Origin of the sequence: Paenibacillus agaridevorans (assembly GCF_003112455.1) — a bacterium.
GTDB lineage: Bacteria > Bacillota > Bacilli > Paenibacillales > Paenibacillaceae > Pristimantibacillus > Pristimantibacillus agaridevorans.
Map to the genome: position 1 here is coordinate 46,097 of NZ_BDQX01000458.1, position 46,728 is coordinate 92,824.

Annotated in this window: 40 protein-coding genes; 10 read left to right on the forward strand and 30 right to left on the reverse strand. The window is 52.4% G+C overall.

Annotated elements, in window-relative coordinates; all coding sequences use genetic code 11:
* The 11 genes from PAT3040_RS33835 to PAT3040_RS33885 all read right to left on the reverse strand — a co-directional run.
* A partial coding sequence (locus tag PAT3040_RS33835) for an acyltransferase (protein WP_444980835.1) occupies positions 1-436 on the reverse strand: 436 nt, incomplete at its 3' end.
* A 7-nt stretch (positions 437-443) separates the two neighbouring features.
* The gene (locus PAT3040_RS33840) at positions 444-1,571 is read right to left on the reverse strand and encodes a glycosyltransferase family 4 protein (protein ID WP_108996122.1); all 1,128 of its coding nucleotides are present in this window, start codon (positions 1,569-1,571) and stop codon (positions 444-446) included.
* Positions 1,525-2,742 (reverse strand): glycosyltransferase, encoded by a 1,218-nt coding sequence (locus tag PAT3040_RS33845; RefSeq protein WP_087569340.1) that lies wholly within the window; start codon positions 2,740-2,742, stop codon positions 1,525-1,527. The genes PAT3040_RS33840 and PAT3040_RS33845 overlap by 47 nt, the downstream gene beginning before the upstream one ends.
* Positions 2,739-4,100 (reverse strand): O-antigen ligase family protein, encoded by a 1,362-nt coding sequence (locus PAT3040_RS33850; RefSeq protein WP_108996123.1) that lies wholly within the window; start codon positions 4,098-4,100, stop codon positions 2,739-2,741. The genes PAT3040_RS33845 and PAT3040_RS33850 overlap by 4 nt, the downstream gene beginning before the upstream one ends.
* The gene (locus tag PAT3040_RS33855) at positions 4,093-5,211 is read right to left on the reverse strand and encodes a glycosyltransferase (protein ID WP_087569342.1); all 1,119 of its coding nucleotides are present in this window, start codon (positions 5,209-5,211) and stop codon (positions 4,093-4,095) included. The genes PAT3040_RS33850 and PAT3040_RS33855 overlap by 8 nt, the downstream gene beginning before the upstream one ends.
* 22 nt (positions 5,212-5,233) lie before the next feature.
* Positions 5,234-5,932: a sugar transferase gene (locus PAT3040_RS33860; protein WP_087569343.1), complete on the reverse strand. Its 699-nt coding sequence runs from the start codon at positions 5,930-5,932 to the stop codon at positions 5,234-5,236.
* 2 nt (positions 5,933-5,934) lie between these two features.
* Positions 5,935-6,837, reverse strand: a complete 903-nt coding sequence (gene galU, locus PAT3040_RS33865; RefSeq protein WP_087569344.1) for a UTP--glucose-1-phosphate uridylyltransferase GalU — start codon at positions 6,835-6,837, stop codon at positions 5,935-5,937.
* A gap of 203 nt (positions 6,838-7,040) precedes the next feature.
* The gene (locus PAT3040_RS33870; protein WP_087569345.1) at positions 7,041-7,730 is read right to left on the reverse strand and encodes a CpsD/CapB family tyrosine-protein kinase; all 690 of its coding nucleotides are present in this window, start codon (positions 7,728-7,730) and stop codon (positions 7,041-7,043) included.
* On the reverse strand, positions 7,711-8,466 hold the full coding sequence (locus tag PAT3040_RS33875; RefSeq protein ID WP_087569346.1) for a YveK family protein: 756 nt from the start codon (positions 8,464-8,466) through the stop codon (positions 7,711-7,713). Before PAT3040_RS33875 ends, PAT3040_RS33870 begins: the two co-directional genes overlap by 20 nt.
* Before the next feature lie 161 nt (positions 8,467-8,627).
* Complete coding sequence (locus PAT3040_RS33880) at positions 8,628-8,918, reverse strand: hypothetical protein (RefSeq protein WP_087569347.1); 291 nt, start codon at positions 8,916-8,918, stop codon at positions 8,628-8,630.
* A 751-nt stretch (positions 8,919-9,669) separates the two neighbouring features.
* The gene (locus PAT3040_RS33885) at positions 9,670-10,452 is read right to left on the reverse strand and encodes a tyrosine-protein phosphatase (protein WP_087569348.1); all 783 of its coding nucleotides are present in this window, start codon (positions 10,450-10,452) and stop codon (positions 9,670-9,672) included.
* Between the two features lie 236 nt (positions 10,453-10,688).
* On the opposite strand from PAT3040_RS33885, the gene PAT3040_RS33890 reads away from it, so the two are divergent.
* Positions 10,689-11,798: a nitric oxide synthase oxygenase gene (locus tag PAT3040_RS33890; protein WP_181377009.1), complete on the forward strand. Its 1,110-nt coding sequence runs from the start codon at positions 10,689-10,691 to the stop codon at positions 11,796-11,798.
* A 193-nt stretch (positions 11,799-11,991) separates the two neighbouring features.
* Positions 11,992-12,381, forward strand: coding sequence for a hypothetical protein (locus PAT3040_RS33895; RefSeq protein WP_108996124.1), 390 nt, complete (start codon positions 11,992-11,994; stop codon positions 12,379-12,381).
* Between the two features lie 111 nt (positions 12,382-12,492).
* On the opposite strand, the gene PAT3040_RS33900 is transcribed toward PAT3040_RS33895, so the two are convergent.
* Positions 12,493-12,690 carry a hypothetical protein gene (locus PAT3040_RS33900; RefSeq protein ID WP_108996125.1) on the reverse strand — a complete coding sequence of 66 codons (198 nt, stop codon included), beginning with the start codon at positions 12,688-12,690 and terminating at the stop codon, positions 12,493-12,495.
* Positions 12,687-13,343 carry a phosphatase PAP2 family protein gene (locus PAT3040_RS33905; RefSeq protein ID WP_108996126.1) on the reverse strand — a complete coding sequence of 219 codons (657 nt, stop codon included), beginning with the start codon at positions 13,341-13,343 and terminating at the stop codon, positions 12,687-12,689. The genes PAT3040_RS33900 and PAT3040_RS33905 overlap by 4 nt, the downstream gene beginning before the upstream one ends.
* A 113-nt stretch (positions 13,344-13,456) precedes the next feature.
* Here PAT3040_RS33905 and PAT3040_RS33910 point away from each other — a divergent pair, with 113 nt between their 5' ends.
* The 3 genes from PAT3040_RS33910 to PAT3040_RS33920 are packed head-to-tail and all read left to right on the forward strand — an operon-like array spanning position 13,457 to position 16,322.
* Positions 13,457-14,323 (forward strand): class I SAM-dependent methyltransferase, encoded by an 867-nt coding sequence (locus tag PAT3040_RS33910; RefSeq protein WP_108996127.1) that lies wholly within the window; start codon positions 13,457-13,459, stop codon positions 14,321-14,323.
* A complete protein-coding gene (locus PAT3040_RS33915) occupies positions 14,323-15,054 on the forward strand; it encodes an RluA family pseudouridine synthase (protein WP_108996128.1) in 732 nt (243 codons plus the stop codon). Before PAT3040_RS33910 ends, PAT3040_RS33915 begins: the two co-directional genes overlap by 1 nt.
* Positions 15,054-16,322, forward strand: coding sequence for a CapA family protein (locus PAT3040_RS33920; protein ID WP_108996129.1), 1,269 nt, complete (start codon positions 15,054-15,056; stop codon positions 16,320-16,322). The genes PAT3040_RS33915 and PAT3040_RS33920 overlap by 1 nt, the downstream gene beginning before the upstream one ends.
* Positions 16,323-16,867: 545 nt before the next feature.
* On the opposite strand, the gene PAT3040_RS33925 is transcribed toward PAT3040_RS33920, so the two are convergent.
* Positions 16,868-17,272, reverse strand: coding sequence for a MarR family transcriptional regulator (locus PAT3040_RS33925; protein ID WP_087566933.1), 405 nt, complete (start codon positions 17,270-17,272; stop codon positions 16,868-16,870).
* A gap of 393 nt (positions 17,273-17,665) precedes the next feature.
* Between PAT3040_RS33925 and PAT3040_RS37815 the strand changes: the two genes are divergently transcribed.
* Positions 17,666-17,833 carry a hypothetical protein gene (locus tag PAT3040_RS37815; protein WP_179215424.1) on the forward strand — a complete coding sequence of 56 codons (168 nt, stop codon included), beginning with the start codon at positions 17,666-17,668 and terminating at the stop codon, positions 17,831-17,833.
* Here PAT3040_RS37815 and gyrA read toward each other — a convergent pair.
* The 15 genes from gyrA to leuC all read right to left on the reverse strand — a co-directional run bounded on the left by gyrA (position 17,824) and on the right by leuC (position 41,444).
* Entirely contained in the window at positions 17,824-20,280 is a 2,457-nt protein-coding gene (gene gyrA / locus PAT3040_RS33930) for a DNA gyrase subunit A (RefSeq protein WP_087566934.1), read from the reverse strand. The genes PAT3040_RS37815 and gyrA overlap by 10 nt on opposite strands.
* Positions 20,281-20,292: 12 nt before the next feature.
* Entirely contained in the window at positions 20,293-22,263 is a 1,971-nt protein-coding gene (gene parE / locus PAT3040_RS33935) for a DNA topoisomerase IV subunit B (RefSeq protein WP_108996130.1), read from the reverse strand.
* A 364-nt stretch (positions 22,264-22,627) separates the two neighbouring features.
* Positions 22,628-23,818 (reverse strand): M14 family metallopeptidase, encoded by a 1,191-nt coding sequence (locus tag PAT3040_RS33945; protein WP_108996132.1) that lies wholly within the window; start codon positions 23,816-23,818, stop codon positions 22,628-22,630.
* A 117-nt stretch (positions 23,819-23,935) separates the two neighbouring features.
* A complete protein-coding gene (locus tag PAT3040_RS33950; RefSeq protein WP_087566937.1) occupies positions 23,936-24,211 on the reverse strand; it encodes a YqkE family protein in 276 nt (91 codons plus the stop codon).
* Between the two features lie 367 nt (positions 24,212-24,578).
* Entirely contained in the window at positions 24,579-25,757 is a 1,179-nt protein-coding gene (purT, locus tag PAT3040_RS33955; RefSeq protein WP_108996133.1) for a formate-dependent phosphoribosylglycinamide formyltransferase, read from the reverse strand.
* 294 nt (positions 25,758-26,051) lie between these two features.
* Positions 26,052-27,875 (reverse strand): ABC transporter ATP-binding protein, encoded by a 1,824-nt coding sequence (locus tag PAT3040_RS33960; RefSeq protein ID WP_108996134.1) that lies wholly within the window; start codon positions 27,873-27,875, stop codon positions 26,052-26,054.
* Positions 27,872-29,677 (reverse strand): ABC transporter ATP-binding protein, encoded by a 1,806-nt coding sequence (locus PAT3040_RS33965; RefSeq protein WP_108996135.1) that lies wholly within the window; start codon positions 29,675-29,677, stop codon positions 27,872-27,874. Before PAT3040_RS33965 ends, PAT3040_RS33960 begins: the two co-directional genes overlap by 4 nt.
* Before the next feature lie 285 nt (positions 29,678-29,962).
* Entirely contained in the window at positions 29,963-33,667 is a 3,705-nt protein-coding gene (locus PAT3040_RS33970) for a dynamin family protein (protein WP_108996406.1), read from the reverse strand.
* A gap of 34 nt (positions 33,668-33,701) precedes the next feature.
* Positions 33,702-33,977 carry an NAD/NADP transhydrogenase alpha subunit gene (locus PAT3040_RS33975; protein ID WP_087566949.1) on the reverse strand — a complete coding sequence of 92 codons (276 nt, stop codon included), beginning with the start codon at positions 33,975-33,977 and terminating at the stop codon, positions 33,702-33,704.
* A gap of 5 nt (positions 33,978-33,982) precedes the next feature.
* Complete coding sequence (nth, locus tag PAT3040_RS33980) at positions 33,983-34,678, reverse strand: endonuclease III (RefSeq protein WP_087566940.1); 696 nt, start codon at positions 34,676-34,678, stop codon at positions 33,983-33,985.
* A 161-nt stretch (positions 34,679-34,839) separates the two neighbouring features.
* Positions 34,840-36,942 (reverse strand): S-layer homology domain-containing protein, encoded by a 2,103-nt coding sequence (locus PAT3040_RS33985; RefSeq protein ID WP_108996136.1) that lies wholly within the window; start codon positions 36,940-36,942, stop codon positions 34,840-34,842.
* Between the two features lie 162 nt (positions 36,943-37,104).
* The gene (locus PAT3040_RS33990; protein ID WP_108996137.1) at positions 37,105-37,671 is read right to left on the reverse strand and encodes a GerMN domain-containing protein; all 567 of its coding nucleotides are present in this window, start codon (positions 37,669-37,671) and stop codon (positions 37,105-37,107) included.
* A gap of 22 nt (positions 37,672-37,693) precedes the next feature.
* On the reverse strand, positions 37,694-39,145 hold the full coding sequence (locus tag PAT3040_RS33995) for an N-acetylmuramoyl-L-alanine amidase (protein WP_181377010.1): 1,452 nt from the start codon (positions 39,143-39,145) through the stop codon (positions 37,694-37,696).
* Positions 39,146-39,397: 252 nt separating this feature from the next.
* Complete coding sequence (leuD, locus tag PAT3040_RS34000) at positions 39,398-39,997, reverse strand: 3-isopropylmalate dehydratase small subunit (RefSeq protein WP_108996139.1); 600 nt, start codon at positions 39,995-39,997, stop codon at positions 39,398-39,400.
* Between the two features lie 31 nt (positions 39,998-40,028).
* The gene (gene leuC / locus PAT3040_RS34005; RefSeq protein ID WP_108996140.1) at positions 40,029-41,444 is read right to left on the reverse strand and encodes a 3-isopropylmalate dehydratase large subunit; all 1,416 of its coding nucleotides are present in this window, start codon (positions 41,442-41,444) and stop codon (positions 40,029-40,031) included.
* Between the two features lie 335 nt (positions 41,445-41,779).
* On the opposite strand from leuC, the gene PAT3040_RS34010 reads away from it, so the two are divergent.
* Positions 41,780-42,685: a LysR family transcriptional regulator gene (locus tag PAT3040_RS34010; protein WP_108996141.1), complete on the forward strand. Its 906-nt coding sequence runs from the start codon at positions 41,780-41,782 to the stop codon at positions 42,683-42,685.
* 47 nt (positions 42,686-42,732) lie between these two features.
* On the opposite strand, the gene PAT3040_RS34015 is transcribed toward PAT3040_RS34010, so the two are convergent.
* Entirely contained in the window at positions 42,733-43,536 is an 804-nt protein-coding gene (locus PAT3040_RS34015; RefSeq protein ID WP_108996142.1) for a carbon-nitrogen family hydrolase, read from the reverse strand.
* Positions 43,537-43,660: 124 nt separating this feature from the next.
* Here PAT3040_RS34015 and PAT3040_RS34020 point away from each other — a divergent pair, with 124 nt between their 5' ends.
* The 3 genes from PAT3040_RS34020 to proB all read left to right on the forward strand — a co-directional run.
* Positions 43,661-44,167: a hypothetical protein gene (locus tag PAT3040_RS34020; protein ID WP_108996143.1), complete on the forward strand. Its 507-nt coding sequence runs from the start codon at positions 43,661-43,663 to the stop codon at positions 44,165-44,167.
* Positions 44,168-44,317: 150 nt separating this feature from the next.
* Entirely contained in the window at positions 44,318-45,514 is a 1,197-nt protein-coding gene (locus tag PAT3040_RS34025) for a pyridoxal phosphate-dependent aminotransferase (protein WP_108996144.1), read from the forward strand.
* A gap of 359 nt (positions 45,515-45,873) precedes the next feature.
* Positions 45,874-46,728, forward strand: an 855-nt coding sequence (gene proB / locus PAT3040_RS34030) for a glutamate 5-kinase (protein WP_258235297.1), incomplete at its 3' end; no start/stop codon positions are given.

Genomic DNA, 46,728 nt, shown 5'->3' on the forward strand with positions numbered 1-46,728 from the left:
TATGGACACCAGGCAAAATGATGGCGCCTCTGCCGATCCATACATTGTCTCCGATGACGATCGGCTTCGCGGCCGAACGGTCCTGCGAATCGACAGGATGAAAGTTCGAATCGATCATATTGACCATAGGTCCGATTATCGAATGGCGGCCGATCGTGATGGACGAGGTGCAGCCAATATCAAGCCCGTAATTAAAAAACACGTTGTCGCCAATCGTCAAACGAGCACCCTTGCCAACCGTGACGGACGAAGGGAACGGCTTGGCGTGGAAGGAGACGTTGCGGCCAATAATGAGCTCGCCCTTGTTCTTGAGAAGAAGCTTGCCCGCAATACGGGAAAATCGGCCCGCAGAACTTGCCTTGAACGGCAGCACCGCCGCACCTTTCAGCACGGCCAGCGCCTTCTCGAAACTAAATGCCGCACGGGATACGCTCATATCTCCGTCACCCCGCCGTTCCCGGCAGCCGTATCGCGGCAGGCTCGAGCATGCCTTGATAAACATGCTCCACCTTCCGCGCAATAGCGCTCATATGAAATGCGTCCATCACGCCGTCGTATCCTCTGACGGCCAGCTCCTCGTAGTTAACCTCTCCGTCGTAGAAGCCCCGAATCGCTTCGTACAACGCCGCGGAGTCGCCGTCGCGAACGACGAGCCCCCCTTTTGTCTGTTCGATGATCTCCGGCGCTCCCCCCGAATCCGCCACAATAGGCGGAGTGCCGACCAGCATGGATTCGATGATGACGCGGCCGAACGGTTCGTTTAGAGAGAAGTTAACCGTCAGATCGCACTCTTGCATCTTGTCCAGCGGCTTGCTTGTATGTCCGCAAAATTCGACATGGCGCTCTAGACCGTATTCGATCACCTTGCGGATCAACATGTCATAGTAACGGTCCGAGCCGTCGATGGAAGCATCCCCGACAATGAGCAGCTTCCAGTTGTGTCGGCCGCTTGCAGGCAATTTGGCGACCGCATCGATAACCAGATCGTACCGTTTCCACTCCACGATTCGGCCAAAGGTCCCGATAACCAATTGCCCGTCGTCCATGAAGCCCCTTCTTCTGCGGCCGATCGCCAGTCTGGGGTCCACGCCGTTGTAGATTACTTTTTTGTTGCTCCCTTCAATGGAGCCTGCCACGAATTTCGAGATGCAGATCACTTGATCGAAGAAGCGCGGCAGCACGCGATTGAACATCCGAAGATGCGTATGATCGCGGTGATGCCATACCCGCTTGCATGGCGACATAAACTTTAGCGGACCAATGTACCAAGGCGCCCTCCAGCCATTGGCATGGACGATATCAATCCCAAGCTTCTTGACGAGCGACCGGATGCGGAGCACGGTCTCCACGTATCCGAAGCCGAGCCTCTTTTTGATGCTGCCCAGACTGAGCGGGATGTGGGTGAAACTTGCAGTGATCTCTCCCAGATATGACGCATTGCCGGGACAGATCAAATAGATGCGGTACAGGGAAGTATCGATGTAGTTGATCAGATGGACCAAGCTTTGCTCGGCCCCTCCCTTCTTATCCGCGTGCGTCACGAACAGAATGTTGATGAGCGGACTTGACATCAGAGATCCCCCTTTCCGGACTGTATGTGCGTTCAAGATATCGAAAATACGTTTTGAGTGTTTCCTTATGGTTATAACGTTCTCGGATAAATTGCTGAGACGCTTGAAGCAGCGAGTCTGCCGCGGCCGGCTCCGCCAAAAGTTCTCTCACAGCTCGGCAGAATGCGGCCGGCTCATCCTCCACCCGAATATGCAAGCCGTTCCTTAGACCCGTGCCTTCGCTGCCTACCGTAGTCGAGACAACCGGCAATCCGTTCTGGATCGCTTCGATCGTCTTCAGTTTAACGCCCGCGCCATTGCGCATCGGATTGACAAATAGATAACCTTTCGCGTATATCTCGTCCAAATTCGCAGGTGTATCGTGTACATACACCCCTTCCAGACGTTGGCTATTCAACCACTCCACTCCCATTCCCCTGCTGTTGCCCGCGATGACGAACCGATAACCCGGTATATCCAGCAGTTTGGGATGAACTTGATCGAGATACCAGCGAATGGCCTCCCTGTTGTTAGGCATAAACAACGAGCCGATAAATACAACATGTTTGGTGTCAAAACGGCTCCTGGCGAAGGACTCCCTCGTAAGCGGCGGGGGCAGGAACAGGCTCTCGGCTTGCGGATGTCGTGTGACGAAGCTGTCGTACTCCTTGCTGGAGATAAACAAATATTTGGTCACCCGCTTTTGCAGCTTTCTCTGCAATCCGGCGAACTTCAAGCTTTCCATCGCATAATACAGCTTGTGCAGGATTTGGCCCGTACTTCTGGCCAGCGATTTAAAGTAAGCGGACTCGTCGTTATGAACCCGCAGAATCGCCTGCTCCGCCCGTATGCCCGGATTATCAAGAACGGGGTAAACATAATCCCCTTCCAGCAGCACGTAGTCGTAATCGCCGTCTATCGGAACGGTCCGGAGCGCGTCTCTGGAACGGACTTGCAGCGGCTCCGGCATCAAAATGTCGAGCGGTGAGCTTTTTCGGTCGCAGAGCTTGATATCGTTTACCCATGCCCGCGCCGCCCGGAGGTCCGACGCGGCAGGCACGTGTTTGCCGCAGACGAGCAGGTCGATCCCCCAGCCCAGCCCCGCAAGCGCCCGAATTCGTCCCCACGTATCTACTCTTCCGCCATGGTCGGCCGGATACGGGAAATCGCTGCATACTACGAGAATATTCATTTCAGCGCCTCCGGTTTGTTGTAAAATGGACTTCGTTGGTCATCCTTGCCTGGCAGCAAGCCGATAAACGCGAACAATAGCCAGATTTCGTATTTGATCTCCAGCGATACGAGCAGCAGGGAGAGCAAAGTGAATACGAGCGCAAGGAACAGGATCGAGCTTGTTTTTACCTTCAAGAGCATATGGCGTCCCACCAAATAAAAAAACGCGACCGAAAGCAGCCCGCCGAACATAAACCACTGGAAAAAACCCGATTTAACGCCAAGGTTTTTGGTGCTGGCCGAATATTGAATCAGCTCGCTTACATTGATCTGACTGACGCCGAACCATTTGTAATACACGCTTGACATCAGATTGACGGATTGCTCCAGATAATGGTTGAAGTAGACGGGATATGCCCCCGTGCCAACGCCAAAGGGATGATTAAGCACCGTAAGCAAAGCGATTACGATCGTCCCCATGCGCGTATAGGACGAGGTATAATTCTCGATATCGTTTTGGAAGGACTGGATAATGCCTACCGAGAAATTCGCAATAAACAGATACATGATCAGCAAGGCCGCAACGAGAAGCACGAAATTCCTTTTTTTGCGAAAATCAAGAAATTTCACCATGGTAACGGCAGCCGTGAGCAAAACAATGATCATAAATCCCTTCGAGCCCGTCACGAACAAATAAAACAGAAAGAAGCTTGCTGCATAAACGATCGTCAATGTTCGGGCAAGCTTGTTCCAATATCGGCTCAGGTAAGCCAATATCGCGACATACACCACAACGATTGTGCCGGTCGTGCTGCTCTCCGAAGTAAGCAGCCGGACGCGCCAATACGGTGCGTCGCCGGAATGCAGAAACGTCAACGCGTTCGGCATACTCGCCAGTTCCACCGACATAATAAGCAGAAGCGACGTGACGGCGGCTAGAAAGCATCCGCATACGGTCCCGAGCTTGCCGATCTTGGCGACGACAAGCTGGATATGGCGAACATACAGCAGAATGAGCAGAAAATAGATGAGCACCTTGACGCCTTTGCCCAGCAAATTTTCCGAACCGAAGCTATACGCTCCACCCATATACTGAACCAGAATATAGACCAGGCTCACCAGTGCCAAATACAGAATGAAACCGAACATATACGTATGAAACCTCGTCCAGTTCGTTATCCGCTTATGCTTTGCCAGCATCGCGATCTCGCACAACAGGAATACGGGGAACAGCAGCACGATCGGAGTCCTTCCTATTTCTCCGATGATTTTGACAAGCGGAAAGTCCTGATAGACGGTCAACAGCAGCAGCACGAAGAGATAGCCCGCTAGAAAAGCATGCCTGAGTCCATCCCTGCGGCTGTCCAGACTAGACATATTCCCTCACGACGGGCGAGTCCCGCCGCCTTCCGTCCCCCTTGGCGAACGCTTCGTACAGCCTCTGGATTTGGAAGTTCATCTCATCGGAATGAAATCGGCTTCTGTAAATGCGCTCCCCGGCCTCCCCCATCTCCTTAAGCCTCGCTTTATCAAGGCCGCGAATAATGGTTGCAAGCTCTTCCTTGTCGTCGAAATTAAAGATATAACCATTGATGCCATGCGCAACGATTTCCGGAAGCGCCCCGCGGTTGCTTGCAATGACGGGTTTCCTGCCGCGAAGCGCTTCAATGGCGACGATGCCGAAGCCTTCCCACCTGGAAGGAACGATAACGGCGTCACAAACCTCTATGTAGCTGGCAATCTCGGCATTATCGATCCACCCGAGCTTGACGGCATCCGCTGGAATGTCGAAATGCCGGTCTTGGAGCACGGTCCCTCCCGCGAGATAAAGCGTGACATTGCGGAATCGTCCTTCCGTAAACGTCTCCAGCAGAAGATCAAAACCCTTCTGCGGGTCGAAGCGTCCGATAAACAGCAGATTGATCCGATCCGGATCCGGCTCGAACGGCGGACTCGTCGATACTTGGACATCGGAGACGCCGTTGTACACGATGACCGACTTCTCTTTGGGAAGTCCGTAACGCACTGCCATGTCGTGTTCGTGCCGGGAAATATGAATAATGACATCCGTGCGAACCGCCAGCAGCTTCTCGATTCCCGCGTACAACCTCTTCTTCCAAGGGGACGTGTCCATCAGGAACGACCATCCATGGGCGCAGTAGATGATGGCGGGCCGCCGTCTCTTGAGCAGCAACGCGGATCTAAGAAACAGCCCGGCGAAGGTACCATGGATATGGACGATATCCGGCTCGAGCTCCTTCACCGCGCGTGCCATCGTTCGAATCGCCTTTAGCATAAAAAGCGGCTTTCTCTTATAGGGATACAAGTGCAATCGGCCTGCGCCGATGTTTAGCGAATCCCGATTGGAATTTTGTTCCGACGCAAGGAGATGGACGTCATGCAAAGCCAGCTGGTATCGAAGAATTTCATTTAAATACGTCTCGATGCCGCCTTTCGTAAATTCCGAAACGTGAAGAATTTTAGCCATGCTGCAGACCTCCTTCCGGCTGCTAAAAAGCATCCTGAGGGGCAATGATCGCTTTCACCGTTCTCAGCATGATCTTGATGTCCAGCCAAATGCATTTTTTTTGAATGTACTTGATGTCCAGCTCCACCATCTCATGAAAGCTGAGACTGTTCCTGCCGCTTACTTGCCATAGCCCTGTACATCCGGGCGTCACCATCAAACGCTGCTTATCATAGTCGGAATATTCCGTCACTTCACGCTCCAAAGGGGGTCTTGGTCCGACAAGCGACATATCTCCTTTCAGCACGTTCAGCAATTGCGGCAGCTCGTCAATACTGGTCTTGCGGATGAACTTGCCGACTTTCGTAATTCGCGGGTCGTCCTTCATCTTGAACATAGCCCCGCTAATTTCGTTCTTATCCAAAAGTTCCTTCAGCTTCTCTTCCGCGTTGACCGACATGGACCGGAGCTTGTACATCCGGAAAGGTTTGCCGTCCTTGCCGATTCGTGTCTGCTGGAAGAAGACGGGTCCCTTCGGATCCTCCAGCTTGATCAACAAGGCGACCATCGTAATCAATGGGCTGAGCGCAAGCAGCCCGGCCAGCGAACCGCCGATATCCATGGTCCGCTTCATGACGCCGTAAGCCGTAAGGCTCCTTTTCTCCTGCGCGGGAGCGAACCCTCTATAAGGGGAGGAGGCTCTGCTCCAGACCGCTTCTTCTCTTAATGGCGACGGATTCATCGTTATTCGCTCCTTCCAGTAATGAGATGGTTACGCAGTTCTCTCTCCATCAGTCCTTCAAGTTCTGTCATGAGCGGATAGCGGAGCTCCCGATTTCTAAGCGCAAAGTCGATGGTGGTCAATATAAATCCGAGCTGCTCCCCGACGTCATACCGAACGCCTTGAAAATCGAATGCGTATACGCCCTGCGACATGTTTAGCTCCTGTATCGCGTCCGTCAATTGGATTTCGCCTCCGGCGCCGATCCGCTGCTCGCCCAGGAAGTCGAATATTTCCGGAGTCAACACGTATCTGCCCATAATGGCCAGGTTAGACGGCGCTTGTCCTTGAGGCGGCTTCTCGACGAACCGGCTCACCTCGTACAAGTTGTCAACACGATTGCCGGGATCGACAATACCATAGCGGTGCGTCTGATCTACGCCAACCATCTGTACGCCGATGACGGACCGTCCCGTACGCTCGTATTGCTCGATCAATTGTCTCGTGCAAGGCGTTTGAGATTCCACAATGTCGTCGCCGAGCAAGACCGCGAACGGTTCGTTGCCGATGAAGTTTCGGGCGCACCATACGGCATGTCCGAGACCTTTGGCTTCCTTCTGGCGAATATAATGCAAGTTGACATTGGACGACTTCCGCACCTTCTCCAAAATATCCAGCTTGCCTCTCATCTCAAGCGTATGCTCCAGCTCGAACGCGATATCGAAGTGATCCTCGATCGCCCGCTTGCCCTTGCCGGTTACGACAATAATGTCTTCAACTCCGGACTCGATGGCCTCCTCGACAATGTATTGAATGGTAGGCTTGTCGACGATCGGGAGCATCTCTTTCGGCATTGCCTTAGTCGCAGGCAGGAAACGCGTACCAAGTCCGGCAGCGGGAATAATGGCTTTTGTCACTTTTTTCATGAAATCACACCCCGTTCTCGATTATTTTCAATACATGTTGAAATCTATCAGGGCATTTAACCCCACCTCACACCACACCAGCGACGATTAACGTCTAAGGCATATTTCCCACAGCATGGTCGAGTGCCTCCAGTGATAAAGGTTCAGGAGACATTACCTTCCTACCTAGCGTCCTCGGCTTGCAAGCACTATCGCTTTGCGGGTTAACCTTCGGAATCGCCGTAATAGTAGGAGTAAGAATCTGCATGAGAGCTGTTGACATTATTTAAAACGACTCCGAGCAGCTTGGCTTTGACATGATCGAGCAAAGACTTCGCCTTTAGAACATGCTCCTTGCTGACTTGCCCGGATTGAACGATAAGCACGACGCCGTCGCTCATAACGGCTACGACCTGTGCGTCCGTCACCGTAACGATCGGCGGCGTATCCAGCACGATGACATCATAGCTTTTCCTCGCTTCGTCCAGTAACTCCGCCATCTGAGGCGAAGACAACAGCTCGGATGGATTGGGCGGCGTTGGGCCTGCATGCACGATGAACAAATTGTCAACGGCCGTATGCTGGACGATATCCTTAAGCGGCTTTTGATTGAACAGCGCCGTCGTCAGGCCGTTTCGATTGGACGTGCCGAATAAGTAATGCTGCGTGGGCTTGCGCAGATCGGCGTCGATGAGCAACACCCGCTTGTTCGCTTGCGCAAAGGCGACCGCCATATTCGCGCATGTCGTGCTTTTGCCCTCACCCGGCTTGGAGGAGGTGACCATTATAATCTGCAGCTTCTGGTTTATGGTGGAATGGTCGATGTTCGTTCGAAGAGTCCGGTAGCTCTCCGATATAGGCGACTTCGGATTAAGATGGGTAATCAAATTCCATTTAGGCGTCAAGCGTAGCATTGTTTCCCCTCCCTGCTTTTAGAGCTGTCTCCGGCTTATCTCCGCGCTCCTTCGAATCCTTTTCCCTGAATGTAGGAATGGCGCTTAACACCGGAACTTGCAGAAGCAAGTCGATGTCCTCCTCCGTCTTGACGGTATCGTCCAAATATTCCAGCAAGAATGCAATGCCTACGCCCAGCATCAACGCCAGAAGAAAGGCAACGGTCACGTTCAGCTTGATGTTAGGCGATACCGCCCCCCGATTTTCGAGCGGGTTGGCTTGATCCAGGATCGAGACGTTATCGACTTTCATAAGTTCGGGGACCGACTGCTGAAATACGATCGCGATCGCGTTTGCCATATTCGCCGCTTCCTGGTACGAGCTTCCTTTGACGGTAATCGACATGACCTGCGTCTCGTTGACCGAACTCACGCTTACTCTCCCGACCAGCTCGCTGTGCGTGACGCCCAACTCCGGATACTGCTGAACGACCTTTTTCATCATGCGCGGCGTCTTGATAATTTCTTTGTAGGTTTTGATTAGACCGATTGTGCTATTGATGGCGCCAACGTCGATGCTAGGCAGCAGCGAACCGCTGTCCTTGTATTGATTGACGATCAGCTTGGCGGATGCCTGGTATTGAGGCTTAAGAAAATAACCGGAATACAAGCCGATCCCCAGGCAGCTTACGGTAACCAAAAGCAGAATCATGACTAACCTTTTTTTCAAAATGAGACCATATTGTTTTAATTCCAAACTGCCTCCTCCTTCGACGATAACGAGAGTCTATTATAGGATTCGTAACGAACTTTCATTTTTGTTATTCAATTAGAATTTTTTAATGATACCAGTTATTCAAAACGCGACCTTTTGCTTCAAAAAAGAACCACATTCAATCATTTACGATAGCATGAGGTTCACGATTTGCATTCATTTGTTAAAAAAAATCCTTCGATCGATCCGCCGTTTAATACATGCTCGACCATTTGTTCGGAGCAACCTTCCAACCCTTGCGTACGAAGCAGTAATGTCACCAGTCTCGCCATATCGATCGCTTCCCCATTGGGGTTGTATCCGGCGAACAACAGAAGCTCGGACAGCGAGTGGGTCGGTTTGACCGCTCCCCTGCCTACGTCCTTGTCTTCCGACAGCCGTTGCAGAAATTGTTTAAATCTGGCTTGTTTATCATTTTTGCATGGAACACTCATCTTCATAATCCTCCGTCCATTCCTTGCCGGGCAGTTGCCGGCAAGATTAGATTGCCATCCATCAACAACGATTCCAGATCTGTTGAGGAGGTTCCAAACTTACGGATTGACTAATCGATTTTTGCATTATGTACGCCTGTCTTACACTTCGCTTCTAAGTATGCCATAGATTTCCTAAATCCATGAGGGATTAAAGACATGTGTGGATTAGTCATTCCCGCTCATTTTCAAGTCGGTCTATATGAGCAATGAAGACTAAATTTTATAATTTCAGACAAAAATGATACCGTTTTCATGACGGGAGTAACCCCGAATGTCAAATCGAAGCGTTTTGTGTCGGGCTGCATTCATCCCCCACTTGGGAACCATATCTTTTTTTTCCTGGTCGGCAGCTTTTCTCGCTGTATAAAGCGTTGCCCGGTACTCTATCAGAAAAATCGGACCAGGATGGCCTGCTGTTTAAGCATACGCCATCCTAGAAAGAAACGGGACTATTGTCTGAAAGAGGAACATCCCGCCTATTCCGATGCTAAATGTTCGGATTGAAAACGTTTTTTCGATCCATTTGAACCATAAAAAAAGGTTTTTTTGATCCGTATAATTGGATAAAGGAACATTGAAAAACCAATATATGGTCCGAAAATGACATACCTCTGTTTAAGCGACATTTTGTTCACCCTAATTTTGCACCCCGGCGTTAGAGGCTGCCTATTGAAGAATAGGATAAATTAACCAGAGACTTGCTGCCTGGTTATGGAATTAATCTGCGTAAAAACCTGCTAAATGAAGTGCTTTTCACATGAGATTCCCCCCTCGTAAGTTCCAGAGGCGAGTCGGATACTATTCGGCTGGCATTGGATTGATAATAGTCGACATAGGATTCGCCAAGCCGTTTGCCTATAACTTGATATGCTTCTTTTAGCTTAAATCCCCTTCGATTCGTATCATGGGCGTCAGAAGATACAATATGGATCAAACCGCTTCTGCATAACGTCCAAGCCGTCCTCTCCACGCCTCTGCCGAACCCTCCCAACAAAGAATGAGACGTAACTTGCGCGAAAGCTCCTCGCATCACCAGCTCTTCCAGGAGCCTTGGGTCACGCGCGATTGCCGAATTGCGCTCCGGATGCGCGATGATCGGAACCAGCCCAAGCACCGCAAGCTCATGCATTAGTTCGCCCATGCTCTTGGGAATATGTGAAGATGGAAGCTCGATCAGCATATATCTGGATCCGGACAACGAAAGTAGTTCTCCGCGTTCCCACGCTTCCGGAAGGCCATCGTGAATCCGAATTTCTTGTCCGTGCAGTACGCGCAGCGGAATGCCCTCTTCGTTAAGCCGCTTGTCCACGCGCTCCGCAAGCTGCTTGACTTCATGGGCGGCATTTAAATATTTGCCGTTGGCATGATGAGGCGTGGCTATAACAGCCGTAATGCCGTCTTCTACAGCCGCATTTGCCAGTCGCAATGTTTCCTCCCAATCCGATGCGCCATCATCGATCCCCGGTAGTATATGTGTATGAATATCGATCATAGTAGAGAGCGCCTCCCATCCTGGTCTTAATCGGTTACCCGATATATTGTAACATGGCAGGAAGGTTGCTTGCAGGTCCGCTCGTCGGGGGGGCGACTGGGGGCGACTGCAGGGGATTCTTCTAATTGATAATAAGTTGCGGCCGCTATACGGACAAATTGTCACAACTGAAGTCCGTCGGAAGCAGCTGGTCTTGCTATACTAGAACTAAACAATCCCTTTACAGGAGAGTATTTATGAATCCCATCATTCAGCGTGAGCAGCTATACGAATCGGCATCAACTTTTCTTGCCTCCTTTTATCGGGAATCCGGCCGCAGCGACCCGGAGCTTACTGCCAGATTGGACGAAGTTCGGGAAGAATTGAGCAAACGCGGCACCTATGCTCATACCGAAGGCGAGCTTATTTTTGGCGCCAAGCTGGCCTGGCGCAACAGCAACAAGTGTATCGGAAGACTATTCTGGGATACGTTAAACATCATCGACGCCAGAACCATCAACAGCGAAGATAGAATGGCGGGCGCCTTGTTCGAGCATATCGAATCAGCTACTTGCGGCGGAATCATAAAGCCTTTCATGACGATCTTCGCCCCGCAGCAGTATGCCGAAAAGCCGGAGAGCGGTCCCCGCATATGGAATCATCAATTGCTTCGTTATGCCGGGTACGAACAAGATGACGGCAGCATCGTTGGCGATCCCGCCTCCCTCTCCTTCACTCGAACCTGTCAGGCGCTCGGCTGGCACGGCTCCGGTACGCCGTTCGACCTCCTGCCTCTCGTCTTCAACCTGCCAGGACGGCAGCCCGTATGGTACGATATTCCTCCGCAGCTCGTCCTTGAGGTCGACATACGGCATCCTGATTATCCCGCCTTCGACGAGCAAGGCATCCGCTGGTACGCCGTGCCGATTCTTTCGGATATGACGCTGGAGATCGGCGGCATCTACTATCCGGCCGCTCCGTTCAACGGCTGGTACATGGGTACGGAGATCGGCGCCAGAAACCTTGCAGACAAAGATCGATACAATCTGCTTCCCGCAATGGCGAAAGCGATGGGACTGAACACTTCCCGGGACTTTTCCTTGTGGAAGGACCGCGCGCTGGTCGAATTGAACGTCGCCGTTCTGGAATCCTATAGAAGCGCCGGTATCACGATAGTTGATCACCATACGGCCGCTCAGCAATTCTCCAGATTCGAGAAAAATGAGAGGGAAAGCGGACGCGACGTGACGGGCCGCTGGTCCTGGTTGATTCCTCCTCTGTCGCCGGCGACGACTGCGATTTTTCACAATTCCTATCATGATGAAGTACGATCGCCCCGTTTCTATAGCAAGCAGCCTTTCTCTTAGGCTGCAATTCCGGAAAGTTATAGTTTACATCTATTCATTTCCCATGGTGAAACTCCCCCACTTCCTCTCACTACCTAGGCCTCACTATCTCGAGTAAGGTAGTTTAGATGTGGGAGACTTCTTGCCCAAAAACGTAAATTTCTTTATAATGAACAGTGCGTTCTTTATATAATTCGAAAGGAGGGATTCACTCATGGCCGTATGGAAGAGGGTCGTCGGATTAACCTTGTTGCTGACGTTGCTAGCATTCCCGGCTTCAGCCTTCGCCTCCAGTTATTCGAGCAGTTATGACAACAATGGGAGTAAGGGCTTCTTCTCCAGCCTGTTCTCCGTCTTCGGCGGTTCTTCCGGGAGCGGAAGCAGCGATAGCGGAAGTTATGGCGGCGGAGAGAAGTATGAGAAAGGCAAAACATCGGACAAAAAGAACAGCAGCGGCTTCTGGGATTGGTGGGACGATGATTGGTGGGATGACGATTGGTGGGATGACGATTGGTGGGATGACGATTGGTGGGATGATTTCTGCTGGTGGGAAGACAACAAGGATGATTCGAAGAAAATTTGGGAGAAGTACTATTGCTATTGATGCTTTAGTTTGCGACAAGGCGAAACGGCTACGCCATCCTTGGGCTGAGCGAAAAAAGACAACCGGACAGCGTCTCTCGCTAACATTCGCCAGAGAAGCCGCCCGGTTGTTTTATTCGAATGGAGCATATTGCTTTAACCTGTACTTATATCCGCAGAACGAGCATCGAAAGACAACGCTGTCCTCACCGATTTCGAAGCCGAACCGGTCATCATCCTCCAGCTCAATAAATTCCCTTCCATGTTCGTCACGGTCTCCCGTAGCAAACAATCCCGTACGATTGCCGCATTCGCATTCCAGCACCATCATGATAGCCGCCTCCTTCCTTTCCGTTCCGGTATATGGCCGCCCTGACGGAATAGCAGCATAACCGCCGCTACAATAATCAATCCCCCAGCATAACCAGCCGCAATATCGGACAAATAGTGGACGTGGAAATATAAGCGGCTAAGTCCTAGTAAAAGGATGATGACCCCGCATAGTGCCGCGATCATCCCTCTCTGCCATCCTATAACGCTACGCTTGCTTAAGATGAAGAGCCCGGTCAGGCCAAACAGGATCAATCCCAGCATCGCATTCCCGCTCGGGAAGCTGGAGCCGTCCACCTCAATACCCCAAGCTTGAACCGGGCGCATACGGTCTACTCCTGCTTTGATGGCCGTATTAAGAGCATAGCCGGCTGCCATCGCTCCGATCAGATACCCTGATTGTCTCAATCCCAATCTCCAGCCCATGATGGCGGCTATCAGAAGTGTCAATGCGACAAGTCCGGCTGTCGAGCCCACTTTGTCCAGCGCCTTCATGAACGTCGTCCAGCCATCGCTTGCCCATCTTGCCATATAGGTATGGAAGTCGACATCAATGGCGTAACCTCCTTGCTGGGGCAGCGTCGACCAGAGAATAGCCAGCCCTGCGGCTCCCGTCAATAATAGAATAAACCATATCGTTTTGTTCGCGACCAATAATAACGCCTCCAAACGTCTCCATTCGTTGCTTCCTCTTCCTTGCTTCGTTATAATAAGCGATGATATGTTTACTTTACAAGACTTTCAATAGATAAGGAATGGTTGATTTGATGTATGTAGCTGATCAGTGGTCCGATTACGAGGTAATCGATACGGGAGACGGGGATAAGCTGGAGCGTTGGGGCCAATATGTGCTCCGTCGTCCCGATCCTCAAATCATTTGGCCCATCGCCGATGAGAGCGGTGATTGGAAGCGTGCCGACGGGCATTATCACAGAAGCGCTTCCGGAGGAGGCAAGTGGGAGATGCGCCCAAGCTTGCCCGAACGTTGGACGATCGCTTACGGCGATCTCAAGTTCCATATCAAGCCGACGAACTTCAAGCATACCGGCTTATTCCCGGAGCAAGCGGTTAACTGGAGCTGGATGATGGACAAAATTCGCAAAGCGGGGCGTCCCATCCGCGTGTTGAATCTGTTCGCTTATTCCGGAGGAGCGACTGTTGCAGCCGCATCCGCCGGCGCCGAGGTCTGCCATGTCGACGCCGCCAAGGGGATGGTCCAATGGGCCAAGGACAATGCCGTCTTGTCCGGACTGGAGTCTGCACCCATCCGATATATTACGGATGATGTATTCAAGTTCGTTCAGCGCGAGCAGCGCCGCGGCCGCACGTACGACGCCATTATTATGGATCCGCCGTCTTATGGCCGGGGTCCTAACGGAGAGACCTGGAAGCTGGAAGAAAATTTGTACCCGTTCCTGCAGACATGCACGACGATTTTATCCGACCAGCCGCTTTTCCTGCTCATTAATTCTTATACGACCGGCTTGTCGCCGACGGTTCTGCATAACATGCTTCATATGTCGATGAAGAGCAAATACGGCGGAGCCATCCATTGCGGCGAGATCGGCTTGCCTATCACCCGTTCCGGCCTTCAACTGCCTTGCGGCATTTTGGGGCGCTGGGAGTCCGAATAATGACCATTGACATCTTATTCGAAGACAATCATGTGCTGGCAGTCGTGAAGCCGCCGGGCATCCCCTCCCAAGAGGACGAGACAAGGGATCCGGATATGCTGACGCTACTGAAGGATGATCTGAAGCTGCGATATGACAAGCCAGGCAATGTTTTTCTTGGTCTTGTCCATCGCCTGGACCGTCCTGTTGGCGGCGCCATGGTGTTCGCCAAGACGTCCAAGGCGGCGTCGCGATTGTCCGAAGCCGTTCGAAGCCGGAATTTCGGCAAAACCTATATGTGCATCGTTCAAGGTACACCGGCGAAGCGGACTGCGACTTTGAAGCACTATATCCGCAAGGATGCGAAGCGCAATCTGGCAGTTGTCTTCGATTCGCCTGCGGCAGAGGCAAAGGAAGCCATTTTGGACTATACCGTTATGGCAACCGTTCAAGGCTTTAGCCTGCTTGCCGTCAAGCTGCATACCGGCCGGACGCATCAGATCCGCGCCCAACTGGCGCATATCGGCTGCCCGCTAGTCGGAGATTCGAAATATGGAGCCGTTAAACGAAAGGACATTGCCGATGTTCAGCTTTGGTCCACCTCCGTATCATTCCCTCATCCCGTCACGAAGGAAACTTTGACGTTCCGCTCGCTGCCAGAGAGAAACGCTGCATGGGGTTGGTGGACGATTGAGGAGCTGGAAGCGGCCTCGACGGTCTTTATAGCCGACAGCCCAACGAGAGGACGTTAATGACATTGAGAAAAAGATCATCTCGTAAACATAAAGCAAGGCCTTATGTTTTGTTTTCCATATTAACTGTACTCGGATTGGCCGTGGCAGTCGTATGGCTATACCCAACCATAACCGGCGACTCCGGAAATCAAATTCCAGGTTCGTCGGGAACAACAGCAAAAGCTACGCCAACCATGGAAGCGACCATTCCTGCCTCGCCTACGCCAGAGCCTACGCCCCCGCCTCCTGTTTTTGCCGAAGCCGTTTGGTTGGGCGTCGGCGACATTATGAGCCACTCGCCCCAATTGCCCGGGGCTTACAATTCGGCTACCGGAGTATACGACTTCACCCCTTTCTTCGAGAACGTTAAGCCCATCCTGAGCGAAGGAGATTGGGTGATGGCAAATCTGGAGACGCCTATTGCGGGCGCAGACTTCGGTTATAGCGGGTATCCGACCTTCAATGCTCCCACCGAGCTTGCCGAAGCGTTGAAGAACGCCGGATTTAACTTGTTGTCAACGGCCAACAATCACTCGCTCGACAAGGGGGAGAAGGGACTGTTGCGCACCTTGGAAAACCTGAAGGAGATCGGGCTGCAAGCGTTCGGCACGGCTTCGTCTCAGGAAGAAGCCGATGCGCTTGTCATCTCGGAGAAAAACGGCATTACGATGGGACTGCTCTCCTACACTTATGGAACCAATGGCATACCGATCCCGCAAGGAAAGCCGTATCTCGTCAACCTGATCGATGAAGCCAAGATCAAAAACGACATAGCTCGGCTGCGCGAAGCAGGCGCGGATCTGGTTACCGTAGCCCTGCACTTCGGCTCGGAGTACCAGACCGTTCCTAACGACTCTCAGAAGACGCTGGCACGTTCCCTTGCCGCAGCGGGCGCTGATATTATTGCAGGCTCTCATCCCCATGTCCTCCAACCTTACGAGATGGTAGATTCATTTGACGATCAAGGCCGGCCGAAGCAATCCCTTATCATCTATTCCATGGGCAACTTCATCTCCAATCAGCGGGGCGAATCCAAGGATTACGGCGCGATCTTTAAGGTAAACATCAAGAAGAACGTCACCGAGGGAACGATAGAACTGACGGAAGTCGAAGCTATTCCGACATGGGTCCACCGGTATCGTCCGGACAAGTCGTACCGATATCGCGTGCTGCCGGTCGAGGCGACAATTGCGGCCAGCAACGATCCCTTGCTTGGTGCCGGCGACTACGCGATGTTGAAACAGGATTTGGCCATGTTGACCGAGCGGCTGGACTCCATGAAGTAATCGTACAAAAAAAGCCGAAGATCACCAAATGTGGCGGATCTTCGGCTTTTCTGTATCATGTTCACACACTGACTATCGGACATATATGACGCTATTCGACATCCAGAGGCTATCGATTCATTGTGGACGGCAGCGCAGTTAAGTAAAGGCTGATCGTAACGGACACCACAGTCGCTATTTCGCAAAAATGGGGCCTGTTCAAATTGTAACGGACACAGACGACCTTACTTCCGTCAAAACCGCATAGAATAGGCGGAAATGCACCAAATAGCGTCATCTGAGTCCGTTAGATTTTCAATATCGCGAAAATGCTGCAAATAGACGCTCTGAGGTCCGTTAGCGAAAGCAGAACGTTTCAGCTCCGTTACTCACAATGAATCGACAGCCTCATCCAAGACATTATTGGCATCATCGCTTATATTGGGTCCATTACGACCCAATAGTGTATTTCCTGTCTGTTAGATTTTCATTGGGGTTAAAATCGGACAAATAGCGTCGATGGTGTCTGTTAGATTTTTCGACCAGTTGTTCAGAAGTCTAACAAACTAATGATTGGCTACCTTGCCTAATAACAACACCAGCAGCTGTTGATTATGGGCAGAGATGCGATCTAGCGATTCCGCGATCAGATTGCTGCGAACGCTTCTTCCCCGCTCCGCTTCCGACTTGCCTTGCTCAGAAACCGTAATCCATACAATACGCCTGTCCTGATCATCCCGCGACCGGACGATTAAACCGTTTCGCTCCATCCGATCGAGCAAAGTCGTTACGGCCGCTGGAGTCGTGGACAAATATGGGATCAGGTCGGAGGGCTTCATGCGGTCCGACTCGAGCAGCAGCTCCAATACGTTCAACTGTCCTTCGGTGAGCGGTGCGAGCCCCTGCTCCAAATTCATCTTCCAATCGCGCGACAGCTTCGTCCACACCTTCGTAAAGTCTTCGGCAATCATTCCTCCTCCTGCTCCCTTCCCTATATAAGGTAGTTCAAAAAGTACGCTTTTGATCACGATGTATCCCAAGAAGCTTACTCGACATCGAATCTTGAATTCAGGCGAAACTTCCGGTGCTCACGTAGCTTCCACTACGCTCCGCTCCTCAGTTTCTACCTTCTTTCAATCTTCTCGGTGCTGAAAACCGAACTTTTTGAACTTTCATTATTACTTCTCTTAACTCTATTATACCGATCGTCCATGTCGAATAAAAGGTTAACCCGATTAATAGTTTACGCCTCTTATCGCCATCATTTCGAACCGTTTGACAGAAGCAGACATATAATGAGGCGACAGCTGGGCGCATCGTGCGGATAACGAAGCAGCAACCAGCCGGCGAGGAGCGTGATTCGGTTGGATGAGCGGAAATCGGAAGTGTTGCGCAAAATAAAAGCTTACGGCATCATCAAAGACCCGCAGTGGCTGGACCGCCCTGACGAGCTGGTGCCACTGTGGGTCATGCTGGAAGTGATGCTGGAGCTGATCGAAAGATTTAATCCGCCCGGCCAGCCTTACGATTGATGGAAGGCGGACGCGGAGCGGATAAATGTCGTCGTAATGACATCCGGCTTATCTACCTGGAACAACGATTTGCCGATAGACTTGCGCTCTTCGATCGGAGCTTTCTCGGAATCGGCAATGTGACGGGCGCCTGAAGAAGTAATTGCCACAATCTCGAGCGGCTTCGTGCAATAATAAGCGGCAATCAGCGAAGAGCCGTTAGGACGGACCCGCTTGCCTTCCTTGAACTCGAAGGTTTGCACGCCTTTGCCACCCCTGGCTTGAATCGGATAATCCAGCAGGAGCGAACGTTTCGCATAACCCAGATCGGAGATGACAAGCACTTCACCTTCATCATCGGCAACCCATAGCGCTGCCGTAATCTCATCGTCGTCCTTCAGTGCGATGCCCCTCACGCCGCTTGAAACACGGCCTATCGGGTTGACCTCGGATTCCTCGAAGCGAATGCTCATGCCGTTTTTCGTCACAAGCACGATATGCTTGGAATTGTCGGATTGGGTGACATGGATGACTTCGTCGCCGTCGGCAACCTTGCAAGCCGCTACGGCAGTGGATCGTGTCGTTGCATATTCCTTCAGCTCGGTACGCTTTACTTGTCCACGCTTTGTAACGAATACAAGTGATTGGCCGGCTTCGTTAAGATCCTTGACGGGAAGGACGCTGACGATGCCGTCGTCCTTAGGCAGCTGAATAATGTTTACGATCGCGGTTCCCGTATCCTTCCACTTGAATTCCGGAATCTGATGGACAGGCAGCAGGTAGAATTGCCCCTTGCGCGTGAACAACAGCAGGCTGTCGATCGTATTGACGAGCAGCATGTCGCGAATGACGTCCCCGTCCTTCACCCCGGAATTGTCGAGCTCGCCGCCTGAACGTGTGAAGGACAGCATGCTGGTCCGTTTCATGTAACCGTCCTTGCTGAGCGTAACAAGCACATCCTCGGGGGTTACCATGACTTCCAGATTCACCTTCAGCTCTTCGACTTCTCCTTGAATATCGGACCGGCGATCGATGCCGTACTTGTCGCGGATCTCCTTCAATTCGTCCCGAATGACGCCGATCAGCTTCTTCTCGCTCTCGAGGATGGAACGAAGATAAGCGATCTTTTTCTGCGCTTCCTTAAGCTCCTTCTCGAGCGAAGTAATTTCCAGATTCGTCAGCCGGTACAATTGCAAGGTCAAAATCGCGTCCGCTTGGCGCTCCGTGAAGCCGAATTTCGCGACCAGGTTATCCTGCGCGTCGCCACGGTTCTTGGAAGCCTTGATAGTCGCGATCACTTCGTCCAGCAGATTCAATGCTTTAACGAGTCCTTCGACGACATGAGCGCGGTCCTCCGCCTTCTCCAGCTCGAACTGGGTCCGATGGGTGACAACTTCCTTCTGATGGTCCACGTAGGCCGACAGCATCGGCATCAAGCCCAACTGCTGAGGCGCCTTGTTCACGATCGCGACCATATTAAAGTTGTAGGTCACCTGCAAGTCCGTCTTTTTGAGCAAATAGGCCAGAATACCGCCCGCATCCGCGTCCTTCTTGAGCTCTACGACGATGCGCAGCCCGTTCCGGCCGCTTTCGTCGCGAACCTCGGCAATGCCCTCCACCTTTTTCTCCAGGCGGATGTTTTCCATCGCGGTGACCAGTCTGGACTTGACGACCTGGTAAGGGATTTCGGTAATGACGATCTGCTGCTTGCCGCCGCGCATATCCTCAATGGCCGTCTTGGAACGAATGTAGATGCGTCCTTTGCCGGTTGTATACGCTTCCCGTATCCCCTCCTCGCCCATGATAAGACCGCCGGTCGGAAAGTCCGGACCTTTAACGATTCCCATCAGTTCTTCCAGAGGCAGCTTGGGATTGTTCATATAAGCAATACAAGCGTCGATAACCTCCCGCAAATTATGCGGCGGAATCTCTGTCGCAAAGCCGGAGGAAATGCCGCTGACACCGTTCACCAACAGATTCGGGTAACGCGAGGGCAGTACGACGGGCTCCTTCGTTGTATTGTCGAAGTTGTCCTTGAACTGTACCGTTCGCTTATCGATGTCTCGCAGCAGCTCCATAGCGATCTTGGACAGCCGCGCTTCCGTATACCGCATCGCCGCGGCTGGATCGTCGTCCTGAGATCCCCAGTTGCCATGGCCGTCGACAAGCGGATGGCCCATCTTCCAAGGCTGCGCCATTCTCACCATGCCTTCGTAGATAGAGGAGTCGCCGTGGGGATGGTAATTGCCCATGACGTCGCCGACGGTCTTGGCCGACTTGCGATACGGCTTGTCCGGCGTGTTGCCCGCGTCGTACATGGCATATAAGATACGCCGCTGCACGGGCTTGAGACCGTCGCGGACGTCGGGTATAGCGCGGTCCTGAATAATATATTTCGAATAACGTCCGAAGCGGTCTCCGACGACCTCCTCCAGGAACGCGGGCAGAAATTGTTCCAGGCTGCTCATGCGGATCCTCCTCTACTCTTCATATTCGGTAAAGTCTACGTTTTCGATGATCCATCGCTTGCGGGGGTCGACCTTGTCGCCCATCAGCGTCGATACGCGACGCTCTGCTTTTGCCGCGTCTTCGATCTGTACCTGGAGCAGCGTACGCGATTCCGGATTCATCGTCGTCTCCCACAGCTGGTCCGGGTTCATCTCTCCGAGACCCTTGTAGCGCTGAAGCTCGTAGCCTTTGCCGTATTCCTTAAGATAATTCTGCAGCTGCTCGTCTGTCCAAGCGTAACGCACGGTCTCCAGCTTGCCGGATTTGCGCGTAATTTTGTACAGGGGAGGCTGCGCAATATAGATGCGCCCCGAATCGATGAGCGGCTTCATATACCTGTAGAAGAACGTCAGCAGCAGCACTTGGATATGGGCGCCGTCCGTATCCGCGTCCGTCATGATGATGATTTTGCTGTAGTTGCTCTCATCCGCTTCGAATTCGGGACCTACGCCTGCGCCGATGGCGGATATGATAGCTTTGTATTCGTCGTTTTTCAGGATGTCGACAAGCTTGGCCTTCTCCGGATTCATCGGCTTGCCCTTGAGCGGCAGGATGGCCTGATGCTTGGAATCGCGTCCTTGCTTCGCCGATCCGCCTGCGGAATCGCCTTCCACGATAAAGAGCTCGTTGCGCGTGTAGTCCTTCGACTGCGCAGGTGTCAGCTTGCCGCCCAGATTGGAGCTCTCGCTCTTCTTCTTGCCGCTTCGGATCTCTTCGCGCGCCTTGCGCGCCGCCTCGCGCGCCTTGGATGCCTGCACGGCTTTCTTGAGCAGCGATTGGGCTACCTGCGGATTCTCCTCCAGAAATACCTGCATTTTCTCGGCTACGACGGCATCAACCGCGCTTCGGGCAGAAGCGCTGCCGAGCTGGTCCTTCGTCTGACCGACGAATTCCACCTCCGACATTTTGATGTTGACGACGGCCATCATCCCTTCGCGCAGATCGTTGCCCTCCAGGTTCTTGTCCTTCTCCTTCAGCAATGCAGCCTTGCGGGCATAATCATTCATGACGCGCGTGTAGGCCGTCTTAAAGCCCGTCTCGTGCGTGCCGCCGCCTCGGGTAGGGATAGAATTCACGAAAGACGCAATCGTCTCCGTGTACCCGTCGTTGTACTGGAGCGCCACCTCCACTTCAATGTCGTCGCGGTCGCCGGCAAAGTGGACAACGTCATGCAGCGCTGTCTTCCCTTCGTTCAAAAATTGCACGAACTCGCTTGCGCCGCCTTCGTAATGAAAGACGTCGTCCTTGCCGCTGCGATCATCCTTGATCGTCACTTTAAGCCCGGAGTTCAGGAAAGCAATTTCTTGCAGCCGCTCTGCCAGCGTATCGTAGTTGAACGACGATCCGTTCTGGAATACCCTGCTATCGGGTTTAAACGTTACTTTCGTGCCCGTGCGATTGCTGTTGCCGATGACCTCCAGTCCCGTGACGGGTTCGCCGACGTGCTCCTTGCCTTTGTCATCGATCCAATATTCGAATCTCATCCTATGTATCTTGCCGTCGCGATAGATTTCTACCTCCAGCCATTCCGACAGCGCGTTTGTCACTGATGCGCCTACGCCGTGAAGACCGCCGGACTTCTTGTATCCGCCGCCGCCGAACTTTCCGCCTGCATGCAGGATCGTAAATACGACTTGCGGCGTCGGTATACCTGTCTTATGAATGCCGGTAGGGATGCCCCTCCCGTTGTCGTACACCGTAATGGAGCCGTTTTTATGCAGCGTCACATCGATCGCGGAACAGAATTTAGCGAGATGTTCGTCCACTGCGTTATCCACGATCTCCCAAACGAGATGATGCAAGCCGGATAAGCTTGTACTGCCAATGTACATCCCCGGACGTTTCCTGACAGCTGTCAATCCTTCGAGCACTTGTATATCATCGGCCCCATAATTGCCTTCCGCGGCCGTTCCGTTCGCGATTACATCCATTTGCTCACTCATGAGCTTCCCCCAGTCCGTGATACTCGTAATATCTCCAAGCTATTTTAAAGCAAGACTATCCATTCGTAAAGTCAATCTGCAATTTACCCATTATATAAAAACAAACGAACGTTCGCAAAAGTAAAATTTTGACGTCTAAAATCGTCTGTTCTTGACAAATATGAACGAGTCTATGACAGATGTTCCTGGCGTAATGAAGTTGTTACCATAGTGCGCAATTCCGCGCCTCCTTATGCCGAATCCGCGAAAAAAGGATGCCGCCTGGGCATCCCCGACTTAAAAATATTTGAAAACCTCTATCGAGGCCTTTCCGGGATGAGCGAATGGGCCGTGATTTATATGCATGCTTTCAAATTTGCGCGGGTTACATATACAAGGCTGCAAGCATAATGCTCAGAGCGGAATCATAGATCTCGCCGAATTGTTCGATCGGAAGCGGATTAATGCCGCTGCCAAGCTCCACGGTAAATCCGGGAAGCCGGAAGTCCTGGATAAACCAGTCTTTGTAGCCGGCTGCGCTGTCCGCATTACGCACCGCTTCGTATCCGCTGACAGCCGCGAATTCGTTCGCTAGCACCTCGGATTGAGGCGGCTCCAGTCCCTCGAACCCCCAGAATATGACTTTGCCTTGCGTATGAAACGCCAAGGCGCGCTGAAACCCGCTGGCGCGCGTGAATTCGGCGAGACTCCGCGCCTCCGGCTCCGTAAGCGGCGCTGTGCCGGAGTAATCTCGCGGAGCAGGGACCTGAGGACCTTGAACGGCATCGCGCTCCCAGAGCGCGGGAAACTGCTTGTTGAGATCCACGCCGCGTATATTCGCCTTCCATCCGGAGAAGTCATTGCTCCCGCCATTGATCGCAATCGCTTCGCTTCTAAACGGCTCTCCATCCGGCGGACCGCTTACCACGAGATTGACGCCATCAGGATTGACCATCGGAACAATGGACAATGTCGTCGTCAAGTACTGCGGATACATCGCCAGCCCGCCGAGATCCATACTATTTGTCAAAGACAGCAAATAATCATTCAGGAACTGCATGAGTACGGGCGTCGTAATCCATTCGTTGGCGTGCATGCTTCCATTAAAATGAATTTTTTTGTTGCCGTTCCCTATACCTAACGCGGGGATTGGCTTGCCCATGACCGAAGTGCCGATGTCCGATCGGACGAGGAAGGGATAAATATCCGTCAGCCTGTTCATATCCTCGAGCAAGGAACCGTATCCATAAAGACGCCTGGCATCCACGACGCGCCGTGTAACGCGTCTAGGAACCGCTATTTTGGAGCCGATGGACAACATCTCGCCCTGCAGCTCGGGATTGCTCTGAAGCAGCAAGTCCACAGATACGCCGTTCATCGTCGCTATCCGCCAGAGCGAGTCTCCCGCAATAACCGTATGTTCTGCCCATATATATCCCGGTATCTGAACGGTATCGCCTACAGCCAGCACGCCTGCGGCGGCTTCGCGGTTGGAGTCCAGAATGAGCTGATACGGGATGCCGAACCATATGCTGTACTTCCACAGCGTGTCGCCCGGCCTAACCTTCACTTGCATGTCTTCGCCTCCCCATGCTCGGAGCGCCGCTGCTTAAGCTTTCGACGCACGTATCCTTACATCATCGTATGGCGAAGAATGGCTGGAGGTTCGGCTTTAGCAACATGGCTAACAGCCTTACTTGTATTTGTTCCAGTTTGGGTCGCTGTTGTTCAGCAAATAAGAGAAGTCGTTCTCCTTCAGCTTTTGCTCGCGTTTCTTGGTTTCTTCCGCTTCCTTGCGTTCGCGTTCCTTGCGGTCCGCGTCCTCCTGCTTAAGCTGATCCGCTTGCGCCTTCAGCTTATTAAGCACATCCGCGCCAAGCAGCTCCTTAAGCGTCGCGCCTTGCTGCTCAGGCTCCGAAGTCGGAGCGGCGGGCCGCCGCTGCCCTTGCGGTTTTCCTTTTTTGCCCATTGTCGTAATTCACCTACTTGTTCTTATAGTATGTGTTCAAAAAGTTCGGTTTTCAGCACATGAGCTTATGCTTCCGATGCTGCGTTTTTTTCAAAAACGCTGTAGAAGATGGAACGAAAGTAGAAACTGAGGAGCGGAGCGTAGTGGTAGCTACGTGAGCACCTGCAATGTTTCCGGAAGAAACATACTTCGAAAGCATATCCTTAGTTTCGCTAACCTCGGGCCCCGCGAAAGTAATCGGAATAAGCATCAAAGCATCCCTTCACTTTCGTGGGTATCGGGATATATTCGAAGTCGAGTAGGCTTCTTGGCATTCTTCGTGATCAAAAGCGGACTTTTTGAACTACCTTTTAAAGAAGTTGAAGTTTCACTTATAGTCGATATGGAGACATTCCGCCGCCGTACGCGCAAGATCGCGAGCCGCTTCAACATCGACGGAGCTGGACAGTACCACGGCCATTCGTCTGCCTGTTTTCGTCTCCGGCTTGCCGAATAGACGGACTTGCGTGTTAGGTACGGAGAGAGCTTCTTCGATACCGCCGATGCGGAACTCCGCTGATTCGCGATCTGCTTTGAGCGTATGCGATGCGCCAGGCGTCAGCAATCTGATTGCAGGGATCGGGAAACCCAAAATCGCGCGTACATGCAGCGCGAATTCGGACAGATCCTGCGTCGCCATCGTAACCATGCCGGTATCATGCGGACGAGGAGATACCTCGCTAAAGAGTACGCCGTCCGGCGTTAGAAACAGCTCTACGCCGTAAATACCGTAGCCTCCCAGCTCCTCCGTAATTCGGAGCGCAATGTCTTCCGCTTCGCGAATATGAGCTTCGCTCATCTCATGAGGCTGCCATGATTCGATATAGTCCCCGTCTTTCTGAACGTGACCGATCGGCGGACAATAACTTGTGCCGGAAACGGAGCGTACCGTAAGCAGCGTGATCTCGGAGTCGAACGTAACGAAACCTTCGACGATAATACGCGCTTTTTTCGCTCGGCCGCCCTCCATGGCGTAGTTCCAGCAGCTCTCAAGCTCGGCCTCGGAGCGGCAGACGCTTTGTCCTTTGCCCGAGGAGCTCATAATCGGTTTGATCACGCAAGGGAACCCGAGCTCCGCAGCTGCGGCTCGCAGCTCGTCGAGAGAGTCCGCGAACCGATACGGCGCCGTCGGTAGGCCAAGCGTCTCCGCAGCCAGCCTGCGGATGCCTTCGCGATCCATAGTCAGCCGTGCTGCACGGGCAGTCGGAATGACATGATGTCCTTCGGCCTCCAGTGCAAGCAGCGTCTCCGTCGCAATCGCTTCGATCTCGGGTACGATTAGATCGGGCCGTTCCTCTTCGATAATGCGGCGAATAGCGTCACCGTCCAGCATGTCCGTTACGTATTTGCGATGTGCCACCTGCATGGCCGGGGCGTTGTCATAACGGTCCACGGCAATCGTTTCGACGCCGAGACGCTGAGCCTCCAGCACAACTTCTTTCCCGAGCTCTCCGGAGCCGAGGATCATCATTTTGCGGGCCTGCTGGGATAACGGTGATCCATACATAAAAAAAGAACCCTCCTGGAAACTTTGATAGTCTCCATTCTGAAGGTTCTCCCACCAAAAATCAATATAAGGTTGTTCAAAAGACCACTTTCCATTACGAAGTAACTCGTGAAGCTTACTCGACGTCGAATATTGAACTCAGCCGAATCCTCCGGTGCTCACATAGCGCTGCAATGCTCCGCTCCTCAGATTCTAGCTTCGTCCAATCTTCTCGGTACTGAAAAGCGATCTTTTGAACTTCATTTATATTTAAACCGTTCAACCCTTAAACCTCAAATCTCAACTTTCAGCACTTTAAACAAACTTGAACTGGGCTTCGATCAGGCCGTTATAGACGCCTTGTTTTTTGACCAATGCCGCATGATCGCCTTGTTCGACGATGACGCCATGATCCAGCACGATGATATCGTCCGCATGGCGAATCGTGGACAGCCTGTGCGCGATCATGAACGAGGTGCGATCCTTAAGCAGTGTCTTGAGCGCTTCCTGAATTTTTAGCTCCGTCTCGGTATCGATGCTGGCCGTTGCTTCGTCTAGGATCAGAATCTTCGGATCGGCCAGCAACGCACGGGCGAAGGATAGAAGCTGTCTTTGGCCCATAGACAAGACGTTGCCGCGTTCTTCGACCTGAGTGTCGTACCCGTCTGGCAGATTCATGATAAAATCATGCGCGTGAACCGATTGCGCCGCCTTGACGATCTCGGCGTCCGTCGCGTCCAGACGTCCGTAACGGATGTTGTCGCGGATCGTACCGGAAAAGATAAACGTATCCTGCAGCACGATGCCGACCTGCGAGCGCAAGCTTTCGATCGAGACGTCGCGGATGTCGATTCCGTCGATAAGAACGCGTCCTTGTACGGGATCATAGAAACGGCACAAAAGGTTGATGATCGTACTTTTGCCGGAACCCGTATGGCCGACTAAAGCGATGGATTGACCCGCCTTGACGTTGATGCTGACATTTTTGAGCGCAGGTCTGTTCTTCTCGTATTCGAAGACAATATTCTCAAATGTGACGTCCCCGCGGATCGCGGGCAGTTCTTTGGCGTTGCCGGCCTCTGCTACCGTCGGCTCTTCATCGATGAATTCGAAGATCCGCTCCGACGAGGCCATAGCGATCAGAAGCTGCGAGTACATTTGACCCAGCCGGTTGATGGGATCCCAGAAGTTGCCGATATAATTGGCGAACGCCACGAGCAAGCCGACCGTTATGACTTCATTCTGAATCAGCGTCGCACCGTACCAGAACAGAATGCATGTGCCGATTGCTGCTGTCACTTCAATGATCGGACCGAACATTTGGTTAAGCGCGGATGCCTTATTCCAAGATTTAATATTGTCGGTGTTCATATGGTCGAAGAAGCTCATATTATCCTTCTCTTGCACGTACGCCTGCGTGACCTTCATTCCCTGAATGCTTTCGTTCAAGTGGGCGTTAATACGGGACTGCTTCATCCGTACCGACTGCCAGGCGAATCGAATCCGCTTCCGCAAGGAGGACGATACAACAAACATGATCGGTACCGTAATCATAACCGCAAGACCCAGCTTCACGTTTAGCGCCAGCAATATGATGACGATGCCGAAGAGCTGAATGCAGTCCATCAACAGGTTGACGACGCCGTTCGTAAACAGCTCCTGCAGCGCGTTGACGTCGTTCGTGACGCGCACAAGCACGGAGCCCGCAGGACGTTTGTCATAGAAGCGGAACGACAGCTTTTGGATATGCTGAAACAAATGCTTGCGTAGATCATAGATAACCTTTTGGCCGATGATGTTCGTATATTTGATCCGATACATGTTGGAAACCCATTGTATGGCGTACAGGGCCAGCATCCCCGCCGCGACCGCAACCAGTTCGCCGACGTTCTTCGAGCCTTTATAGGCATCCAGCACATTATCGATCGCGAAATACATGAGCAGCGGATTCGTCAGCCGCGTCAGCGTTCCGATCACCATCATGATGATGACTGGCATCAGCTGGCGATTGTACGGCTTCATGTAATTGTACAGTCGCCTCAGCTGCGCCCAGTTAAACGGCTTTTCGATTTCTTCGTCGTCCTGGTAGACGAATCTTTCGTTTCTGTTTCTAGCTTTCATCTGCGTTTTTGCGCTCATTGTACCGAACTCCTCCGAGCTTCGTAAACTCCCGGTATCGGCGACCGACCGGCTTCTGCTTGTTGTTTCTCAATATAATCCGCATATTGGATGCGGTACGTATCCAGATAAGGACCTTTTTGAGCGATCAACTGCTCATGTGTTCCCCGTTGTACGACATGTCCTTCGTCCAGGACGATAATTTCGTCGGCATGGCGCAAAGAGGAAATACGGTGTGCGATAATAAAAGTCGTTCTGCCAGCCATCAATTCCTTGAAGCCTGCCTGAATTTCATGTTCCGTCTCCATATCGACAGCGCTCGTCGCGTCGTCGAGGATGAGGATACGCGGGTTTTTGATCAATGCACGGGCGATGGCGATCCGCTGCTTCTGGCCGCCTGACAACCCCATTCCTCTCTCGCCAACGACTGTATCGTAGCCAAGCGGCATTTCCATAATAAAGTCATGGGCCTTGGCCAGCTTCGCCGCCTTTATAATCTCTTCGTCCGTTACGCCGCCAACGCCGTAAGCGATATTGTCGCGAATGGAAGCCGAGAACAGGAAGGTTTCCTGGAATACGGGAGCGATCTGCCTTCTGAGCGATTGTACGTCCAGGTTTCGAATATCGATGCCGTCGAGCGTAATGCTGCCCTGCTTCACATTGTAAGCACGCATTAGCAGCTGGATAACCGTAGATTTGCCGGAGCCCGTTCCTCCCAGGAAACCAATGACCGAACCAGCCGGGGCATCCAGACTGAGAGAGGTGATCGCCGGCGCTTTGTCCGGGTAATTAAACGTCACGTTTTCAAAGCGGACATGCCCTGCTACATGGTTGTCATTCGCCACGATGGCATCTTTTACGTTTTTCACGTGAACATGTTCATTGAGCAATGTCAGGACGCGCTCGCCGGAAGCTTTGAACTGCGTATAAGCATTAATATGAAAGCCGAGACCCCACATCGGGCCGATAATGTACCAAATCAAGCTAAAAAAGGCAATGAACTCGCCCAGCAACATAGATTGATTAATGACCATAATGCCGCCTGCGACCAGCAGGATGACCGCGCACAAATTCGCCGTAAGCTCCATCGCCGGGAAAAACCGCGCCCATATGGAAGACGCTCTAACCTGATTCTGCTGATACGCGTCGCTCCGAATTGAAAACTTGGATACCTCATGGGTTTCGCGCGCAAATGATTTGACGGTACGAACGCCCGTAATATTTTCCTGCACCGCTGTTGTCAGATCACTCATGGCCTGACGCATTTCGCGGAAAGCGGGATGGATCTTCCGTTCGAACTTAAGCGCCAGGAAAATCAAGATCGGAATCGGCAGCAAAATAATGAGCGTCAATTGCCAGTTGAAATACATCATCATCGCTCCGCCGAATACGACCATCAGCACCATATTGAGAATTTGCGCGAAGCCGAATCCGATAAATTGACGGATCCCCTCCAGATCGGCCGTCAATCGGGACATCAGGTCTCCCGTTTTCGCTTTGTCGTAATATTGAAAGGATAAGGTCTGCAGTTTGTCGTACAATGCGTTTCGAAGGTTATAGGCAATTTTGTTGCCCAATCTTCCTCCCAGAAATCCATGTAAAAATTGATTAATCGCTTTCAGTGTAATGACGCCAACGACCAGCATTGCGAGACCAGGCACGAGATCAAATCGCTCCGGTGTGATTACATCGTCAATCAGATAACGCAGCAGGTTCGGATACACCAGCCCCAGTGCAGTCGCGATCATCAAGAACAGGATCGAGCCGAACAACAACTTTTTATCCGGCCAATAAAAGGCTTTTAACTGCCTCAGTACGTCCAAGAAAATCCATCTCCCCATCTGTTTTCTTAAGTATGAGTGCATATTACCAGCATCGTTATAGAGGAGCAAATTCGATAATTTTGCGAATTATTGAGTGTATCCGCTTATTATGGCGATTGAGGGTAAGGAATGCTCGATACCTCCCAAATGATCTCGTTTGATTGCCATAATGTACGTATTGCTCCGTTTTTGCACGTTTGCACACAAAAATAAAAAAAGCTTTTGCCGGGCGGAACCGCACCGGCAAAAGCATTAAGCGAATCGTGATATGGAAGGCGGACTGGATCAGACTTTTTGGATATCGATTAATTTTTTTCTAAGTGTCGTCAGCTCCAGCACGGCTGAGCCGCCGGAAAGCGATTGACGTTTGCCCTCGGCATAGGCCAATACATCCGTCATCAGACTTTCACCTACTTGTTCCGAAGCTTTATCCCACTCGCGGCCGTAATGTGTATGCCACTGACTCGCGGATGCGGATGTCCACGCTTGAATGGAAGGCACCAGGATGCCTTCAAGCTCCTTGCGCAACTGCCCCTTGCCTTCTCCTTCGAAAAATTGTCGCGGCGACTTAAATCGGCTCCACAACCATTTGGCTTCGATGGAGGTTTCTTGCCACATCGCGCTTTCCTCCGGTACGACAAGAGATTGCGGCGCATATGGAGTCGCCTCGTAGCCAGGCAGCAACTCGCCAAGCCCCAGCGAGCATGCGGCGTGCTCTTTCTTCAACTCGCCGTTCAGTGCCCGCTCAACGCGCAGCGAAGTCGCCAGGAGCTCCTGGGACAGCTCATGTTGAATAAGGCGCTGGAGCTCCAGCCAGGACGTCCAGACGACCCGCTTTAGGTCTCGGCCGTCATCTTGCAAGGACGCAGGGTTAAAGGCTAGATGGAAGAAGTCCCCTAGCCTGAATTGCAGCCGTTGAGCCACATAATACAGCAGCTCCGACATCTCTTGTTTCAGACCTTCCGGCAAAAGCGCGGCACGCAGCCGATCCATCGGCTCATTAACTCGGCCCATGGAGGCTTCCAGCTTGACGCGTTCGGCCTTGCGAGCCGACTCGTCGCCTTGCGCTCCTGCAATCCAGCCCTCCAGCTGCCCGATTGTCCGCTTGAGCTCTTGGTCAGCGGAATCGATGGCAAGAGCGCCGAGATCCGTTGCTATAAAGGAGAGGAAGTCCCCTTCGAAAGCAGTGATTCGCGAGCGAATAAGAAGCGCCTCATTGCGCTCCGTCTTGCCGTCCAGCGCTTCGATGCTGGAGACGGGATACAGCCGAGGATGCCGGATGGAGTGTTGGAGCAAATTATGCTCCACATGCATCAGAACATGCTGCAGCTCTTCCTCGTCGGCAGCCAGATCCGCGGCATTGACGATAAAGAACATTTTGTCCAGCTCGAACTGGTCCTTCACGCGGCCAAGCTGGTCCAGGAACTGCCGGTCCGCTTGGGAGAAGGCGTGATTGTAATAAGTAACAAACAGAACGGCATCGGCGTTTTTAATGTAGTTGAAAGAAACGCCCGTATGCCTTGCATTAACAGAATCGGCGCCAGGCGTATCGACCAAGACGATGCCTTCCGCCGTCAGCGGACAATCGTAGTGGAAGTCGATCTCGCTTACAAAGCAGGAGCGCGACTCGTCGGCAACAAACTTTGCATATTCTTCGCGATCGACATGCAGTTCCATGCCCAACTGTTTTTCGTGCTCGTGCCACCCGTTCCTTGCCGCGCGCAGGAAGCTGTAATGTGGTCTGCCGCCGGCGCCGATGGAATCCGGCGATAGTTTATCGATAATTGCAAGAATCGACGCTCCATCAGGCAATGTCTCCTTGGTCGCGCGTTCGCCGAGCAAGGACAAGGAGTACCGCAGATCGTCCAGGATGGCTTCCTTAGACTTCATAGCGACCCGTGCAGTGCCATGCCCGAATTGCCCGGTAGGCGGCATTAGACGATTGATAGCCGCGGTAGTCGGGTTCGGAGATACCGGCAATACGGCTTCACCAATCAAGGCGTTTGCAAGCGAGGATTTGCCCGCGCTAAACGCTCCGAACAACGCGATCGTAAATCGGCTGTCTCCTAGACGACGCGCCTTCTCCGCAAGTGCCGCCGCAGCAGCTTGCAGCATGGCATGCGGCTCCAGAAGGTCGGCAGCTTGCCTCATTCGCTTCGAAGCAGCCAACTGCTTCGAGCGGATGGACGAAGAACGGTCAATCGTCCGTTCATCCGCCGTCTCCGACTTAGCAATGGCTATGGCAGCTGCGGCAACTTCCTGCTTCATACGGCCTGCATCATCTTCTCTGCCGCTAGCCGAGCGCAATAGCGGCGAGGAAGAGCCCGCATACGACTGCGTCCGCCCGCTCGCTCCCGCAAGCACCATCTCCGCAGGGTTTGGCAGCTGCGGTCTCATTAACGCGCCAGGCTGCATCTGGCGGAGCTCTTCCTCCCTGCGCTTGATAGCCAGCTCCAGGTCATGAAGCGCATCGACCGCAGCCGTCTTGCCGCTGAGGACGGCAAGCTCTTCTTTCGCAGCTCCAATATCGGCGTCTACGGAAGCTGCCGCATGATCCGCAAGCACATCGATCACTTCCATCGCGCGCCGCCGGTATTCGCTCTTGACATCCCCAGCCATATCCTTGCTGTAAGTCATCGTGTATTCGTTGCCGAATACGGCGCCTTGCTTTACTCTCGAAACCAGCCAGTCGTCATCCGGCGTCCAGCCTAGACGTTCTGTCAGTAAAGATTCCAATTGCTCGCCGGCGTAACCACCGGCAGATGCCGCTTGCCTCAGCAACTGCTTTACATGCCAGTCCATGCTAGCAATGATCAAGCTGCCAAGCTCCGTGCGGAACACGGCAAGGCGCCGCTCCTGCTCCGCGGCCGTCTTGGCGCCGGCAAATAGCAGTCCGGCTTTAAAGCCTGGCTTGCGGCTGTCCAGAAACGAATGAGCCAGGTCCCTTAGAGCGGCCGGCGTAATATTGGCGTTATCCAGTATCGATTGGAGCTCCGTACGAAGCCGCGTACGATATTGTTCCTTTTCTGCCTCCAACGATCGGATATTGTCTCGCAGCCGCGCAGCTTCCAATTTGACGGAGCTCAGCGCCTCTTCTCCGCCCGCTTCATCCGTTAGTCTTTCGCGTTCCGGCTCGCGGCTTTCGTTCACCCATTTGACATGACCATTAACCAGATGGCGCAGCGAAGCATCCACGCTGTATGCGCAGAGCTCCTCTCGCTTCTCCTTAAGCTGCTCGATCAGAGTCAGAAGGGTATCCCATTGATGGTGAGGATGGTCCGGCTGACGCAGGGAGAGGTACAAAATGCCTGCCGGCTCCAAGTGCCAGGCGTGAAACGCATCCTCTACGCTGCTTTTGTAGGCATCGAAGCTAAGCTCGCGATCCCGGTGCTTATCAATCTGATTTACGATAAAATAAAGCGGCTTGCCCCAGTCCTTCAGGCTTTTCGCGAAAGCGAAGTTGATCTCGGACTGGACGTGATTGTAATCCATGACGTAGAAAACAACATCCGCCAGATGGAGGGCGGATTCCGTTGCCATCCGGTGAGCATCGTCCGTCGAATCGATTCCCGGCGTATCAAGCAAAGTCATCTCCGATCCCAGCAGGTCGCTAGGATATCGAATCGATACAGACAGGAATTTCTCTCCGTCCTTGCAATAAGTGTCCAGATCGTCAATCGGCACCTCCGCGTGAGAAGTGAAGCCTCCGGCTTCCGTCTCTACATAGGCTATCGCCCGGTCGCCGCCTCGGATCGAAACGACGTTCGCGCTTGTAGGGATCGGACTGGAGGGAAGCAGCTTCGCGCCGCACAACGCATTGACGAGCGTAGACTTGCCTGCCGAGAAATGTCCGCATAAAGCAACAGTAAGCCGACCTTCGGTCAGCTTACTGTTCAGCTCCTGCGCTTGTACGGCACGGGTATGGTCGCCTGCGGCTTCCAATTCGGCGCCGATCTTGTGTAACGCTTCAGCTAGGTTCTGCACGTTCATTACTTTCGTCATCTCCATACTATTGTACTCGCTCTTATACCGCTTCTTCTTCTTCTGTCGACGGCAGGCAAATCTCGAATACATTGCCATGCTGAAGAATCATAATGTTGCGCTCTTTCTCTTTCATCACGACAACCTCGGGCTTGACGCGCATACGATCAATATATTGATCCGGCACGTCGCCTGATCCGCTCACCGTAATGCCATCGATGACGATATCTTCATTCTCCTTGGGAGGAGATTCAAGGACTTGCTCGTAAATATCCGAGAATAGTTCAAAATTGTTTGTGTACACGGAGATACATTTCATATTCATCATCCTTCGACTCTTGATTTGGTATTCTTACCTTTATGTTTGGTCTTGGCCGCCGGCTTCATACGTGCTTTGCCTTCCTTGCACAAATCTAGCAGCGGACAAATCGGACATTGCGGACTTTGAGCCTTGCAATGGTAACGTCCGAAGAAGATGAGTCGATGATGCGTCAAGGTCCATTCGTCTCTAGGCACCAGCTTCATCAATTTATGCTCTACTTCCAATACGGTGTCATCCGACTTCGCGATGGCAAGGCGCTTAGACACCCTCTCCACATGCGTATCGACTGCAATGGCGGGTTCGCCGAATGCATTTGACATAACTACGTTGGCTGTCTTCCTGCCCACTCCGGGAAGCTCTATCAGTCCTTCGTGCGTCCGAGGCACATCTCCTTCGTACTTGTCGATCAAGATGCGGCTGAGCTTCTGTATATTCGAAGCCTTGCTTCGGAACAAGCCGATTCGCCTGATGTCCTGCTCCAGCTCTTCGAGCGGAACGCTCAGATAATCTTCGGGACGTTTATACTTTCGGAACAGGTCTGCCGTCACCTTGTTCACCGTCTCGTCCGTGCATTGAGCCGATAACAGCACAGCAATCGTCAACTCGAACGGATTGTCGTGATTCAGCTCGCAATGCGCGTCAGGGAACATGTCGGCGATGATATCCAATATATGACGCATCTTCTGCTTCGCATTCATCGCTGTCCTCCAGAGTAACAACACTATCGTTCAAAGTGTAGCGAAATTTGACACGCTTCGCAACTACCAATCCCATGATTTCCAAAAAAAAACCGCCCGTAAGGGCAGTTTTTTCACAAAATGTTCCCGCATTGACCTACTGCAAGAGTCATACTATGCTTTTATCCGTTGGAACCGCTATTCGTGTTTACTTCTTGTACCTGCATCACAGTATTGCCAATGTAAGATACTTCTACCTTGTCCCCAGCTCTGTATGTGGAAATAAGTGCATTCGTTCCGTCTGGCTTCAACATCTTAACATTCGTTAATGTTAACGTAACGGAATCATTGACCGCGTTTTTAATAACCATTTTTTTGTTGGCAACGTCCACGGATACGACATCATATGCTATTGTGCGATGAACTCGAATAGAAGCCGCTTCAACCTTGTCCATCTTCATAGCCACCGTAATGGAATCGCCAGTCTTCAAATCGGCTAGAGTGGCCGTAGGACGGCTGTACCATTCCACTCCGGTAACGGTATAAGGAATTTTGACGGTGTATCCTTCCGTTGTCAGAACCGTTAACGATTTGGCTGTAGTATCGATCTCCGTAATCGTTCCTGCATAATTCAATACAAAATTAACCGAAACGACATTTGCGCCCGTATGTTTGATTACAACGTTTACGTTGCTATTGATGAGAGCCATTGCCGCCTCTCTATCCATTGTCGTTCCCAAGTAGTTATAAATCGTTTTATCGGTCAAACTCAAAGATAGCGGCTGTTTGTCGCTGCCAAGCACCGTCACGAATTTATCCGCTTTGTCGTAATACACGATTCTCGCTCCCGCAAGCACCTTCACGTCGCGATTGAGAACTTTGATCTTTGTTACTTTGCCTTCATCGTTCAAGCTGACCTCAACCTTATCGCTGCCGGGGATCAGATCGCCAATCGCGGCATTGGCCAATCCGCTAATTTCAACCGTTGCGCCGACGGCCAGAAACTTCGATACCAAATCTCCATCCTTGGTGATCGTTACCGTTTTGGAATCTGCGGAATAAAAATCACCCGACATCAGCGTCACTGCCTGCTCAGCCGCGACAACGAGACTAATGGCTTGCGGAGATTCGCCAAATGCTTCCCGCACGACGGTAACAGCAGCGTTGGCTTTAATATCGGCCAGCGTCAATACTTTGCCGTCCGTATCTTCAATCCTCATGGCATCGCTGTATTGGATTTCAACCGGCTTATCGTCAATCCAAAGATAAAAGATTTTCGAAGTTTCGTTATAACGCGCGAACGTACCCGAGATCGAATCCGTATGTTGCACATCGCCCAGAACTTCAACGTATAAAGCTTTGCCGTCTTTGGCGATGACGGAGACGTCGCCGTATTCCAGCAATTGATCCTTAGTGATCGCTTTCTCCGAATTGTAATGATAATAGAGCGTGTTCGCATCAAGCGTAAACTTCAATTCTTCTCCGACATCATAGATCGTAATGGCGTCTTCGCCCAAATCGGAAACAACGCCGCTTATTTGTCCGGGATAGTCCATAGGGAAGCTGGTTTGCGCACGGCTAAACAAGGTGGCCAAGCTTGCACGATTTATGGCGTTTTTAGGCGCAAATTCCGTATCGGTTAAACCTTTGATCAGTCCCAACTGATAGGCTGCGTTCACATAACCCTTATAACGAACCTGCACGTCGTTTGCATCGGTGAAATGCGAAGGCGCGTTCTCAAGCTGCGAAGCCGCCGCCTCCTGCCCGATGGCCTTCACGATGAGCTTCGTAACCCATTCGCGGCTGGCAGGCTTCGAGCCCCATTCGGTATCGGGATCGGCCGCGGCCAATTGATATTCCTCATCGCGATCAAGGAGCCCTTCGGAAAAAGCAAGCTCGATATATTTTTTATAGAAATCGCCGACCGTAAACTTTTCTCCGAATACGATTAGCGAATCCTCATCCGCCAGGTCATCCAAACCGGCAAATCGAAGAGCAAGGAGCACGGCCTCCTGCTGACTGATGCTCTTCTCTGGTCTGAACGTATACGTATCGGTATTCTTGTCATAATATCCCGTAATAACGCCTTGAAACGACAGTTTGGCCACATGTTTTTCTGCCCAGTGACCATTAGGCATATCTGTAAACGGCAATGCTTTAGTTGAGACTGCTTCCTCCGCGGATACCGGGACCGGAGTCGACAACAGGGCCGTTCCGCTGCCCGTTACCAGCGTGAAGGCAAGCGCGCCCGTCATAATTTTTTTCCAAGTTTCATGCAATAACATTAGGCATATCTCCTTCGCATTAGAGCTTTATGTATACATAAAAATTCCACTTTTACTTATTCGTCATTGAGCGACAAAGTTCCTCCCGCTTCCATGCAGAACGGCCATTACCGTCACTTGGCGGCAACGGCCGTTCATTCAACCAATGAACTCGCACTTGCGCTAATCTTTTTTAAGAGGATGCTCCAGATCGACATGCCCCATCAGACTTTCCACTTGTTCGCCTTGAACGAGCAGTTGGATGCCATCAATGAACTCGAATTGAAACAACGTTTTCTTTAAGGAATCGATCAACATCATCTCGCCTGGAGCCCCTAACCTCGACTCGTCAGGGATTTTGATATCTATGGTCGCGATACCTTCATTTAACGTTGCGGAGAGAATTTCGATACCGTTCCACAGCGACTGGTTCGGTTCCTCGTTTTCCTGCAGCGCCTCGATCGTCTTGTTCAGAAGTTCCTCTTCGCTGCCGAATTCGATCGTCACTTTTCTTTCGATCATCTCAAGCAGTTGTTCGTCGGTTAGATAAACGGACACCTCCTGCGAAAGAAGTTCCGGCGTCGGTGCGGGACTTGCCGTTGGCAGCGGCGACTCTGAAGGAGCACCGCTTGGCGAGGGCGATACGACGCTGCCTCCTGCGACGTTGCCCGGCTCATTGACGCCGCATCCGGCAAGTAATAACGTACATGCGGCAACGCCGAGGATCACTCGAAGTTTTCCAGCTTTCATAATCTTGGATCAACCTCGCTTTCTATTTCAGCTTCAAATAATCTTTAATTCCTTTGGCCACTTCGACTGCAAGCTTATCCTGTGTTTTAGTATTAAACAAAGCGCTTGCGTCCGAAGCATTGCTCAAATATCCGGCTTCGATCAAAATCGCAGGCATCGTCGTTTCTTTGATTACCTTAAATGCGGCTTTCTTGACGCCTCTATCGCGTATTCCCATACCCGCCAGTACGTATTTGTGCATCGTCTCCGCAAATGCCTTGCTGTTCGCACGTTCATAATAGGTCTCGACGCCGCTCACGCTCGTATTATCGTAGCTGTTAGCGTGAACAGAGATAAAGAGATCAGCCTTAACGTTCTCGGCGAATTTCACTCGATCCATCAGCTCTAGGAACGTATCGTCCTTGCGCGTCAAATGAACGCGGAAACGTTTGTCCTTCTCGAGCTCCGCCTTGATCTTGAGCACTGCAGACAAGTTGAATTCCTTCTCCCAGCGGTTCAAAGACTTGCTGTAAGCCCCTGGATCCTTGGCGCCATGGCCGGCATCGAGCACGATGTCGTACACGTCCGCAGAATTGTCGGGCGGAGTGGACGGTTCTGGAGTCGACGGTTCTTCCGGCTCAGTTGGCGTTTCGGGATCAACAGGTTGAGCCGGCACCTCCGATAAAGGCATGAGCGCGATCGCGAACTCATTTTCTCCGGAGGTCAGCACGTATCCCGTATCATCGCCCAAATCGACAACCAATCGAGCTGTTAGCGGACTCGCTGAGAACTGCGAGTATCTGTAGGATGTCAGATACGGATTGTTTTCGACTGTTATCTTGGCTTGTCCGTCTGTTCCTATCGTATTTGCCAGTTGCGGAATGAAGGCCGTATAAGGAAAATCGATGACCAGTCTGCGAGGATTATCCAACAGTTTCGGTTTCCCCGGCGCATTCGCTCCGGCATGGGAGATGCGGATGATGGATTGCTCGTCCATGTTAACAGCCGTTATGTAACCGACCGCGGGCGTCTCCGGCGTTTCCGTTCCCGGCTTCGGTTCTTCCGCCTTCTCGAACATATGTACTTCTCTTACATCTTCCTTCCATTCGAACGATATCCCTAATAGTTCGCCAACTAATCGAACGGGAACCATCGTCCTCCAGTTCACAAGCTTCGGCGGCGTGACGTCGATTTCCTTCACTTCGCCATTGACGCGTATCGAAGTCTGATTAATAATCAGCTCGATGACGGTCGAATCGTTTTTGACGGTAACCTTCTTCGGTCCGCCTTCCCATTCGACCTCGTACCCTAGTCCTTCGGAAAGAATGGCCAGCGGCACTAATGTAGAACCTTTTTCGATTCGGGGTTCCACATCCGACAGCAGCTCCTTGCCGTTCAGGAACAGCTTGGGCGGAGTGCTTGCAGCATGCCCTACGGACGCAAACAACGTGAACAATAACGACATGAGCAGCAGAATGGATACAAACTTTTTCATTTCCCACCTCGATGACTGATTTGTCCGATACACCTTGCCACTTTCGACAGATCGGACAACCATTAGACGCATTACACCATAAAAAGTTGCGATTAGAGGAAAAAAGAGGACATCCGACTTTGGGCCGGAATGTCCTCTTTTTTAAAATATAGGAAAGTATATGATTTCGCCGCACTTTCTCTATATTTCTCGGAACGAAACGCGCCCCGCCGCCAAAGGACGGCGTAGCCGTTTCGCCTTGTCTCTGCGGGATTAGCCCAGACGAGCGGCGTGCTTCTGCTCGTATGCGGTAATTTTGTCCTCGTGTTGAAGCGTAAGTCCGATATCGTCCAAACCTTGAAGCAAAAATTGACGACGGTGTTCGTCCAGATCGAATTCGATGCGAAGTCCGTATTCGTCCGACAACACCTTGTTCTCCAGATCGACGGACAACTTGTAGCCGTCATGCTTCGCCGTGCGTTGGAACAGATCCTCCACTTGCTCCTCGCTCAGCTTGATCGGCAGGATGCCGTTCTTGAAGCAGTTGTTGTAGAAAATATCGGCGTAAGAAGGCGCGATAATGACTTGGTAGCCATAGTCGAGAATCGCCCAAGGCGCATGCTCGCGGGAGGAGCCGCAGCCGAAGTTGGCGCGCGAGATCAGGACGGAAGCGCCCTCGTAGCGTGGTTTGTTCGGCTCGAAATCGGCGTTAACCTCGCCGTTTTCGTGGAAGCGCCACTCGAAAAACAAGAATTGGCCGAAGCCGCTGCGCTCGATGCGCTTCAAAAATTGTTTCGGGATGATCGCATCCGTATCGACGTTAACCCGGTCAACGGGAGCTACGATTCCTGTTAATTGTTTAAATGGTTCCATATCTGTTAATCCCCTCTCTCGTTTCCTCAGGTTAGTTCAAAACCGGTGCTTTAACTTCCCAATCGCGCACGTCTGTAAAGCGTCCGTTAACCGCCGCAGCTACCGCCATTGCCGGCGATACCAGATGCGTTCTGCCGCCGCGGCCTTGACGCCCTTCGAAGTTGCGGTTGGACGTCGATGCGCAGCGCTGACCTGGCTTCAGAACGTCCGGGTTCATCGCAAGGCACATGGAGCAGCCTGCATCGCGCCATTCGAAACCGGCGTCGATAAACACCTGGTCCAAACCTTCCTTCTCCGCCTGCAGCTTGACGCGGCCGGAGCCCGGTACGACGATTGCCGTTACTTTCTCGCTTACTTTGTAGCCGCGGGCGATCTCTGCGGCAGCGCGCAGATCCTCGATCCGGCCGTTCGTGCAGGAGCCGATAAACACGTAGTCGATCTCGATCTCGGTCATAGGCGTACCTGGCTTCAGATCCATGTATTCAAGCGCCTTTTCGGCGGCTTTGCGTTCGTTTTCCGTTGGCAGGTCGGCCGGATTCGGCACCTTGGAAGTGATGTCCGTACCCATACCCGGGCTTGTTCCCCAGGTTACTTGCGGGATCAAGGCGTCGACGTCAAATTCGACGACCGTATCATAGGTCGCGCCTTCGTCCGTCGTCAGCTTTTTCCACTCTTCAACGGCTTCGTCATAGTTCTTAGGCGCGTACTCGCGTCCGCGCAGATAGTTGAAAGTCGTCTCGTCTGGCGCGATCAGACCTGCGCGCGCGCCGGCTTCGATGGACATATTGCATACCGTCATACGCTCTTCCATCGTCAAGCTGGTAATGGCGTCGCCGGTGTATTCGATAACGTAGCCCGTTGCGAAGTCCGTGCCGTATTGGGCAATAACGCCAAGGATAAGGTCCTTCGCCGTTACGCCTGGCTTGCGGGAGCCGTTAAAGCGGACTTCCATCGTCTTGGCTTTGGATTGCTGGAGACATTGCGTCGCCATGACGTGCTCCACTTCGCTTGTGCCGATGCCGAACGCCAATGCGCCGAAGGCGCCGTGCGTGGATGTGTGGCTGTCGCCGCAAACGATCGTCTTGCCCGGATGCGTCAGGCCGATCTCCGGACCCATAACGTGAACTACGCCTTGATCGATGTTATCGAGATCGAACAGCTTTACGCCGAAGTCCTTGCAATTCTGCGTCAGCGTATCGATCTGCTGCTTGGAGATCGGATCCGTAATATTGAAGCGATCCTTCGTCGGCACGTTATGGTCCATCGTAGCGAAAGTCAGATCCGGACGGCGAACCTTGCGGCCCGTCATGCGAAGACCTTCGAACGCTTGCGGCGAAGTTACTTCGTGCACCAGCTGCAGGTCGATGTAGATAACGCTTGGCTTGCCTTCTTCCTGATGAATAACGTGATTATCCCAAATTTTTTCGAACATTGTTTTTTTCGACATTATGCTCACCCCATGAGTTCGTAATTGCTTTCCACTTTCACAAACTAATAATTTGTTATCATGATAACATGTCTTTCTTCATTGATCTAAGATATAATATCTATAACCACTATAGGTAACGACTATAAAAGGTAATTCAAAAAGTCCGCTTCCCATTACGAAGTATTTCTAGATGCCTATTCGACGTCGAATATTGAATTCAGCCGAACCTTCCGGTGCTCACGTAGCGCTGCTACGCTCCGCTCCTCAGGTTCTAGCTTCATCCAATCTTCTCGGTACTGAGAACCGAACTTTTTGAATCCCACTATTCGAAAAAGAAAGGCTGGTATCGCGCCATGGAACTTAGACAATTGAATTACGTCATTCAGATCGCCAGCGAAAAAAACTTCTCCCGCGCCGCCGACAAGCTGCACATCGCCCAGCCTTCGTTAAGCCAGCAATTGTCCAAGCTGGAACAGGAACTGGGCTTGCTTTTGTTCCGACGTACGACGAACTCCGTGGAGCTGACTCAAGCGGGACAAGTGTTCGTCGAGAAGTCCCAAAGTATTTTGGACGCCGTCGAACAGCTCAAGCAGGAGATGGACGACATGGCGCAGATGCGTCGCGGACGGCTCGTGGTCGGCACGCTGCCCATTACGGGTTCTCATGTCCTCCCGCTCGTTCTCCCCGTCTTCGGAGCTCTGTATCCCCAAATCGAAGTGGTGCTCGTAGAGGAGACAACCGCCCGATTGGAGCAGTTGACGGCCAGCGGCGGCACGGATATCAGCTTATTGTCGCTTCCTCTCATCGACAACTCCCTCTCCTGGGAGCCCTATCTGGAAGAAGAGATTTGCCTGGCCGTACCGCAGCAGCATCCGCTGGCGAAACGCGGCGGAGAGGTAGATATCGCCGACCTTAAGCAAGAGCCGTTTATCGGACTGAAACGCGGTCAGGGCTTCCGTCAAATTACGGTGGAGCTATGCGAAGTATCCGGCTTTACCCCGCGGATTGTATTCGAGAGCAGCAATATCGAGACCGTTCAGTCGCTTGTGGCGGGCGGCATGGGCATCGCCTTTGTCCCGCAGATGCTAACGCGGCCGACAGGAGGAGAATTCTCCCCCGCATATTTGCAGCTCGGCACCAGGCCGACACGGACGCTTGTCATTGCCAGCCGCAAGGGACGTTACTTGTCGAAGGCCGCCCGATCCTTTATTTCCACATTAAACGAGACGATCGGCCATTACCAGAACAGAAGGAGCTAGGGCGCTACGCCCCAGCTCCTTCTCCGCTTCGATCCGCTTCGTCATCGTCATTTGTACAGCTGCGGTCTCCGGTCTTCGAATACGGGTATGCGAGTCCGCACATCGTCTACAAGCTTGAGATCAATGTCTCCGAACAGTATCACTTCTTCTTCGCCAGCTTCCGCGACGATCTCTCCCCAAGGATCGATGATCATGGAATGACCGAAAAAAGAGGTCTCTCCGCTTTGCCCCATCCGATTGCACGCGATCACGTACATCTGGTTTTCGATGGCGCGCGCCGTCAGCAAGGTACGCCAGTGGTGCAGACGCGGGTTAGGCCACTCCGCCGGCACAAAGAGCAGCTTCGCCCCGTCAAGCGCAAGCTTTCTCGCGAGCTCCGGGAACCGGATATCGTAGCAGATCATCATTCCCGCTTCCGCTTTTTCGATTTCCAGACGTCCCGTATGGCTTCCGGCTTTGAGGTATTTTTCCTCCGACATAAGACGGAACAGATGCATCTTGGAATAATCCGAGATCCTGTTGCCTTCGCGATCGAAAACGAGCGTCGTATTATATACGCCGTCCTCCCGCTTCTCGGCAATGGAGCCGCCTACGATATAGACGCCATGTTTCTTGCTGAAAGACGACAGCAGTTCGGTCGATTGTTTGCCATATGGGTCGGCAAGATCCTCGATCTGCTCCAAAGCATAGCCAGTATTCCACATTTCGGGAAACATCAGCACATCCGGCTTGTGCTTATCCTCCATTGCTTTCTCCATCATCTCTTGAAGCTTGGCGAAATTCCTCTCGGGAAACCCTGCTTCGATGTTCATCTGAAGCAATGCCATCCGAATCCTCGTCGTGTTGGCCATAGATGACTCTCCTCCCGTGCAAGTCGATTTTCCCTAATGATACCCTCTCATGGAACCGTGTCAAGATGGGCAACTTAAGCGGAGCGCAACGACAAGCCTCATCCATAAAGGAGATTAGGAAAAGATGACCATTTTGTTCAATCGAGTCACGGTGATCATGGCTGCCTTGCTTATTTTGGCGGCACTTGCAAGTCCTTCCGCTTTGGCGGCGCCCCAGTCTGTCCAGCCTGAACCGCGGAAAGCGGCCGCCCCTGACGAAGCAGGCGAAACGGGACTGAAGCCCGTGCAGGCATTCGATGTTGCTCAAGGCAAAGTCGTACGATCCGTTCCAAACGACAAGTCCTTTCAGAAGATGTCCAAAAAATGGTTGAAGTCCGTTACTGGCCTTGCGCCTCAGATGACGGCGGACAACAGCTGCACCTTCGTCTACCGTATTCCTTTGGCAAAGCCCGCCGTTGTAAAGGCGGACGCCATATCCATAACCACAAACGATGTATTTTTGTTTTATTGCGAAAACAATCCGCCGCTCCTGCTGGTGTTCGACGGCGAACGCAAGCCTTACCTCCTACTGTTCAAAGAAGACATAAAACCGTTCATCCGCAAGGTTGGGATCCCTGTGCTTGCGGATTGAGCACCACGTCTGAAATCGACGTCACCCTTCCGAATTTTCGGCGGGATGGCGTCTTCTAATCTCCTCTTATTCATGCTACATTATTGCTAATGTTCAAGCGTTTAACGCGCTAGGACCGCAGCATGCCATGTGGAGAGTGAGTTGAGAGAGATGAAGAACAGTCCGAACGGAATGAAGATTGAACCCGCAGATCGGATGTCGGCGCTGCCGACGCAATTTTTCGCCAAGCTGGTGGGCAAGGCAAATGCCCAGATCGCGGAGGGCAGAGACGTAATCAACCTGGGACAAGGCAATCCGGACCAGCCGACGCCTCCCCATATTGTGAAAAAATTGCAGGATTCCGCAAGCAATCCTCTCTATCATAAGTACCCTCCATTCAGCGGTTATTCCTTCCTTAAAGAAGCCGTCGCCGAACGTTACATGGAAGATTACGGCGTCGAGCTGGATCCTGCGACGGAGGTTGCCATTTTATTCGGCGGCAAAACGGGTTTGGTGGAAATCAGCCAATGTCTGCTGAATCCAGGCGACGTCTGCCTTGTACCCGATCCCGGTTATCCCGATTATTGGTCCGGCGTTGCGTTGGCCGGAGCCGAGATGGCATTTATGCCTCTTACGAAGGAAAACGGCTTCTTGCCCGATTTCTCCGCGATAAGCGACGAGACTGCCGCCGACGCAAAGCTGATGTTCATGAATTATCCCAATAATCCGACGGGTGCAATTGCAAACGAAGCTTTTTATGCGGAGGCCGTCCAATTCGCCAAACGCAACGGAATTGTTGCGGCTAGCGACTTCGCCTACGGAGCCATCGGCTTCGATGGACGGAAGCAGGTCAGCTTTCTGCAGGCGCCAGGCGCGAAGGAAGTCGGCATCGAGTTTTATACCTTATCCAAGTCGTATAACATGGCTGGCTGGCGGGTCGGATTCGCGCTTGGCAATGCCGACATCATTTCCCTTATCAATCTGATCCAGGATCATTATTATTGCAGTCTGTTTGGCGGCATTCAAGAAGCCGCCGCATTGGCGCTGACGGGTCCACAGCAATGTGTGGCGGATTTGTCCGCAACCTATGAGCGCCGTCGTGATGTGTTATTCGAATCGCTGGATGCCATCGGCTGGAAAGCCGATAAGCCCGGCGGCTCCTTCTTCTGCTGGCTGCCGGTGCCGGAAGGATACACATCCGAGCAATTCGCCGATAAACTGTTGTACGAGGCGGATGTTGTCGTTGCCCCTGGCGTTGGCTTCGGCAGTCACGGAGAAGGTTATGTTCGACTCGGCCTGCTAACATCGGAGGAGCGGCTCCGGGAAGCCGTTGCACGCATAGGGAAACTGGGACTGTTTGGGGCATGACAGGCTTCAAACGCTGCGATTGCCTTGCTTTACAGGTTCCGTCTATCATGCTATTCTTAATCTAATTGAACATGCAACGTGATGACGGGACCAGTACGCAGGCCAGGCCGCGACCAGAGAGTAAATTCCTTAGGCTGTAAGAATTTACCGAGGGCTACTTGCAGAACCTACCTCCGAACGGCCGGCGACAAACCGGACAGCGCCTTCTGTTACGAGGCACCAAAGATGGATGGCTGCGCTTGCCTAGCAAGCCGCCGTCAATGAAGGTGGTACCGCGGAAGCTTGTGACTTTCGTCCTTTTTACAGGACGGAAGTCTTTTTTGCGTATTAACGGAGATAACGAACAGGAAGTGACCTAAATGCCGGATAGAATTGTAGTAAAAATCGGAAGCAGCTCCCTTACCTCCGAGGAAGGCGGGCTTAACAAGGAAAGAATCGGCTACTTCGCGCGGGAGCTAGCCTTTCAACATGCCGAGGGTCATGCGGTTATGCTGGTCACATCCGGCGCTGTAGCTGCCGGATTCCGCCGAATCGGCTACGTTTCTCGACCAAAGCTCGTTCACGAAAAGCAAGCGGCCGCGGCTGTCGGTCAAGCGCTGCTCATGCAGGCCTATCAAGAGGAGCTCAGCAAGTACGGCATTGTCGCTGCGCAAATTCTGCTGACAAGAGCGGATTTTTCCAATCGCAGACGGATCCAGAACGCGCTGATGACGATCGAAGAGCTGTTGAAGCAGCGGATCATTCCTATCATTAACGAAAACGACACGGTTGCCACTGATGAGCTTGTCCTTAAGTTCGGCGATAACGATAATCTGTCCGCCCTGGTTGCGGCGTTGACGAAGGCTTCCAAGCTCGTCATCATTACCGATATGGATGGTTTGTACACCGAAGATCCACGCATTAATCCGGAAGCCGTCAAAATTGGACGCGTGGAGCAAATCTCCGATGAAATTTTAAAGCTTGCAGGCGGCGCCGGTTCGTCCGTCGGCACCGGAGGCATGCGCTCCAAGATTGAAGCGGCACGCGTGGCGATGCGCGGCGGTGTGGGAGCCTTCATCGGCAAAGTGACGAACGAGGGCGATCTCGCTGCGGCCGTAAACGGCGTCGGAAGCGGTACGTATTTTGATACGAAGCTGCACAGCCTGTCCATGAAGAAGCAGTGGCTTGGCTTCCACTCGCTGCCACAGGGACGGATCGCCGTCGATGACGGTGCC

Coding starts and splice junctions, on each gene's coding strand:
- leuD (WP_108996139.1), bottom strand. CDS start 39,997: ATGGAACCATTTAAACAATTAACAGGAATCGTAGCTCCCGTTGACCGG.
- PAT3040_RS33910 (WP_108996127.1), top strand. CDS start 13,457: ATGTATGTAGCTGATCAGTGGTCCGATTACGAGGTAATCGATACGGGA.
- PAT3040_RS33975 (WP_087566949.1), bottom strand. CDS start 33,977: ATGAAATGTATCTCCGTGTACACAAACAATTTTGAACTATTCTCGGAT.
- PAT3040_RS33870 (WP_087569345.1), bottom strand. CDS start 7,730: ATGCTACGCTTGACGCCTAAATGGAATTTGATTACCCATCTTAATCCG.
- PAT3040_RS33920 (WP_108996129.1), top strand. CDS start 15,054: ATGACATTGAGAAAAAGATCATCTCGTAAACATAAAGCAAGGCCTTAT.
- PAT3040_RS33915 (WP_108996128.1), top strand. CDS start 14,323: ATGACCATTGACATCTTATTCGAAGACAATCATGTGCTGGCAGTCGTG.
- PAT3040_RS33995 (WP_181377010.1), bottom strand. CDS start 39,145: ATGAAAAAGTTTGTATCCATTCTGCTGCTCATGTCGTTATTGTTCACG.
- PAT3040_RS33855 (WP_087569342.1), bottom strand. CDS start 5,211: ATGGCTAAAATTCTTCACGTTTCGGAATTTACGAAAGGCGGCATCGAG.
- PAT3040_RS33885 (WP_087569348.1), bottom strand. CDS start 10,452: ATGATCGATATTCATACACATATACTACCGGGGATCGATGATGGCGCA.
- PAT3040_RS33945 (WP_108996132.1), bottom strand. CDS start 23,818: ATGCAAGTGAAGGTTAGGCCGGGCGACACGCTGTGGAAGTACAGCATA.
- PAT3040_RS33900 (WP_108996125.1), bottom strand. CDS start 12,690: ATGATGGTGCTGGAATGCGAATGCGGCAATCGTACGGGATTGTTTGCT.
- PAT3040_RS33890 (WP_181377009.1), top strand. CDS start 10,689: ATGAATCCCATCATTCAGCGTGAGCAGCTATACGAATCGGCATCAACT.
- leuC (WP_108996140.1), bottom strand. CDS start 41,444: ATGTCGAAAAAAACAATGTTCGAAAAAATTTGGGATAATCACGTTATT.
- PAT3040_RS33970 (WP_108996406.1), bottom strand. CDS start 33,667: ATGAACGTGCAGAACCTAGCTGAAGCGTTACACAAGATCGGCGCCGAA.
- nth (WP_087566940.1), bottom strand. CDS start 34,678: ATGAATGCGAAGCAGAAGATGCGTCATATATTGGATATCATCGCCGAC.
- PAT3040_RS33840 (WP_108996122.1), bottom strand. CDS start 1,571: ATGTCAAGTCCGCTCATCAACATTCTGTTCGTGACGCACGCGGATAAG.
- PAT3040_RS33860 (WP_087569343.1), bottom strand. CDS start 5,932: ATGAATCCGTCGCCATTAAGAGAAGAAGCGGTCTGGAGCAGAGCCTCC.
- purT (WP_108996133.1), bottom strand. CDS start 25,757: ATGTATGGATCACCGTTATCCCAGCAGGCCCGCAAAATGATGATCCTC.
- PAT3040_RS33925 (WP_087566933.1), bottom strand. CDS start 17,272: ATGATTGCCGAAGACTTTACGAAGGTGTGGACGAAGCTGTCGCGCGAT.
- parE (WP_108996130.1), bottom strand. CDS start 22,263: ATGAGTGAGCAAATGGATGTAATCGCGAACGGAACGGCCGCGGAAGGC.
- PAT3040_RS33880 (WP_087569347.1), bottom strand. CDS start 8,918: ATGAGTGTTCCATGCAAAAATGATAAACAAGCCAGATTTAAACAATTT.
- PAT3040_RS33895 (WP_108996124.1), top strand. CDS start 11,992: ATGGCCGTATGGAAGAGGGTCGTCGGATTAACCTTGTTGCTGACGTTG.
- PAT3040_RS34025 (WP_108996144.1), top strand. CDS start 44,318: ATGAAGAACAGTCCGAACGGAATGAAGATTGAACCCGCAGATCGGATG.
- PAT3040_RS33985 (WP_108996136.1), bottom strand. CDS start 36,942: ATGTTATTGCATGAAACTTGGAAAAAAATTATGACGGGCGCGCTTGCC.
- PAT3040_RS33845 (WP_087569340.1), bottom strand. CDS start 2,742: ATGAATATTCTCGTAGTATGCAGCGATTTCCCGTATCCGGCCGACCAT.
- PAT3040_RS33990 (WP_108996137.1), bottom strand. CDS start 37,671: ATGAAAGCTGGAAAACTTCGAGTGATCCTCGGCGTTGCCGCATGTACG.
- galU (WP_087569344.1), bottom strand. CDS start 6,837: ATGAAAAAAGTGACAAAAGCCATTATTCCCGCTGCCGGACTTGGTACG.
- PAT3040_RS34015 (WP_108996142.1), bottom strand. CDS start 43,536: ATGGCCAACACGACGAGGATTCGGATGGCATTGCTTCAGATGAACATC.
- PAT3040_RS33950 (WP_087566937.1), bottom strand. CDS start 24,211: ATGGGCAAAAAAGGAAAACCGCAAGGGCAGCGGCGGCCCGCCGCTCCG.
- PAT3040_RS33850 (WP_108996123.1), bottom strand. CDS start 4,100: ATGTCTAGTCTGGACAGCCGCAGGGATGGACTCAGGCATGCTTTTCTA.
- PAT3040_RS33960 (WP_108996134.1), bottom strand. CDS start 27,875: ATGAGCGCAAAAACGCAGATGAAAGCTAGAAACAGAAACGAAAGATTC.
- PAT3040_RS34020 (WP_108996143.1), top strand. CDS start 43,661: ATGACCATTTTGTTCAATCGAGTCACGGTGATCATGGCTGCCTTGCTT.
- PAT3040_RS34010 (WP_108996141.1), top strand. CDS start 41,780: ATGGAACTTAGACAATTGAATTACGTCATTCAGATCGCCAGCGAAAAA.
- gyrA (WP_087566934.1), bottom strand. CDS start 20,280: ATGAGCAGCCTGGAACAATTTCTGCCCGCGTTCCTGGAGGAGGTCGTC.